56 protein-coding genes and 2 tRNA genes (2 of these 58 cut by a window edge) are annotated in these 57,671 nt (G+C 33.0%); 30 read left to right on the top strand and 28 right to left on the bottom strand.

All coding sequences use genetic code 11. The features are described 5' to 3' along the window. The 3 genes from MW871_RS10665 to MW871_RS10655 all read left to right on the top strand — a co-directional run. Positions 1–1,040: the 3' portion of an OmpA family protein gene (locus tag MW871_RS10665; protein ID WP_248428490.1), read on the top strand. 394 nt of this gene lie to the left of the window's left edge; the window shows 1,040 of its 1,434 coding nt (coding positions 395–1,434); the start codon falls outside the window, past its left edge; it ends in the stop codon at positions 1,038–1,040. Positions 1,041–1,104: 64 nt separating this feature from the next. Then, positions 1,105–3,879, top strand: coding sequence for a PD-(D/E)XK nuclease family protein (locus tag MW871_RS10660; protein WP_248428489.1), 2,775 nt, complete (start codon positions 1,105–1,107; stop codon positions 3,877–3,879). 301 nt (positions 3,880–4,180) lie between these two features. After that, positions 4,181–4,852, top strand: a complete 672-nt coding sequence (locus tag MW871_RS10655; protein ID WP_248428488.1) for an ATP-binding cassette domain-containing protein — start codon at positions 4,181–4,183, stop codon at positions 4,850–4,852. Here the strand turns inward: MW871_RS10655 and MW871_RS10650 are convergent. Continuing rightward, positions 4,849–5,631 (bottom strand): alpha/beta fold hydrolase, encoded by a 783-nt coding sequence (locus MW871_RS10650; RefSeq protein WP_248428487.1) that lies wholly within the window; start codon positions 5,629–5,631, stop codon positions 4,849–4,851. The two genes, MW871_RS10655 and MW871_RS10650, sit on opposite strands and share 4 nt — an antisense overlap. A gap of 112 nt (positions 5,632–5,743) precedes the next feature. Between MW871_RS10650 and MW871_RS10645 the strand changes: the two genes are divergently transcribed. After that, positions 5,744–6,979, top strand: coding sequence for an AbiH family protein (locus tag MW871_RS10645; protein WP_248428486.1), 1,236 nt, complete (start codon positions 5,744–5,746; stop codon positions 6,977–6,979). 33 nt (positions 6,980–7,012) lie between these two features. Here MW871_RS10645 and MW871_RS10640 read toward each other — a convergent pair whose 3' ends face one another. From MW871_RS10640 to aceB, 4 genes are all read right to left on the bottom strand, one after another. Further along, positions 7,013–7,813 carry a TIGR00266 family protein gene (locus MW871_RS10640; RefSeq protein ID WP_188049057.1) on the bottom strand — a complete coding sequence of 267 codons (801 nt, stop codon included), beginning with the start codon at positions 7,811–7,813 and terminating at the stop codon, positions 7,013–7,015. Between the two features lie 465 nt (positions 7,814–8,278). Beyond that, a complete protein-coding gene (locus tag MW871_RS10635; protein WP_248428485.1) occupies positions 8,279–9,571 on the bottom strand; it encodes an aminopeptidase P family protein in 1,293 nt (430 codons plus the stop codon). 184 nt (positions 9,572–9,755) lie between these two features. Beyond that, the gene (gene aceA, locus MW871_RS10630) at positions 9,756–11,036 is read right to left on the bottom strand and encodes an isocitrate lyase (protein WP_188049055.1); all 1,281 of its coding nucleotides are present in this window, start codon (positions 11,034–11,036) and stop codon (positions 9,756–9,758) included. Between the two features lie 43 nt (positions 11,037–11,079). Further along, a complete protein-coding gene (aceB, locus tag MW871_RS10625) occupies positions 11,080–12,681 on the bottom strand; it encodes a malate synthase A (RefSeq protein ID WP_248428484.1) in 1,602 nt (533 codons plus the stop codon). Positions 12,682–12,842: 161 nt separating this feature from the next. On the opposite strand from aceB, the gene MW871_RS10620 reads away from it, so the two are divergent. From MW871_RS10620 to MW871_RS10605, 4 genes are all read left to right on the top strand, one after another. Further along, the gene (locus tag MW871_RS10620; RefSeq protein WP_188049053.1) at positions 12,843–14,324 is read left to right on the top strand and encodes a helix-turn-helix domain-containing protein; all 1,482 of its coding nucleotides are present in this window, start codon (positions 12,843–12,845) and stop codon (positions 14,322–14,324) included. A gap of 549 nt (positions 14,325–14,873) precedes the next feature. After that, complete coding sequence (locus MW871_RS10615; RefSeq protein ID WP_188049052.1) at positions 14,874–15,539, top strand: succinate dehydrogenase cytochrome b subunit; 666 nt, start codon at positions 14,874–14,876, stop codon at positions 15,537–15,539. Between the two features lie 12 nt (positions 15,540–15,551). Beyond that, complete coding sequence (locus tag MW871_RS10610) at positions 15,552–17,552, top strand: fumarate reductase/succinate dehydrogenase flavoprotein subunit (protein WP_248428483.1); 2,001 nt, start codon at positions 15,552–15,554, stop codon at positions 17,550–17,552. Between the two features lie 84 nt (positions 17,553–17,636). After that, positions 17,637–18,383 carry a succinate dehydrogenase/fumarate reductase iron-sulfur subunit gene (locus MW871_RS10605; RefSeq protein ID WP_188049050.1) on the top strand — a complete coding sequence of 249 codons (747 nt, stop codon included), beginning with the start codon at positions 17,637–17,639 and terminating at the stop codon, positions 18,381–18,383. Positions 18,384–18,501: 118 nt separating this feature from the next. Here the strand turns inward: MW871_RS10605 and MW871_RS10600 are convergent, their stop codons facing one another. Continuing rightward, on the bottom strand, positions 18,502–19,065 hold the full coding sequence (locus MW871_RS10600) for a hypothetical protein (protein ID WP_248428482.1): 564 nt from the start codon (positions 19,063–19,065) through the stop codon (positions 18,502–18,504). A 70-nt stretch (positions 19,066–19,135) separates the two neighbouring features. On the opposite strand from MW871_RS10600, the gene MW871_RS10595 reads away from it, so the two are divergent. Then, positions 19,136–19,903 (top strand): amidohydrolase, encoded by a 768-nt coding sequence (locus MW871_RS10595; protein ID WP_248428481.1) that lies wholly within the window; start codon positions 19,136–19,138, stop codon positions 19,901–19,903. Between the two features lie 4 nt (positions 19,904–19,907). On the opposite strand, the gene MW871_RS10590 is transcribed toward MW871_RS10595, so the two are convergent. Continuing rightward, on the bottom strand, positions 19,908–21,563 hold the full coding sequence (locus MW871_RS10590; RefSeq protein ID WP_248428480.1) for an Ig-like domain-containing domain: 1,656 nt from the start codon (positions 21,561–21,563) through the stop codon (positions 19,908–19,910). 209 nt (positions 21,564–21,772) lie between these two features. On the opposite strand from MW871_RS10590, the gene mce reads away from it, so the two are divergent. From mce to MW871_RS10575, 3 genes are all read left to right on the top strand, one after another. Beyond that, positions 21,773–22,174, top strand: a complete 402-nt coding sequence (mce, locus tag MW871_RS10585) for a methylmalonyl-CoA epimerase (protein WP_248428479.1) — start codon at positions 21,773–21,775, stop codon at positions 22,172–22,174. Between the two features lie 143 nt (positions 22,175–22,317). Further along, positions 22,318–22,391: transfer RNA gene (locus MW871_RS10580), tRNA-Ile, on the top strand. Positions 22,392–22,578: 187 nt separating this feature from the next. Continuing rightward, entirely contained in the window at positions 22,579–22,815 is a 237-nt protein-coding gene (locus MW871_RS10575; RefSeq protein WP_248428478.1) for a hypothetical protein, read from the top strand. A 35-nt stretch (positions 22,816–22,850) separates the two neighbouring features. On the opposite strand, the gene MW871_RS10570 is transcribed toward MW871_RS10575, so the two are convergent. After that, positions 22,851–23,438 carry a riboflavin synthase gene (locus tag MW871_RS10570; protein ID WP_248428477.1) on the bottom strand — a complete coding sequence of 196 codons (588 nt, stop codon included), beginning with the start codon at positions 23,436–23,438 and terminating at the stop codon, positions 22,851–22,853. A 58-nt stretch (positions 23,439–23,496) separates the two neighbouring features. On the opposite strand from MW871_RS10570, the gene pdxA reads away from it, so the two are divergent. The 10 genes from pdxA to MW871_RS10520 all read left to right on the top strand — a co-directional run bounded on the left by pdxA (position 23,497) and on the right by MW871_RS10520 (position 31,146). Then, positions 23,497–24,540, top strand: coding sequence for a 4-hydroxythreonine-4-phosphate dehydrogenase PdxA (gene pdxA / locus MW871_RS10565; protein WP_188049043.1), 1,044 nt, complete (start codon positions 23,497–23,499; stop codon positions 24,538–24,540). Positions 24,541–24,631: 91 nt separating this feature from the next. Beyond that, positions 24,632–25,180: a YceD family protein gene (locus tag MW871_RS10560; RefSeq protein WP_248428476.1), complete on the top strand. Its 549-nt coding sequence runs from the start codon at positions 24,632–24,634 to the stop codon at positions 25,178–25,180. Between the two features lie 9 nt (positions 25,181–25,189). After that, positions 25,190–25,384 (top strand): 50S ribosomal protein L32, encoded by a 195-nt coding sequence (gene rpmF, locus MW871_RS10555; protein ID WP_007137315.1) that lies wholly within the window; start codon positions 25,190–25,192, stop codon positions 25,382–25,384. A 171-nt stretch (positions 25,385–25,555) separates the two neighbouring features. Next, positions 25,556–26,554, top strand: coding sequence for a beta-ketoacyl-ACP synthase III (locus MW871_RS10550; protein WP_248428475.1), 999 nt, complete (start codon positions 25,556–25,558; stop codon positions 26,552–26,554). A gap of 23 nt (positions 26,555–26,577) precedes the next feature. Continuing rightward, on the top strand, positions 26,578–27,054 hold the full coding sequence (accB, locus tag MW871_RS10545) for an acetyl-CoA carboxylase biotin carboxyl carrier protein (protein WP_188049040.1): 477 nt from the start codon (positions 26,578–26,580) through the stop codon (positions 27,052–27,054). Positions 27,055–27,131: 77 nt separating this feature from the next. After that, entirely contained in the window at positions 27,132–28,478 is a 1,347-nt protein-coding gene (gene accC, locus MW871_RS10540) for an acetyl-CoA carboxylase biotin carboxylase subunit (RefSeq protein ID WP_188049039.1), read from the top strand. Between the two features lie 263 nt (positions 28,479–28,741). Then, a complete protein-coding gene (locus MW871_RS10535; RefSeq protein WP_188049038.1) occupies positions 28,742–29,038 on the top strand; it encodes a hypothetical protein in 297 nt (98 codons plus the stop codon). A 30-nt stretch (positions 29,039–29,068) separates the two neighbouring features. Then, positions 29,069–29,365: a hypothetical protein gene (locus MW871_RS10530; RefSeq protein ID WP_188049037.1), complete on the top strand. Its 297-nt coding sequence runs from the start codon at positions 29,069–29,071 to the stop codon at positions 29,363–29,365. Between the two features lie 32 nt (positions 29,366–29,397). Continuing rightward, the gene (locus MW871_RS10525) at positions 29,398–29,688 is read left to right on the top strand and encodes a hypothetical protein (RefSeq protein ID WP_188049036.1); all 291 of its coding nucleotides are present in this window, start codon (positions 29,398–29,400) and stop codon (positions 29,686–29,688) included. Positions 29,689–29,802: 114 nt separating this feature from the next. Continuing rightward, the gene (locus MW871_RS10520; protein ID WP_248428474.1) at positions 29,803–31,146 is read left to right on the top strand and encodes a sigma-54-dependent transcriptional regulator; all 1,344 of its coding nucleotides are present in this window, start codon (positions 29,803–29,805) and stop codon (positions 31,144–31,146) included. Here MW871_RS10520 and MW871_RS10515 read toward each other — a convergent pair. Continuing rightward, complete coding sequence (locus MW871_RS10515) at positions 31,139–33,571, bottom strand: ATP-binding response regulator (protein ID WP_248428473.1); 2,433 nt, start codon at positions 33,569–33,571, stop codon at positions 31,139–31,141. The genes MW871_RS10520 and MW871_RS10515 overlap by 8 nt on opposite strands. 112 nt (positions 33,572–33,683) lie before the next feature. Continuing rightward, positions 33,684–35,585, bottom strand: coding sequence for a S9 family peptidase (locus MW871_RS10510; protein WP_248428472.1), 1,902 nt, complete (start codon positions 35,583–35,585; stop codon positions 33,684–33,686). A 189-nt stretch (positions 35,586–35,774) separates the two neighbouring features. Between MW871_RS10510 and MW871_RS10505 the strand changes: the two genes are divergently transcribed. Together MW871_RS10505 and mtgA are read left to right on the top strand one after the other, a co-directional pair. Further along, entirely contained in the window at positions 35,775–36,887 is a 1,113-nt protein-coding gene (locus MW871_RS10505; protein WP_248428471.1) for an NAD(P)/FAD-dependent oxidoreductase, read from the top strand. Beyond that, complete coding sequence (gene mtgA, locus MW871_RS10500; RefSeq protein WP_210644823.1) at positions 36,887–37,630, top strand: monofunctional biosynthetic peptidoglycan transglycosylase; 744 nt, start codon at positions 36,887–36,889, stop codon at positions 37,628–37,630. The genes MW871_RS10505 and mtgA overlap by 1 nt, the downstream gene beginning before the upstream one ends. Before the next feature lie 189 nt (positions 37,631–37,819). Here the strand turns inward: mtgA and MW871_RS10495 are convergent, their stop codons facing one another. Continuing rightward, positions 37,820–38,995 carry a dicarboxylate/amino acid:cation symporter gene (locus MW871_RS10495; RefSeq protein WP_248428470.1) on the bottom strand — a complete coding sequence of 392 codons (1,176 nt, stop codon included), beginning with the start codon at positions 38,993–38,995 and terminating at the stop codon, positions 37,820–37,822. A gap of 322 nt (positions 38,996–39,317) precedes the next feature. Between MW871_RS10495 and MW871_RS10490 the strand changes: the two genes are divergently transcribed. The 5 genes from MW871_RS10490 to MW871_RS10470 all read left to right on the top strand — a co-directional run bounded on the left by MW871_RS10490 (position 39,318) and on the right by MW871_RS10470 (position 41,747). After that, a tRNA-Ala gene (locus tag MW871_RS10490) sits at positions 39,318–39,394 on the top strand. A gap of 143 nt (positions 39,395–39,537) precedes the next feature. After that, a complete protein-coding gene (locus MW871_RS10485; protein ID WP_248428469.1) occupies positions 39,538–40,305 on the top strand; it encodes an enoyl-CoA hydratase/isomerase family protein in 768 nt (255 codons plus the stop codon). A gap of 3 nt (positions 40,306–40,308) precedes the next feature. After that, entirely contained in the window at positions 40,309–40,485 is a 177-nt protein-coding gene (locus MW871_RS10480; RefSeq protein ID WP_188049028.1) for a hypothetical protein, read from the top strand. A gap of 34 nt (positions 40,486–40,519) precedes the next feature. Continuing rightward, positions 40,520–40,984: a 6-pyruvoyl trahydropterin synthase family protein gene (locus MW871_RS10475; RefSeq protein ID WP_188049027.1), complete on the top strand. Its 465-nt coding sequence runs from the start codon at positions 40,520–40,522 to the stop codon at positions 40,982–40,984. A gap of 4 nt (positions 40,985–40,988) precedes the next feature. Beyond that, positions 40,989–41,747: a UDP-2,3-diacylglucosamine diphosphatase gene (locus MW871_RS10470; protein ID WP_248428468.1), complete on the top strand. Its 759-nt coding sequence runs from the start codon at positions 40,989–40,991 to the stop codon at positions 41,745–41,747. Here MW871_RS10470 and MW871_RS10465 read toward each other — a convergent pair. From MW871_RS10465 to MW871_RS10435, 7 genes are all read right to left on the bottom strand, one after another. Next, entirely contained in the window at positions 41,744–42,100 is a 357-nt protein-coding gene (locus MW871_RS10465) for a hypothetical protein (RefSeq protein ID WP_248428467.1), read from the bottom strand. The two genes, MW871_RS10470 and MW871_RS10465, sit on opposite strands and share 4 nt — an antisense overlap. A 63-nt stretch (positions 42,101–42,163) precedes the next feature. Next, on the bottom strand, positions 42,164–43,444 hold the full coding sequence (locus MW871_RS10460; RefSeq protein WP_248428466.1) for an MFS transporter: 1,281 nt from the start codon (positions 43,442–43,444) through the stop codon (positions 42,164–42,166). Then, positions 43,444–45,132, bottom strand: a complete 1,689-nt coding sequence (gene recJ / locus MW871_RS10455) for a single-stranded-DNA-specific exonuclease RecJ (protein ID WP_248428465.1) — start codon at positions 45,130–45,132, stop codon at positions 43,444–43,446. Before recJ ends, MW871_RS10460 begins: the two co-directional genes overlap by 1 nt. A 72-nt stretch (positions 45,133–45,204) precedes the next feature. Next, a complete protein-coding gene (locus MW871_RS10450; protein ID WP_248428464.1) occupies positions 45,205–45,549 on the bottom strand; it encodes a HopJ type III effector protein in 345 nt (114 codons plus the stop codon). An 11-nt stretch (positions 45,550–45,560) separates the two neighbouring features. Then, positions 45,561–46,613: a flavin monoamine oxidase family protein gene (locus tag MW871_RS10445; protein ID WP_248428463.1), complete on the bottom strand. Its 1,053-nt coding sequence runs from the start codon at positions 46,611–46,613 to the stop codon at positions 45,561–45,563. Continuing rightward, positions 46,610–47,329: a 16S rRNA (cytidine(1402)-2'-O)-methyltransferase gene (gene rsmI, locus MW871_RS10440; RefSeq protein ID WP_188049020.1), complete on the bottom strand. Its 720-nt coding sequence runs from the start codon at positions 47,327–47,329 to the stop codon at positions 46,610–46,612. Before rsmI ends, MW871_RS10445 begins: the two co-directional genes overlap by 4 nt. A 74-nt stretch (positions 47,330–47,403) precedes the next feature. Further along, on the bottom strand, positions 47,404–48,483 hold the full coding sequence (locus MW871_RS10435) for a hypothetical protein (RefSeq protein WP_248428462.1): 1,080 nt from the start codon (positions 48,481–48,483) through the stop codon (positions 47,404–47,406). A gap of 197 nt (positions 48,484–48,680) precedes the next feature. Here MW871_RS10435 and MW871_RS10430 point away from each other — a divergent pair, with 197 nt between their 5' ends. Beyond that, positions 48,681–49,271, top strand: a complete 591-nt coding sequence (locus MW871_RS10430) for a thymidine kinase (protein WP_188049018.1) — start codon at positions 48,681–48,683, stop codon at positions 49,269–49,271. Between the two features lie 204 nt (positions 49,272–49,475). Here MW871_RS10430 and rpoN read toward each other — a convergent pair whose 3' ends face one another. The 10 genes from rpoN to MW871_RS10380 all read right to left on the bottom strand — a co-directional run. Next, positions 49,476–50,942, bottom strand: coding sequence for an RNA polymerase factor sigma-54 (rpoN, locus tag MW871_RS10425; RefSeq protein ID WP_210644799.1), 1,467 nt, complete (start codon positions 50,940–50,942; stop codon positions 49,476–49,478). 296 nt (positions 50,943–51,238) lie between these two features. Then, complete coding sequence (locus MW871_RS10420; RefSeq protein ID WP_248428461.1) at positions 51,239–51,634, bottom strand: GxxExxY protein; 396 nt, start codon at positions 51,632–51,634, stop codon at positions 51,239–51,241. 203 nt (positions 51,635–51,837) lie between these two features. Then, a complete protein-coding gene (gene asnS, locus MW871_RS10415) occupies positions 51,838–53,274 on the bottom strand; it encodes an asparagine--tRNA ligase (RefSeq protein WP_188049016.1) in 1,437 nt (478 codons plus the stop codon). A 420-nt stretch (positions 53,275–53,694) separates the two neighbouring features. Next, entirely contained in the window at positions 53,695–54,069 is a 375-nt protein-coding gene (locus MW871_RS10410; RefSeq protein WP_188049015.1) for a GreA/GreB family elongation factor, read from the bottom strand. Between the two features lie 544 nt (positions 54,070–54,613). Continuing rightward, entirely contained in the window at positions 54,614–54,826 is a 213-nt protein-coding gene (locus tag MW871_RS10405; protein ID WP_248428460.1) for a hypervirulence associated TUDOR domain-containing protein, read from the bottom strand. A 46-nt stretch (positions 54,827–54,872) separates the two neighbouring features. After that, on the bottom strand, positions 54,873–55,409 hold the full coding sequence (locus MW871_RS10400) for a DUF488 domain-containing protein (protein ID WP_248428459.1): 537 nt from the start codon (positions 55,407–55,409) through the stop codon (positions 54,873–54,875). Beyond that, positions 55,406–56,101 carry an SMUG2 DNA glycosylase family protein gene (locus MW871_RS10395; RefSeq protein WP_248428458.1) on the bottom strand — a complete coding sequence of 232 codons (696 nt, stop codon included), beginning with the start codon at positions 56,099–56,101 and terminating at the stop codon, positions 55,406–55,408. Before MW871_RS10395 ends, MW871_RS10400 begins: the two co-directional genes overlap by 4 nt. Positions 56,102–56,323: 222 nt before the next feature. Beyond that, a complete protein-coding gene (gene uraH, locus MW871_RS10390) occupies positions 56,324–56,734 on the bottom strand; it encodes a hydroxyisourate hydrolase (protein WP_248428457.1) in 411 nt (136 codons plus the stop codon). Positions 56,735–56,752: 18 nt separating this feature from the next. Further along, positions 56,753–57,250, bottom strand: coding sequence for a heme-binding protein (locus MW871_RS10385; RefSeq protein ID WP_248428456.1), 498 nt, complete (start codon positions 57,248–57,250; stop codon positions 56,753–56,755). 387 nt (positions 57,251–57,637) lie between these two features. Continuing rightward, positions 57,638–57,671 carry the 3' portion of an efflux RND transporter permease subunit gene (locus MW871_RS10380; protein WP_248428455.1) on the bottom strand. It continues 2,378 nt past the right edge of the window, so 34 of the gene's 2,412 nt are visible here — the last part of the coding sequence; its start codon lies beyond the right edge, outside the window; the stop codon is at positions 57,638–57,640.

Here is a 57,671-nt window from a genome sequence, read left to right as displayed (position 1 = left end):
GTTTCATGAGTTTAGTTAAATCTAAAGTTATCGATCCGTCTTTATCTGTTGGTGGAGGTTATACTTTCTTCGGAGATAGTAGCTATGGTACTGTTAACCCAGGTGCAGGTTTAACTTTTTGGTTTACTGATAATATCGGTTTAGAACTTGCTACAAAATACAAAAAATCTTTCGGAGATAGAGAAGATGCAGCAGGAGTTCCTGATGCTCCATCTCACTTTCAACATACTGCAGGTCTAATCTTCAAATTTGGTGGAAAAGATACTGACGGTGATGGAATCTATGATAGAGATGATGCTTGTCCAGATGTTGCTGGTTTAAAACAATTCAACGGATGTCCTGATACAGACGGAGATGGTATTCAAGATAGTGAAGATGCTTGTCCAGATGTTGCTGGTTTAGCTGCTTTAAAAGGTTGTCCTGATACTGATGGAGATGGAATTGCTGATAAAGATGATGCTTGTCCAGATGTTGCTGGTTTAGCTGCTTTAAAAGGTTGTCCAGATGCTGACGGAGACGGTGTAGCTGATAAAGATGACAAATGTCCTACTGTTGCAGGTCCAAGAGAAAACGCAGGTTGTCCTTGGCCAGATACTGACGGAGATGGTGTTTTAGACAAAGATGACAAATGTCCTACTGTAAGAGGTACTGTTGCTAATCAAGGTTGTCCAGAAGTTTCAGAAGAAGTTATGAAAACTTTAAATAACTATGGTAAAGTAATCTTGTTTGATTCTGGTAAATCTACTTTCCAAAAAGGAACTTACACAGTTTTACAATCAATCACTTCAATCCTTAAAGAATATCCTTACTCAAAATTCATGATCGAAGGACATACTGATAGCGATGGTAGTAATGAACTTAACCAAGCATTATCTGAAAACAGAGCTGCAGCAGTTAAAAATTACTTAATCGAAAATGGTATTGAAACTGATAGATTAAGATCTACAGGTTTTGGTGAAACTAAACCAATTGCTTCTAACAAGACTGCAAAAGGAAAAGCTGAAAACAGAAGAGTAGAGATTTCTTTGATCAAAGAATAATTTCTTTCTAAATATTTATAGAAAACGCCTCGATTTATCGGGGCGTTTTTTTTATTTTTATAGAATGACAAATACCTCCTTTTTAGATAAAATTGCTACTGTTTTAATTGAAGATTACTCTAACACCCTTTCTAATACAATTGTGGTTCTACCCAATAAACGTGCAAAAGTGTTTTTGATTGAAGCCTTAAAAAATCAAGTAGATAGCAATATTCTTTCTCCAGAAATTATAAGTATTGAAGATTTTGTCCAAAATATTGCCGGTATTCGAACTGTAGATCCAATCGAACTTTTATTTGAATTTTATGAAGTTTACCTTTCTATAACGGATAAAACAAATCAGCAAACTTTTGAGCTCTTTGCCAATTGGGCGAAAACACTTTTGCAAGATTTTAACGAGATAGATCGCTATTTATTAGATCCTTCTCACGTTCTTTCTTATCTCAAGGATATAGAAGATATTAAGAAATGGGGAATTGAAGTCGAGAATAAAACAGAATTGTTAGAGAAGTATATTGATTTTTGGAAATTGTTGCCTAATTATTATCAATCACTTTATACGCATCTTTTAAATAAAGGAATTGGCTACCAAGGTTTAATTTATAGAGAAGCAGTAAACAATCTGAATCACTTTACAGATTCTGTTGTCGAGAAGCAATTTGTATTTGCAGGTTTTAATGCATTAAATGCTGCCGAGGAGAAAATCATACAACATTTAATAGCCTCTGATCAAGCTAAAATATTTTGGGATGTTGATCAAACCTTTTTAAACGATCCTTATCACGATGCAGGTTTATTTGTAAGACGTTTCAAAGAAAGTTGGAAACATTATAAGTCTAATCCTTTTGAATGGATTGTTGATGATTTTTCGCAATCAAAAAACATCCATGTTATTGGTACACCTAAAACAATTGGTCAAGCCAAAATAGCAGGCAGTATTATTGAAAACGTAATCCATACCTCTGAAAGCCTAGGTGCTAATGGAAAATTAGATAAAGTTGCTGTTGTTCTTGGGGAAGAAAATCTTTTAGTGCCACTTTTGTATTCCTTACCATCAACTGTTGGTGCGTTGAATATCACTATGGGTTATTCAAGTAAAAATAATCCCGCACAGATATTGATTGCTAAATTATTTAAAATGCATACCAACGCTCTGTCTAGAAATAATAACAGTTATGTTTTTTATTACAAGGATGTTCTGGATATACTGACTCATCCATTGGTAGAACCTTATGCTAAAACTACAGCATTAGTCAGTATCATTAATAAAAACAATTATACATTTATTACGCATCAAAAATTAGTGGAATTGAATGCAGTTCCGTCGGAGTTATTTGTTTTATTATTTAAAAAATGGGAAAGTGGCTCTATTCCGGTGCTTGAAAGTATTTCTGAATTATTGCTAACGATAAAAAATAATTTGAGCAATGATAATGAAGAAGAGAAAATTACTAAAGCTTTTGTATTTGCCATTTTTAAAGTTATAAATAAACTAAATAATTATTATTCCAAACACCAACATATTGATAAAATAGAAACACTTTATGCAATTTACAAACAAGTAATAGATCTTGCTGAAGTCTCATTTGAAGGAGAACCTTTGAACGGTTTGCAGATTATGGGAGTTTTAGAAAGTCGGGTTTTAGATTTTGATACCGTTATTGTTACTTCGATGAATGAAGGAAAATTTCCAGCAGGAAAATCACAAAATTCATTTATTCCTTATGATGTAAAGCGCGAATTAGGCCTGCCTACTTTCAAAGAGAAAGATGCTATTTATACGTATCATTTTTATCATTTGTTGCAGCGCGCTAAAAATATTTATTTGCTTTATAACACAGAAAGTGAAGGATTAGATGCTGGTGAGAAAAGTCGTTTTATCACCCAACTCGAAGTCGAAAAACAGATCAATCATAATTTAACACATGAGATTTATAATGCTGATCTTCCCGAAACTGCTTATCAACCCATGGTGATTCCAAAATCGGAATCTGTAATGATTCGTCTAAAAGAAATTGCTGATAAAGGATTTTCTCCATCTGCTTTGACGAGTTATATTCGGAATCCAATTCAGTTTTATTTCCAAAAAATATTGCGCATCAGTGAAGTGGAAGAAGTAGAGGAGAATATTGCCCTGAATACTTTAGGAACGATTATTCATGAAACCTTGAAAGTTTTATATGAACCTTTCATCGGGAAATTCATATCAGAAAGTGATCTAATCAATTGTTTTAAGCAAATAGATGTTGAGGTTCTCAAACAATTTAAACTTGTTTATAAAGAGGGAGAGATTAAAAAAGGTCGTAATTTATTGGCCTTTGAAGTTGCTAAACGAAATGTTTCTAATTTCTTAAAAGTCGAATTAGAAAGTGTGAAAAATGGAGATGCCATTAAGATCATTGCTTTAGAACAAACTTATGAAAGGTCTTTACATCATCCTGGTTTGCCTTTTCCGGTATTAATAAAAGGAAATGTAGATCGAATTGAAGAGCGCAACGGAATAATTCGTATTATTGATTATAAAACAGGAAAAGTTGATAAGGCTAATGTTATGCTAAAAACTTGGAATGGTTTGACAGAAGACATTAAAAGCGATAAAATTATTCAAGTTTTGGCCTATGCTTATATGTATGAGCAGGAAGCAAAAGGAAAACCAATTGAAGCAGGAATTATCTCTTTTAAAAATTTAAAATCTGGATTTTTACCTTTTATTTTTAAAGAAGAAAAAGAATTAAATTCCATTATAAATGAATCCGTTTTGAGTAATTATATCGAACAAATTGTGTTTTTGTTAAGTGAAATTTTAGATAAGAATATACCATTTGAAGAAAAAATTTAAATTATAAAGCTATTAGAAAAGTCGCTAATATATTCGAGTTTTACAAAAGTACTTTGATAATAAATCTATCATTAAGTAGTGTTGTGTGGTTCTTTGTAGGGTTTGAAACCTTTAAATATGTTCTTGTTATTTTTGGATTTTTTATTAGTGTATTGCTCAAAGAAGTGAACTCTAAGAACGAGTATCTGTTTTATTACAATAACGGAATTTCAAAATTATATCTTTTGATTTATGGTTTTATGATGAATTTTATTTTTTCAGTGTTCTTGATTTTGGTCCTTAATTTAATTATTAAATTGTTATGACTAAAAGAGTTCTAGAAGTGGATAGCGTTCAAAAACAATATAATGGGAAAATTATAATTTCAGATGTTTATTTAAAATGTGAGACGAATGAAGTTGTTGGAATTTTAGGTAGAAATGGTTCTGGGAAATCGACATTATTAAAAATTATTTTTGGTATCGAAGCTGCCGATTTTAAGTTCGTTCGTGTGGACGGTATTGTCAAAGCGAATACTAGCGCTTTAATTAACCAAATTAGTTACTTGCCGCAGGATAATTTTATTCCAAATTCTCTTTCCATTAAAAAGGCTATTACATTATCTATTGCTAAAGATAAAATAGCGCATTTTTCTGCCGATGATATGATTCAATCCATGCTAAGTAAGAAGATAAAGCATTTATCGGGAGGAGAATTACGGTATTTAGAAATTAAATTAATTCTGTACAATGATTCTAAGTTTGTTTTATTGGATGAGCCTTATAATGGCTTGTCGCCAATCATGATCGATAAAATTAATAATCTAATTATAGAAAAAGCATCAGTAAAAGGAATTGTAATCACTGATCACAATTATGAAAATGTGATCAAAGTATCTACTAAATTAGCCTTGATGAAAGAAGGCAAAATGTTTCATCTAAAAAATAAAGAGGAATTGGTGGAACGCGGTTATTTGAGAGCTGGAATGATTTAAATTTTCTTGAAAAATGCTATTAAAACTTTCAATAAGTTTTCTTGGTTTTCAATATAGCTCATGTGGCCATCTGCATAAGTGATGAGCTCTACTTTTGTTTGTTCTATTTGTTTACTAGTTTCGTGATAAGGAAGTACAGGATCCTTTTCTCCTAAAACCATTAAGATAGGAAATGTCGATAAGTGTAAAACATGTTCGCGATCCGTTCTGATTTTCATTCCTTCCAACGAAGCAACAATTCCTTGTAACGGTGTTTTAAGGGCTTCTTTTTTTACTTTATCAATCTCTAATGCAAGTCTCTCTCTATTGTTTTCGCTAAATAAATTGGCAATAGATAAAGATATGAAATTTACGAAAGACTGTTTTACTGCTTTTACTGCTCGATCTCGATTTATTTTTCGTTCCTCATTGTCTGCTTTTGCGGTTGAGTTTAATAAAACGATTCCTTTTATATATTCAGGATATAATTCGGCAAAAGCCAAAGCTACATAACCACCCATAGAATGCCCTACAAAAAAAGCTTTGCGAATGCGTAGTTCTGATAAAACAGCATAAACGGCATCTGCGTGATCTTCCATCGAATGTACATAACCCAAACATTCTGATTCGCCATGGCCTAACAAATCTATAGTAATTACGCGATTTTTTTTGGCAAATTCTGGGACATAAAAATCCCACATAGTTTTATTTTCTAAAAAACCATGAAGTAAAACAATAGCAGTTCCTTTGCCAACATCGGAGTAAGAGATTTGTGTGTTTTTGAATTGGGTTTGTTTCAAAATGGAAAATTAAGTTTTTTGCAAAATTAAGGTTTTAATTTTTTTAAACCCTATTAGAGTTATAAGTTAATATCAGAGAAAGTACTATATTTGAGAAAAGCACTTTTTAAAGATGAATAGACTTATTATTATCGGAAATGGATTTGATTTAGCGCATGGATTGCCTACTTCTTATAAGGATTTTATTGATGATTATTGGAAGAATATAAAATCTTCAAGTCATGAAGATGAATTTATTTCCTTTCAAAATATTGCTAAAGATGTAAAATTTGATGAAATTTCAAATTTATCAAGATTATCTAAACTAATTATGAAATATGATGAAAAAATTAAATTTGAAAATGCAGAGATATACCGTGAATATGGTAATAATTTAATGACCGGGAAATATCTACGAGAAGATATTTTAGTTTATAAAAATGATTTTTTTAAGCTAATTAATCAGAAAAATGTTGAAAATTGGGTTGATATAGAAAACGAGTATTTCATCTTTTTGAAAAAGATCATTAAATCAGAACATATCAAAAATTATGTATCAAAAGAAATTTTAATAAATGAACAAAAAAGTCAAACTAAAAAATTAAATAATGAATTTGAACAAGTAAAAATTCTGTTGGAAAAGTATTTGAACGATAGAGTATTGAATGTTTTCGATTTACAAATGTCGTCGTTCTCAAGAACTGAATCTTCTAAATTTCAAAAATTAATTACTCCAGTAGGCATGTTTTCAAATAAACTAGATTTATTAAATGAGTTTCATGAAAAAGATCATAAAGAAATTGAGGGTCAGCTTAACGAATCGAAGGGAATTGGTAAAAATCAAAGTCGTGTTCAAATATTAAATTTCAATTATTCTCGTACTCCAATTAGATATAGTAATAATACGGCGGATGAAATAGAAGTTAATTTTATTCATGGAATAATAGGTAATAAAGATGAAAATAAAATTAATTTCGGTTTTGGAGACGAAATGGATGAGGATTATAAAATAATTGAAAATATAAATGATAATGAATATTTGAGGAATTTTAAATCATTTTTATATCTTCAAAATTCTAATTATAAAAGTCTATTAGATTTTATTGAAAATGATAAATTTCAAATTTATATCATGGGTCATTCTTGTGGCTTGTCTGACAGAACTTTACTGAATACAGTTTTTGAGCATGATAATTGTCGATCTATAAAGGTATTTTATCATGAAAGAGAAGACGGCACAGATAATTATACTGAGATTATTCAAAATATATCTAGACATTTTAATAAAAAGAAGTTGATGAGAGAAAAAATAGTTAATAAAACGCTATGCCAACCATTACCGCAAATTCAACTGCTACGATATAAATAATATGGCTCTCATTTCTGAAAGCCATTTAAAATTTTAAAACCGATTATCGCCATCTAATAAATTACCCAATCCGCCTAATAAACTGCCTTCTTCACGACTTTTTCCGCCAGCTCTGGGTGCCGATGCAATTATTCTATCGGCTAGTCTGCTAAAAGGTAAAGATTGGATATATACTGTTCCTGGCCCACGAAGTGTGGCATAGAATAATCCTTCGCCACCAAAAATAGAATTCTTGATTCCGCCTATAAATTCAATATCATAATCGACATCTTTCGTGAATCCTACAATACAACCAGTGTCTACTTTTAGGATTTCACCAACTGCTAATTCTTTTTTGGCTAATGTTCCTCCAGAATGCACAAACGCCATTCCGTCGCCTTCTATTTTTTGCATGATAAAACCTTCGCCACCAAATAAGCCACGACCCAATTTTTTAGAAAATTCGATTCCGATTGCAACTCCTTTTGCAGCACAAAGGAAAGAGTCTTTCTGACAAATAAATTTTCCTCCAAAATGTGTTAAGTCTATTGGGATAATTTTTCCGGGATAAGGAGCAGCAAATGAAACTTTGCTTTTTGTATTATTCTGATTGATGAAGGCGGTCATAAACAGACTTTCGCCAGTTAATACTCGTTTTCCAGCACTTAATAATTTGTCAAACAAAGTATTTTGTTGTGCCGATCCATCGCCAAATATAGTTTGCATCTGGATATTATTGTCCATCATCATAAAACTGCCCGCTTCGGCAATTACTATTTCTTGTGGATCTAGTTCTATTTCTACATATTGCATTTCCTCGCCATATATGTGATAATCTATTTCGTGTGCTTGCATAATTATATATTTTAAGTTTATTATTTCTTTTTTAGTTCTAACAATATTTTTGTGTGATTCATTTACCGCACAGACATAATGTTATTGTTTTGATAATTAAAAGTAAACAAAGTCTTTGTAACCTCGATAATTAACAAATGTTTGAACTCAAATTATTACTTGCGAAGTTCATTTTTAAAATTATTACAAAAAAACTAAAATAATAGGTTTGTTAAATAGGTCTAAAATAGATAGGTAAAGTTACAGTTTTAGAAATTTTTTTAGATTTGGGACATTGAAATTGATGTTTTCTCGTAAACTGCGCAAGGGATAGCAACGAAAAGCCCACAGCTTCGCATTTTTATGCGTTGCGAGGACTTGTAGTGAATAGCCCGACCCAACTGTAGTTTACGGAAGTTGGGTTGCGCCCAAAAAAAATCGGTTTACATTGCTGCAAACCGATTTGTGCTCTATAATTAAAGAGTGTTAAGAATTCATTAATTCCTCAATTTCTTGGATTTCGATAGGAATGTTACGCATCATATTGAAGGGTTCGCCACTTTCTTGAACGATTAAATTGTCTTCTAATCTAATTCCGAAACCTTCAGCAGGGATATATATTCCTGGCTCAACAGTAAAGACCATATTGGCTTGCATTGGTTCAGTCAGGATTCCGTAATCGTGCGTGTCTAAGCCCATGTGGTGTGAAGTTCCGTGCATGAAATATTTCTTGTACGCTGGCCAGTCTGGATTTTCGTTTTGAACATCAGCTTTGTCAATTAAGCCCAAACCTAGTAATTCTGAAGTCATGATTTTCCCTACTTCAATATGGTATTGTTTCCATAATGTTCCCGGAGTAAGCATTTTTGTAGCTTCATTTTTCACTCGTAAAACGGCGTTGTAAACGTCTTTTTGTCTGTTTGAATATTTTCCTGATACTGGAATTGTTCGGGTCATGTCACTAGAATAATTAGCATATTCTGCCGCAACATCCAGTAATATTAAATCTCCCGCTTTACACTGTTGGTTGTTTTCAATATAATGTAAAACGTTCGCATTATTTCCAGAAGCAATAATTGGCGTGTAAGCAAATCCTTTAGAACGATTTCGAACAAATTCATGAATCAGTTCGGCTTCAATTTCATATTCGGTTACGTTAGGTTTAACAAAAGAAAGTAATCTTCTAAAACCTAGCTCGGTAATATTACATGCATTTTGAATTAAATCGAGCTCTTCTGTTTCTTTTACAGAACGCAAACGCTGTAATATTGGGTTACTTTTTGCGACTGTATGTGCTGGATATTTCTCTTTCCACCATTTTACAAAACGAGCTTCACGAGTTTCTGTTTCTACAGTGGCACGGTAATGCTCATTGGTATTGATATAAATAGTATCAGAATGTGTCATCATTTCGAATAAAATCTTTTCGAAATCTTGTAACCAATAAACGGTTCTAATTCCAGAAATTTCAAAGGCGCGTTCTTTTGTGAGTTTTTCGCCTTCCCAAATCGCAATAAGTTCGCTTGTTTCTTTTAGGAATAAAATTTCTCTTTGGTGCTCATAAGGAGCATCTGGAAAAAGTAATAAGATGCTTTCTTCTTGATCTACACCACTTAGATAAAAAATGTCTCGGTGTTGTGCAAAGGGTAAAGTACTATCAGCAGAAACGGGATATATATCGTTTGAGTTGAAAATCGCAACACTTTTTGGCTTCATTTGAGCCATGAATTTTGCGCGATTTTTTATGAATAAACTGCGATCAATTTGATGGTATTTCATAACAATTCGTTTTAAACTTTTAATTACTCAAAAATACTAAGTTTATATCGTTTTAAGTTATGCATTTGGTAAAATTTAATACAAAAGACAAAGCATATCATTTTAAAATTAAATTTTAAATGATATGCTTTGTATAGATCCTATATTTATTTATAGTCTGTGCTGTCTTTGTTGAATAATACTATTAAAACTGTGCGGCTTCAGTTGAATCTTTCATTGCAGTAGTAGATGATTTTCCTATAGTTACAGTGTTTTGCACGGCATCAAAATAGGAAGTTCCTACAAACCCTTGGTGTTTTACTGCTTTAAAACCGTGTTGCTGCAAAGCAAATTCGCGCTCTTGCAATTCAGAATAACCGGCCATTCCTCTTTCTTTATACGCTTTTGATAGTTCAAACATACTTGTATTCAAGGCGTGGAAACCTGCTAATGTAATAAACTGAAATTTATAACCCATTGCAGCAAGATCTTCCCTAAAAGTTTCCATTTCAGCCACTGATAATTTTGCAGCCCAGTTGAAAGAAGGAGAACAATTGTATGCTAACATTTTTCCTGGAAATTTAGCATGAATTCCTTCAGCAAATTTTCTAGCATAATCTAAATCAGGATTGCTAGTTTCCATCCAAATTAAATCAGCATAAGGAGCGTAACTTAATCCTCTGTCAATGCCTTGTTCTACGCCACAATTTACATAGAAAAATCCTTCTCCAGTTTTTTCTCCTGTAATGAATTTTGCATCTCTAGGATCAATGTCACTCGTAAGTAAATTGGCTGCATCTGCATCTGTTCTTGCTACGACAATTGTTGGTGTTCCCATAACATCTGCTGCTAAACGGGCAGCTATGAGTTTGTTGATTGCTTCTTGTGTAGGTACTAATACTTTTCCGCCTAAATGACCGCATTTTTTTGCAGAACTCAATTGATCTTCAAAATGAACTCCAGCAGCACCAGCCTCAATCATGGCTTTCATTAATTCAAAAGCATTTAAATTTCCACCAAAACCAGCTTCGGCATCTGCAACTATTGGAACTAAATATTCTTTTTTATCCGCAGTTCCATTTACCACTTGTATTTGGTCAGCTCGCAACAATGCATTGTTTATTCTTTTTACTACTAAGGGAACACTATTAGCAGGATATAAGGATTGATCAGGATACATTTCCCCAGCTACATTGGCATCAGCTGCAACTTGCCAACCACTCAAGTATATGGCGTCAAGTCCGGCTTCTACTTCCTGAATGGCTTGGTTTCCTGTTAGCGCACCAAGACCAGCTACAAAGTCTTGGGCATTTAATTTATTCCAAAGATTGTTTGCTCCAATTCTGGCCACACTATGTTCTATTTGGTAAGATCCTTGTAATTTTACTACTTCTTCAGCAGTGTAAGGGCGCTGAATTCCTTCCCATCTTGGGTTTGTAAGCCAATCAGTAACTAATTCTTGTATTCTTGTTTCTGTAGTTTTCATGTTTGTATTTTTTTGGTTGTGTGTTAATAGTTTTTAGTATGTTTTATAGATATTTATATCCTGGAATAGTCAGAAACTCGATGAATTTATCGTTTACGACCAAGATGTCTAGTAATTGCTCTGCTAATCTGTATTTTTGTTTATCGTGATTTTCGTCACCCACTAATTCTCTAATTTTTTCAAATTCCTCCATCGCCAAACGATGATAGTATTTTTCGCAGAGTACTTTTTGATTGTCTAAAACCACTTTGTTTTGAAGCCATTGCCACAACTGTGATCTCGATATCTCGGCAGTAGCAGCATCTTCCATTAAATGGTGTAATGCAGCAGCGCCTTGTCCGTTAAGCCAAGAGGCCATGTATAAAACAGATATACTAATGTTTTTTCGAACTCCTTCTTCAGTAATAGTTCCTTTTGGAGTTTCAAGTAAATCGCTTTCTGTAATGTTTAAATCCGCTCTCTTGATGTGAATTTGATTCTTTGTTGGCATGTAGTTGTCAAAAACTTTCATGGCTAACGGAACTAAATCTGGATGAGCCACCCAAGTGCCATCATGACCATTTTTCACTTCTCTTTCTTTATCAGCAATTACTTTATCAAAAGCAATTTTGTTAGCTTCTTCGTTGTTTTTAATCGGAATTTGTGCAGCCATTCCGCCTATTGCATGGATGTTGCGCTTGTGGCATCTCTGAATTACCAATTGCGAATAAGCACTCATAAAAGGAGCTGCCATTGTCACCTGATCTCTATTTGGAACTATAAATGCAGGGTTTTTTCGTAATTTCTTGATATAGGAAAAAATATAATCCCAACGTCCGCAATTCAGTCCCACAATATGATCTCTTAATTCATAGATGATTTCATCCAATTGAAAACTGGCAGTAATCGTTTCGATTAAAACGGTAGTTTTAAAAGTCCCTTTTTTTACTCCTAAATAATCTTGCGTAAATTCAAAAACTTCGTTCCACCATCTTGCTTCTAGATAATGTTCCAATTTTGGAATATAAAAATAAGGAGCCGTTCCGTTTTCTATAAGTTGTTTGTGATTATGAAATGCGTAAAGTCCAAAATCGATCAAAGATCCAGAGGCTTGTTCTTGATTTATCAAAATATGCTTTTCAGATAAATGTAAACCTCTTGGTCGCACTATTAAAACTGCAGTTTTTTCGTTTAAAGTGTATTTTTTATTTTTTAGCTTGTCTTCTAAAGTGATTGTTTTATTGACTGCGTCTTTTAAGTTTTGTTGGCCGTTCATCAGATTGCTCCACGTGGGTGAAGTGCTGTCTTCAAAATCTGCCATAAAAGTTCTAGCGCCAGAATTTAAGGCGTTGATCACCATTTTTCGGTCTACGGGTCCTGTTATTTCAACTCTTCGATCCATTAAATCATTTGGAGTCTGAGCTGCTTCCCAATTTCCTTCTCTAATACTTTTCGTTTCAACAGGGAAGTGAGGTAACACACCTTTATCAAACAAGGCTTGTTGCTTTTCTCTCTCCGATAAAAGTTCAAGTCTTTTTTTATTGAATTTTTCATGAAGTAAAGACAAAAAAGTCATTGCTTCGCCAGTTAAGATCTCCGGATAGTATTCGGTAGTTTCTTTTGAGAAATTTAACAAATTTTCAGAATATACTTCTTTTAAATCCATTTTTAAACGCTTTTAATTTAACACTTATGATTTTTGTTTGAGAATATTTCATTCTTGAACATTGCAATACTACAAAAAGTTTTTTATAAAACAAGCGAACGTACGCTAAAATTGAAAAATATTTTTTTTGCGTAAGAATTTAATTTTTCTATCTTTGAAATATGAACATTGAAAAGGATTATATTAAACTGATTTTTGGGTTAAAACTCAAACAAGCGCGTACCAATAAGAATTTATCTTTGTTTGGTTTGGCCAAGATTACAGATTTGTCAAAATCGTATTTAAACGAAATTGAAAAAGGCAAAAAGTATCCTAAAACAGATAAGATTGTTCTTTTGGCTGAAAAATTAGAAGTTTCCTATGACCACATGGTTTCATTAAAATTAGATAACAATCTTGCGCCTATTGGAGAAATTTTGAAATCGGGTATTTTAAAAGAGATTCCATTAGAAGTTTTTGGTATTCAAGAAAATGATTTGATCGATATCATTGCAAATGCTCCTGCAAAAGTGAATGCGTTTATCAGTACGATTATCGAAATTGCACAGCATTATAACCTCACAAGAGAAAGCTTTTTTTTGGCAGCGTTGCGATCGTATCAAGAAGCACACAATAATTATTTTGAAGATTTAGAGCAAAAAGTATTAGATTTTTCTAAAGCTTTTCATGTAAATATCGAAACTACAATTTCTATTGATGAACTAGCAGCCATACTTACAGAAGAATATGGGTATACTATAAAAGAATTGGTTTTTTCTGAGCAAAATGAATTAGGAGATTTAAGATCAATATTTGTGCCTAAGAGCAAAACTTTGTTGCTTTCAGAAGGTATCGATCAACCTCAAAAAGCATTTATATTAGCCAAGGAAATTGCGTACAATTTTCTTGAAATTACGGAGCGATTGTACACTTTTAGCTGGATTAAATTTGATAATTTTGATCAGGTTTTAAATAATTTTTATGCCTCTTATTTTGCGGGAGCATTGCTGATACAAAGACAAAAACTGATCGATGAATTAAATTTATTTTTGGCCAAAAAAAATCCGAAGCCACAGGAAATGATTGCTTTAATGAGTGGTTTTAATGTGTCTCCAGAATCTTTTTATCAAAGATTAACGAATATTTTGCCTAAGGATTTTCAATTAAAAAATCTCTTTTTTCTAAGGATGTCTCACAAAATTGGAACCGATACATATCAAATAAAAAAAGAACTACACATTACCAATCAGCAAGAGCCTCATGCAAATGAAATGAATGAGCATTATTGCCGAAGATGGGTTTCTATTCGTACTATTGAAGAATCTTTAGCGCAGAAAAAGAGTCATTTTTTTGATGCCCAAATATCTAGTTATGATAATAGTAAGAATGAATATTTAGTTTTCTCATCTGCCACGCCGGATCCTTTTAAAGAAGATTGTATTCGAAGTATTTCTGTTGGAATTTTGATCACTCCTGCGGTTAAGAAAAAATTTAAATTCATGGAAGACGATGCTTTAGCCAAGCAAGTTGTTGGAGTTACTTGCGAAACTTGTGCAGTTAAGAATTGTTTAGAAAGAGCTTCTCCTCCCATTCAATTAGAGCAGAAAATAAGAAATGAAAATACGGATTCTATTGTGCAACAATATGTTGCAAAATATAGTTAATTTAAAATATTTTTAAACTTCAATTAAAGACAATGCATCTCTTTTTTTGCTAATTATTAGCATAAAAATTCAACTCGTTTTTTTAACAAGGATTTTTTATAATCAATTTTTAAGTTTTTTTAATTGTGAAAATTGGTATGTTTTAATTTAAAAAAAATAGTTTTTCATTGTTCTTTTTATATTCTATAATCGATTTTGAAATTAAATAAAAAAGAGAATAATCGCGTTGCTTTGTTACTACAAATCTGGCATTATAGATTTTTTTTATGACTTTAAAAATTTTATATGATTTTAATTATAGAATTGTTATTTTTAAGTTGTTTTTATTGCTTTTTTTTAAAATATACTTTCAAAGTTGGAAAGAATTTTCATAGCTTTTTTGTTTAACTATTTTGAAGTATTTTTTCAAAACAGCCTTGCTATTTAAGGAATTCTCGGAATTTTAGATAAAACACTTTAAATTCATTATAAATAACATTTAAAAGGTTGTAGGTACTGTCTAATTGGTTTATTTTTGTAATATTTTTTAAAACAAATTATTCTAATATTATGGCAAAATCTGCATTATTGAAGTCGTCAATAGCTAAAAAAGTAGCAATGGCGCTTTCAGGAATCTTTTTGATGTTGTTTCTAGCACAGCATTTCTTCATTAACATGACGTCGGTTTTTAGTTCGTCTACTTTTAATTCTATTTCTCATTTCATGGGAAACAATCCGTTGGTTCAATATGTTATTCAGCCAATATTAATTCTTGGAGTGATTTTTCACTTTATAATGGGTATTGTTCTAGAGCTTAAAAATAGAAGTGCAAGACCAATTGCGTATGCTAAAAACAACGGAGCGGCTAATTCTTCTTGGTCTTCAAGAAATATGATTATCACTGGATTGGTGATTTTTGCATTTTTAGGAGTTCACTTTTATGATTTTTGGTTTCCGGAAATGGTTTACAAGTATGTTGATGTTAATCCATTAAACGAGACAAGATATTTCCACGAATTAGTGGCGAAATTTGAAAGTCCGGTTCGTACTGCTTTGTACTGTGTATCTTTCCTTTTATTGTCATTACACTTGTGGCACGGTTTCAATTCTTCAATGCAATCAGTGGGTTTCAACAATAAGTATTCCCGTTCATTACATAAATTAGGATATGTTTTCGCGATAGTAGTTCCTTTCGGATTTATTTTTATTGCATTATTTCATCATTTCAATCATTAATATTCAATTATAATGGCATTAGATTCAAAAATTCCAAATGGTCCAATTGCGGACAAATGGACAAATTATAAAGATCATATTAATTTAGTTAACCCTGCTAACAAACGTAACCTAGATGTTATTATTGTTGGTACAGGATTAGCTGGAGGTTCAGCGGCTGCAACATTAGCAGAGTTAGGATATAACGTAAAAGCGTTTTGTTTTCAGGATTCACCTCGTCGTGCGCACTCAATTGCTGCACAAGGTGGTATCAACGCTGCAAAAAATTACCAAGGAGACGGAGATTCAACTTTTAGATTGTTTTACGATACTGTAAAAGGGGGAGATTACCGCGCTCGTGAGGCTAACGTACACCGTTTAGCTGAAGTTTCTACTAATATTATCGACCAATGTGTGGCTCAAGGAGTTCCATTGGCACGTGAATATGGTGGATTGTTAGACAACCGTTCTTTTGGTGGAGCGTTGGTTTCTAGAACTTTTTATGCTAGAGGTCAAACAGGTCAACAACTTTTATTAGGTGCTTATTCTGCAATGAACCGTCAAATAGGTCGTGGAAAAATAAAAATGTACAACCGTCACGAAATGCTAGATTTAGTAATCGTAAACGGAAAAGCAAGAGGTATTATTGCTCGTAACTTGGTTACTGGTGAAATCGAAAGACATTCAGCACACGCTGTAGTAATTGCTTCTGGTGGATATGGAAATGTATTTTTCCTTTCTACAAATGCAATGGGATCTAATGCTACTGCAGCTTGGAAAATTCACAAAAAAGGAGCATTCTTCGCCAATCCTTGCTACACACAAATTCACCCAACTTGTATTCCAGTTTCTGGAGATCACCAATCGAAATTGACTTTGATGTCAGAATCATTGCGTAATGACGGTCGTATTTGGGTTCCTGCAAAATTAGAAGATGCGCAAGCTATTCGTGAAGGAAAAAAGAAACCAACAGATTTAACGGAAGCAGAAAGAGATTATTACTTGGAAAGAAGATATCCAGCTTTTGGAAATTTAGTACCACGTGATGTTGCTTCTCGTGCAGCAAAAGAGCGTTGTGATGCTGGTTATGGAGTAAATAAAACTGGTGAAGCCGTTTATCTTGATTTTGCTGCGGCAATTCAACGTTACGGAAAAGAACAAGTTTTAATTCACCATTTAGATGCTAACGATAAAGAGTTAATCATTAAATTAGGAACTGAAGTAGTTTCTAACAAATATGGTAACTTGTTCCAAATGTATTATAAAATCGTTGATGAGGATCCGTATAAAACTCCAATGATGATATATCCAGCAGTTCACTACACAATGGGTGGTACTTGGGTTGATTATAATTTACAAACTACAATTCCAGGTTGTTTCTCTATTGGAGAATCTAACTTCTCTGATCACGGAGCTAACAGATTAGGAGCTTCTGCTTTGATGCAAGGTTTAGCTGATGGTTATTTTGTATTGCCTTACACAATAGGTGATTATTTATCTCCTGATATTAAAATGGGACCAATCTCTACTGATACTCCTGAATTTGCAGCAGCAGAGAAAAATGTGAAAGACCAAATCGAAAGATTCATGAACACTAACGGAACACATTCTGTTGACTATTTTCATAGAAAATTAGGAAAAATTATGTGGGATAAAGTTGGAATGGCACGTAACGAAAAAGGATTAAATGAAGCGATCGCAGAAATTGCAGCTTTACGTGAAGAATTTTACAAAGACGTAAAAATCCCTGGTGTTGCTAATGGTTTTAATCAAGAATTAGAAAAAGCGACTCGTGTTGCCGATTTCTTAGAATTAGGAGAATTGTTCGCTAAGGATGCATTACATCGTAATGAATCTTGTGGGGGTCACTTCCGTGAAGAATATCAAACTCCAGAGGGTGAAGCGCAACGTGATGATGAAAATTTCGCGTATGTAGCAGCTTGGGAATACACAGGAAAACCTAGTGATGCTGTTTTACACAAAGAGCCATTAGTGTTTGATAACGTGAAACTAGTTCAGAGAAATTATAAATAGAAATTAGTCCCAAGTCTAAAGTTCAAAGGCCTGAAATATAGCGCTTTTGAAATTCGGCTTTCTGACTTTCAAACTAATAAAAGTATGAAACTTACATTAAAAATATGGCGTCAAAAAAACGCCCAAGATAAAGGAGCAATGGTCGATTATCAAATCGACGGAATTGAGCCAGACATGTCATTCCTTGAAATGCTTGATGTTTTCAATCAAGATTTAATGAGTAAAGGTGGCGAACCAGTTGCATTTGACCACGATTGTCGCGAAGGAATTTGCGGAATGTGTTCTTTGTACATCAATGGTGAAGCACACGGACCAGATAGAGGAGTAACGACTTGTCAGTTACACATGCGTATGTTTAAGGATGGTGATACGATTACAATCGAGCCTTTCCGTGCAGCTGCATTTCCAGTAATCAAAGATTTAGTAGTAAACAGAAGTGCTTTTGATAGAATTCAGCACGCTGGTGGATTTATATCGGTAAACACTTCAGGGAATACCATCGATGCAAATGCAATTCCAATTAAAAAGGAAGATGCTGATAATGCATTTGATGCGGCTGCTTGTATTGGTTGCGGAGCTTGTGTCGCTACTTGTAAAAACTCATCTGCAATGTTATTTGTTGCAGCTAAAGTTTCTCAGTATGCACTTTTGCCACAAGGTAGACTTGAAGCTACGGATCGTGTGTTAAACATGGTAGCACAAATGGATACTGAAGGTTTTGGTAACTGTACTAATACAGGAGCTTGTGAAGTAGAATGTCCAAAAGGAATTTCTTTAGAAAATATTGCTCGTATGAACAGAGAATATTTATCAGCAAGTTTGAAAGGATAATTTTCCATATATTCTTTGTCAGTTCGAGCGTAGTCGAGAACATGCAGAGAATTTACATTATAAAAAACGCATTCATTTATTTGAATGCGTTTTTTTTATTTAATTTATTCAGATATCTTTAGTCTTTCCATCCCCAAGGTGCCGAAGGAGTTGGAACTGTTTTTGTTAAATCGAATTTTACCGTAAAAAGTCGATCAGACCCAATTCTTCTTAAATTATAAGTAAATGAAGTTTCGTCTAAAGTAATCCACCAAACATTAGCAGCTGAATTTGGAAGTAAATCACACGTTTTTTGATCTGCCGGAAAAAACTGGAGTGTTGATGAACCAGAATTAGTTGTTGTTCCGCCATATTGGGTAATTTTATCTTCGGATCCATCTTCATGACGGTGATCGTGTTTGAGTTCGATTCGGTCGTTTTTATACGTTAACACCCAAGTTCTGCTTTTATCATCTGCTACAAAAAATGGAATTCGAATTGTGTTTTTATCGCAATTACGAACGTGCATCACTAGTTTTTTATTACGAAAAGCATCGTTGTCAGTTCCTTCTGTTACTTGGCCTTCAAAAGATTTTCCACATTGTTGTTGTAAATTTTTCCAAAATTGTTTTGCTCCTGATTTCTCTTGGCTAAATGCAAAAATAGAGAATAGTATTGTGCATAAAACGAGTGTCTTTTTCATGTCTTTTTTTTGCTAATATAAGGAACATAAAGTACTGTTATTATGCTTAATTTTATGAAAAAATAAAAAGATGCAAGTTGTACTAATTCAAGCTCCTTTGGTTTGGGAAAATCCAAAATTAAATCGCGATTATTTCGAAGAGAGAATTAATGCTATCTCTGAAAATGTCGATCTTATTGTGCTTCCGGAAATGTTTACAACCGGATTTACAATGAATCCTAGTGCTATTTCGGAGACTATGCAAGGCGAAACGGTTTTGTGGATGCAATCTTTGGCGAAAGCCAGAAATAGCGCTATAACGGGAAGTATTATTGTCGAGGAAAAAGGTAATTTTTATAATAGAATGCTATTTGTATTTCCTTTGGGTGAAATACAGCATTATGATAAAAGACATTTGTTTACGCTTGCTGGCGAAGAAAAGGTGTATACCGCTGGAACTCAAAAATTAATTGTTGAATATCTAGGTTGGAAAATATGTCCTCTGGTTTGTTATGATTTGCGTTTTCCTGTTTTTTCTAGAAATGTGGAAGAGTATGATTTACTGATTTATGTAGCAAGTTGGCCAAAAGTTAGAATATCTGCTTGGGATGCTTTATTGAAAGCACGAGCAATTGAAAACGTAAGTTATGTAGTTGGAGTCAACAGAACAGGTGAAGATGCGAGTGGACATAATTATATTGGTCATTCTCAAGTGTTGGATTACTTAGGAGATTACGTAGTAGTTCCACAAGAAGAGGAAGTTGCTTTTAGTGTAAAATTGGATAAAACAAAGTTGATTGAAATGCGTAAAAAGTTTTCATTTCTAAATGACAGAGATGTTTTTGAACTTAAAAACTAAAGTTCTACTTTTTCTTATTGTCTGTTTTCTTTTTTACTTCTGGTGAATAAGGTATACTCAAATCAAAAACTTGCTCAACATCCCAATTGGCTCTAACGTCAATTTCCTTTGAAAAATAAATTACTTCTTCAGAATAACGTTTCTCTAGATAGTTTCCTGAATCGTAAATTTTATTTTTGTTATCGTCATAAATAGCTCTCAATGTGAATTGTGTAGGTTCTAAAAGATTAAAATCTATTGTTGTATTGCTTTCCGTATATTCTGAGGCTAAAACTTCTCCTTTAGCATTAGTTAGTTCTATGATTACAGGGAATTGTTTGACATTCTCCAGTTTTATTTTGAGATTCCCATAATCAGAAGCGTTTTGAGTATTTACTTTATAGGATAAAGTGTCGTTCGTTTTGTCAAAAAAATCAGTTAAACCACCGGGTAAAATTGAGAATGTATATTTTTCTGATGGTTCTTTTTTAAAGTCAAAAAATATTTTTTGATTGAATTCGTCATATTGAGTTGTAAAAGCAACAGCAACAGTGTCTTTGTTAATCAATTTTATTTTTGATTTGTCAAATTTCACTATTGGCGTGGCGGTTTCTAGCGTAAATCGATTTCTAAAATGCAATATTCCGGTATAGGCAGGTGTAATGCTTAAGGTATCTTTTTTTTGATCTTTAATTTTAAATTTAAAGTCAGTTGTATATTTTTCTTTGCTAACCGATAAGGCTAAGGAATCTACTTTTAGAGGTTTAAACCATATTTGAAGAGAATCTTTTTTAGGAAATTGAGTAACAACTGTTGTTAGAATTTCGTTGTTGTTTTTCAAAATTAACTTTGGTCTGGTATTCGCTAAAATCATATTCCCTTCATAACCCATGATAAGTCTGTTTCCAGATGCTTGTGTGGGTTTAAAAGCTTTAAAAGGCAAGGCTTCTTTGAATAACTCTAATTCGTATAGGGTATCATTTGGAACTGTGATGTATTGCTTATAAAAACCAATTTTATCTGTTTTTGGATTGTATTTGTTATTGTTGTTTACGTCTTTCATTGCCACAAGAAGGTATTTTCCAGACTTTAAATTTTCTAAGCGAAAGGTTTTTAGGCTATCTAATGTATTGGTTACATATCTTGGAGTTTCTTTGTAAACAACAGAATCTTTAAAAGTATCGTTAACTTCGTAAAGCATTACCGATACAAATGGTTCTATTTCTTTGTCATAGGCACTTTTGATCTTTCCGCCAAGGCTTAAGGAATCAACATAAGCGCCTGTAGAGAAGACATATTTGAATTGGTTTAATGGATTCCCTTCGTTGTTATCAGCGATACTTTGTCCAAAATTAAAACTATAAGTCGTATTGGGTTGTAAGGTGTCTTTTATTTTTATAGTAATATATTTACTTGCCGTAGTTGGAAGAATCAACGGCTCGTTTTTCATTGGAGGTGAAATAATTAGTTGTTTGTTTAAATTTTTTAATTTAATATTTTCATCAAATACTAACTTAATTTGATCTCCTTTGAAGTTGGTGTTAAAGTTTTCTGGAAAACTCATTTTTAAGACAGGAGCAATGGTGTCTTTTAAGCCTCCAGTGATAGAGCCTCTTTTGGCACAGCCAATAACTATGAAAAGGAATAATAAAGAGACGTATTTTAAATTGTTTTTCAACATATCAAATCAAATTAGAATCTACAAAATAACAATTATAATTAATGTGATTCCAGTTTTTATAAAATTATTATGAAGGATTTAGTTTAGCTTCCTTTTTTAAGAGCGCTGTTTTTTTGTATTTAATGTTTATTTTTACATTAATAAATAGGCGTAGTAGTAATAAGTAAATTTCTTTCGTACTGCGCTACAATCTATTCAATATATAAAAAATGAGAAAAATAGAACACATTGGTATCGCTGTTAAGGATTTAGAAGTATCGAATTTAGTTTTCGAAAAACTTTTTGGCGTTCCAGCCTATAAATTTGAAGAAGTACAAAGCGAGGGAGTAACTACATCTTTCTTTATGAATGGTCCCAATAAAATTGAGCTTTTGGCGGCTACTAGTCCAGAAAGTCCCATTGCTAAGTTTTTAGAGAAAAAAGGAGAGGGAATCCATCACATCGCTTTCGATGTTGAAGATATAGTTTCAGAAATCAATCGGTTGAAAGGAGAAGGATTTATTGTACTGAATGAAGTTCCTAAAAAAGGAGCGGATAATAAGCTGGTTGCCTTCTTGCATCCTAAAAGTACAAATGGAGTGTTAATTGAATTGTGTCAAGAAATAAAATAAATCTGTTTTTAGATTTGTGAGTATTCTTCTAGCATTCAGTTAGTTTGAATTTAGAAGTTTTTAATTAGTGAATTTTATTAAAATCTAATTAAAAAAAAGTTGTAACAAATCAAAAATAGTAGTAATATTGCAAACTCTAAACCGGTCCTATAGCTCAGCTGGTTAGAGCACCTGACTCATAATCAGGTGGTCCCTGGTTCGAGCCCAGGTGGGACCACAGTTTAAAATCAAGCCCTTACAGCAATGTAAGGGCTTTTTATTTGCGCTTATTAGATTCGCAAATGGTTGTAAAGAGTATTTTTGTAATTATTGTTTTTTTTTGTTAAAAGTAAACGCTTAATTTGTAGTGAATTAATTTTAATTAAAATCTTCTTGTAAAAAGAGTATTTTGTTATTTACAAGTCATGAAAATCACTAAAAAAATCACAGGAAGTTTACTGGTATTCTTTATGGGGATTATGAGTATGGTTGCTGAAACGCCGCCATCACCACCTATGGGATCACCTAGGGCTTTACCTCCACCGCCTCCGCCACGTGGATTTCCTATTGATGATAATATTTATATATTACTTGTAATCGCGTTACTCTTTGGAGCTTATATTGTATATGAAAGTAAATTTAAAACAAAAACTCCAATTTAAATTGGAGTTTTTGTTTTAAAAAAAATATTATGTTTCTATTTATTACTGTATAATCGACTTACATATTTTCCGATTACATCGAATTCTAAATTTATTTTGGTGCCTACTTCGAAGGATTTAAAGTTTGTGTGCTCGTGTGTGTAAGGAATTATCGCGACACTAAATTCGTTTTTCTTAGAATTTACCACTGTTAAGCTAACGCCATTTACAGTAATTGAGCCTTTCTCAATGGTAATGTTATTAAGTGTTTCGTCGTATTCAAAACTATAAAGCCAACTTCCATTAGTTTCTTCTGCTAGTATGCAGGTGCCTATTTGGTCCACATGCCCTTGAACTATATGTCCGTCAAGTCGGTCGCCTAGTTTCATGGCTCTCTCAAGATTCACGCTGTCGCCAACTTTCCAAGAACCTAAGTTTGTTTTTTTTATTGTCTCATCAATTGCAGTTACGGTGTAGGAGTTGTTTTTTATGGCTACAACAGTAAGGCAAATTCCGTTATGAGCAACACTTTGATCAATCTGAAGTTCGCTTGTAATTGAGGAATCCATTGTGATGTGTACGTTGGTGTTCTCTTTTTTTATTTCTTGGATAGTGCCAAGCGTTTCTATAATTCCTGTAAACATTTCTTGTTTTATTTTACTAAATTTGCACTTCAAAATTAGCAATAAATAACGGTATGTCATGATGAAAAAAGCAGAAAATATAATCGTAGGAATTTCTATCGGGGATTTAAACGGTATTGGAAGCGAGGTAGTTTTAAAAACATTTGAGGATACTCGTATGTTAGAGTTGTGTACTCCGGTGATATTTGCGAATGTAAAGCTATTGTCGTTTGTTAAAAAAGGGTTTCAATCGACCTCTTTATTGCATGGAATTGATAAATTAGATCAGATTGTTGTTGGTAAAATTAATGTCCTTAATCTTTGGAGAGAAGGCGTAGACTTAAAGCTAGGGGAAAATGACCCAAAAGCAGGAGAATATGCTATAAAGTCGTTTGTAGCAGCAACCAAAGCTTTAAAAGAAGGACTTGTAGACGTTTTGGTTACAGCACCAATAAATAAATATAATGTGCAGTCTGATGAGTTTAAGTTTCCAGGACATACTGATTATTTAGATCAAGAATTAGAGGGAAATGCGCTGATGTTGATGGTTCAAGATAATCTAAGAGTTGGATTATTAACCGATCACATTCCTTTAAACGAGGTGGCTTCGCATCTTACAGAAGAATTAATTAGAAAAAAAATTGAAACGGTTAAGTTGTCATTAATACAAGATTTTAGTATCAACAAGCCAAAAATTGCCGTTTTAGGTTTAAATCCTCATTGTGGAGATGGCGGGGTTATCGGAACAGAAGACGATTTAATTATAAAGCCTGCTTTGAAAAAATTATTTGATAAAGGAACTTTGGTTTTCGGTCCTTTTGCGGCGGATGGTTTTTTTGGTAGCAATCAATATGAGAAATACGATGCTGTTATAGCTACGTATCATGATCAAGGATTGATTCCTTTTAAGACATTGTCGTTTGGTAATGGCGTAAATTACACAGCTGGTTTAAATAAAATTAGAACTTCGCCAGATCATGGTACTGCTTATGATATTGCTGGGAAAGGAATTGCGGACTATAACTCCTTTAAAGAAGCGGTATATCTGGCATTGGATATTTATAATTCCAGAAATCAGTATGCCGAAATCAGTCAAAAACCACTAAAAACAAAAGAAAAGTAGTTGTGAACAAAAAAAAGTGAATAAGATTATTAGATTTGCAATAATTTTATATCTTTGCACTCCCGAAGTTTAGGGTCAAAATGTTGTGGAAATGAAGAATACTAAAGAATATTTAATTCCTTTTATAGGATTAAAGCCAGGAAAACATCATTTTGAGTATCAAATAAATAATGCGTTCTTTGAAATCTTTGATTATAATGAATATCAAAATTCAGATATCAAAGTAAACGTAGTTTTAGAGAAAAAAAGTACGCTGTTAGAATTGGCTTTTGAGCATAAAGGAGTTGTAAATGTACCTTGCGATCTAACAAGTGAAGATTTTGATTTGCCGATAAAAGGCAAGATGAAGTTAATTGTTCGTTTTGGCGAAGAATTTAACAATGAAAATGAAGAATTATTGATTTTGCCTCATGGAGAATTTGAGATAGACGTTGCGCAATATATTTATGAAATGATTGTATTGTCAGTGCCTTTAAGAAGAGTTCATCCTGGCGTAAAAGACGGAACTTTAAGAACCGAAGCCTTGACGAAACTCAATGAGTTGGCCGTAAAAGAAGTAAGCATAGAAGAAGAGAATAAAGAAGAAGAAAATATAGACCCACGTTGGGACAAATTAAAGCAACTATTAACGGATAAATAATATAGTAAAATGGCACATCCTAAGAGAAAAATCTCCAAAACAAGAAGAGATAAGAGAAGAACACATTACAAAGCTACTGTAGCTCAAATCGCTACATGTCCTATCACTGGAGAGGCGCATTTGTATCACAGAGCTTACTGGCATGAAGGTAAAATGTACTACAGAGGGCAAGTTGTTATAGATAAATCTGTAGCTGTTGCTTAATACATTTTGCAAATAATATTCGAACTCTCACATCGTGAGAGTTTTTTTGTTCTTTATGATTTTTGTTAAATATGAAGTTTCAAGTCATAGAAAACGGAATTTTTTTTGTAATTTTCAAGTCTTTTAAAAATTTTCAAATGGCAGCATTTGACTAGAAATAAATTGCACACAATGAATAAAATCACAGCCGCAATTACCGCTGTTGGAGCCTATGTTCCTGACTTTGTACTTACTAACAAAGCGCTCGAAGTAATGGTGGATACCAATGACGAATGGATTACCTCTCGTACAGGAATAAAAGAAAGAAGAATTCTTAAGGATGATAGTAAGGGAACTTCATTTTTAGCTATAAAAGCAGCTCAAGATTTATTAGTCAAAGCTAATATTGATCCGCTTGAAATAGACTTGCTAATAATGGCAACTGCAACACCAGATATGCCCGTTGCTGCAACAGGAGTTTATGTAGCTACTGAAATCGGAGCTACAAACGCTTTTGCTTACGATTTACAAGCAGCTTGTTCTAGTTTCTTATTCGGTATGTCAACGGCTGCTGCGTATATAGAGTCTGGAAGATATAAAAAAGTACTTTTAATTGGTGCGGATAAAATGTCATCTATTGTAGATTATACCGATCGATCAACTTGTATCATTTTTGGTGATGGAGCAGGAGCAGTTTTGTTTGAGCCCAATTACGAAGGATTAGGACTGCAAGATGAATACCTTCGAAGTGATGGAATAGGTAGAGATTTTTTGAAAATTGACGCGGGTGGTTCACTTAATCCAACCTCTTTAGAAACAATAAAAGAGAACAGACACAATATTATTCAAGACGGTAAAACTGTTTTTAAATATGCTGTAACAAACATGGCAGATTCTAGTGAATTGATTCTGAAAAGAAATAATTTAACTAATGAAAATGTTGACTGGTTAATTCCTCATCAAGCTAATAAACGTATTATCGATGCTACAGCAAACCGAATGAATCTAGAAGATTCAAAGGTGCTAATGAATATTGAGAAATACGGAAATACAACCTCAGCTACATTACCATTAGTACTGAGCGATTTCGAACATGTATTTAAAAAAGGAGATACATTAATTTTTGCTGCCTTCGGTGGTGGTTTCACTTGGGGTTCTATTTATCTAAAATGGGCTTACGATAAAAAATAAATTTAAACTAAAAACAAATAATCATGGATTTAAAAGAAATTCAAAATCTAATTAAGTTTGTAGCAAATTCAGGAGTTGCAGAGGTTAAGTTAGAGATGGATGATGTAAAAATCACTATTAGAACAACCTTAGAAGGTAATGTAACAGAGACTACTTATGTACAGCAAATGCCAGCTCAAGCAACACTTCAGCAAGCAGTAGCGCCTCAAGCAGTTGCTCCAGTAGCAGCAGCAGAAGCGCCAGTAGCAGAAAACTCTCATTACATCACTATAAAATCTCCAATTATTGGAACTTTTTATAGAAAACCATCTCCAGATAAACCAATGTTTGTTGAAGTAGGTAAAACAATCGCTCAAGGAGATGTTCTTTGTGTTATTGAAGCAATGAAATTATTCAACGAAATTGAATCTGAAATTTCTGGTAAAATTGTTAAAATTTTAGTAGATGATATGTCACCAGTTGAATTTGACCAACCTTTATTCTTAGTAGATCCATCATAACATTTTTAGATTCCAAATTTCCAAATTCCAATGTTGGAGGTTTGGAATTTATTATTTGAATTTTAAATTAAAAAAAGATGTTTAAAAAAATATTAATTGCAAATAGAGGCGAGATTGCATTACGTATCATTAGAACTTGCAAGGAAATGGGTATTAAAACAGTAGCTGTTTATTCTACTGCTGATGCTGAAAGTTTACATGTAAAGTTTGCTGACGAAGCAGTTTGTATTGGTCCACCTCCAAGTAATTTATCTTACTTGAAGATGTCAAATATAATTGCGGCTGCTGAAATTACAAATGCTGATGCAATACATCCAGGATACGGTTTTCTATCTGAAAATGCAAAGTTTTCTAAAATTTGTCAAGAACACGGCATCAAATTTATTGGAGCTTCTCCAGAAATGATTGATAGAATGGGAGATAAGGCTTCTGCTAAATCTACTATGATTGAGGCAGGTGTTCCTTGTGTTCCTGGTTCGGTTGGGATTTTAGAATCGTATGAGGAAGCTTTAAAATTATCTAAAGAGTTTGGTTTTCCAGTAATGCTAAAAGCAACTGCTGGAGGTGGTGGAAAAGGGATGCGTGCCGTTTGGAAGGAAGAAGAATTATTAAAAGCTTGGGAAAGTGCTCGTCAAGAGTCTGCTGCAGCTTTTGGTAATGATGGTATGTATTTAGAAAAATTAATTGAAGAGCCTAGACATATAGAAATTCAAGTTGTAGGTGATTCTTACGGTAAAGCCTGTCACCTTTCTGAAAGAGATTGTTCTGTTCAGAGACGTCATCAAAAATTGACGGAGGAAACTCCTTCACCATTTATGACGGATGAATTACGTCAAAAAATGGGTGCAGCGGCTGTAAAAGCAGCAGAATTTATTAAATATGAAGGAGCTGGTACGGTAGAATTTTTGGTAGATAAACACCGTAACTTCTATTTCATGGAGATGAATACGCGTATTCAAGTGGAGCATCCAATTACAGAACAAGTTATAGATTATGACTTGATCCGTGAGCAAATTATGGTTGCGGCTGGAGTTCCAATTACAGGGAAGAATTATTTGCCTAAATTACATGCAATAGAATGCAGAATAAATGCTGAAGATCCCTATAATGATTTCCGTCCTTCTCCAGGAAAAATTACTACACTTCATATGCCAGGAGGTCACGGAGTACGTTTAGATACGCACGTGTATTCAGGATATACTATTCCGCCAAATTATGATTCTATGATTGCCAAGTTGATTACAACAGCCCAAACTCGTGAAGAAGCGATTAGTAAAATGAGAAGAGCATTAGATGAATTCGTAATAGAAGGTATAAAAACTACTATTCCTTTTCATAGACAGTTAATGGATGATCCTCGCTATATCGCAGGTGATTACACAACTGCATTTATGGATACGTTTAAAATGAACGATCCAGAATAAAAAATATATTTTATTTATAAAGACCTTACAGCAATGTAAGGTCTTTTTTTTGATCTTTTTTTAGATGAATGGTTTTGATTTGTGTAAAATTTACCCAAGTTCTTAATCCTTTTACCCAATTTATACATCTTAGTTATAAACTAGGAATTATTAAAATGCTGTATTATAGGTTTTTATGGTGTTGTTGCTTAGCTATTTATATTTGGTATGATTATTCTATTAACCTAAACAATATAACTAGTAAATAATTTAAAACATATATCATGAAAAAATTAATCTTATCAGCAGCAATCGTTTTAGGAAGTTTATCAACTTATGCAGGGAATGTTCAAAACGAGATAGAAATTGTAAAAACAGTAACGATCCAAGAAGAATATAAAGAAGTAAAATTAGAAGAGGTTCCGGTAGCGATCAAAGAAGCATTAAAAGTTGCTTTTCCTGATGCTATTTTAAATAAAGCATTTATTAATGAAAAAAAGGAATACAAATTAGACGTTACAGTTGGTGAAAAAACAGGAAATCTTTTCGCTGATGAAACTGGAAAATGGATTCAAAAATAAACATAGAAATTAATAATTAAAATATATATCATGAAAAAATTAATCTTATCAGCAGCAATCGTTTTAGGAAGTTTATCTACATATGCAGGAACTATTCAAAACAATACAGAAATTGTAAAAACAATAACGATTCAGGAAGAATATAAGGAAGTTAAATTAGAAGAGGTTCCGGTAGCGATCAAAGAAGCATTAAAGGTTGCTTTTCCTGATGCCATTTTAAATAAAGCATTTATTAATGAAAAAAAGGAATACAAATTAGACGTTACAGTTGGTGAAAAAACAGGAAACCTTTTCGCAGATGAAACCGGAAAATGGATTCAAAAATAAACACAGAAAATAATAATTTAAAGATAAATACTATGAAAAAGTTAATCTTATCAGCAGCAATTATTTTAGGAAGTTTGTCAGCTCATGCAATAAATGTTCCTTTAAATGACACTAAAAATCAATCTTCATTAGTTCAAGAAAGATATATTGAAGTAGAAAAAGTTCCAGAAGCAGTGCAAAAAGCATTAGAAGTTGCCCATCCAGGTGCAGTTCTTGGAAAAGCTTATATCAATGAAAAACAAGAATACAAACTAGAAATCACAGTTAAAGACCAGAAAGCTACTGTTTACGCAGATGCTAATGGGAACTGGATAAATAAGTAATTGGAGATTTATTTATTGCAAAGAGAGACTATTTTTATAGTCTCTCTTTTTTTTGCAAAAAATTAGCACAATACAATTTAAATAACTTTATTTTAGCATCAAAAGTGAAACCTAATGGCTAGAATTTTATTGATTGAGGATGATGTGCCTTTTTGCAAATTATTAGAAAAGTTTCTGATAAAAAAATCTTTTGAGATAGTCACGGCTTTTTCAGGATCAGAAGCGAAAATTAAAATAAAAGATACTGATTTTGATCTTATTATGACAGATTTGAGACTTCCTGATTATGACGGAATTCAGCTTATGGCTGAGATTAAAACTATTAATCCCAATGTTCCTATTTTACTTATGACTGGCTATTCAGATGTGAGCACGGCAGTCAAAGCGATCAAAAATGGTGCAACAGATTATATTTCTAAACCATTTAATCCCGAAGAAGTACTTTTGGTTATTACAAATGCGCTTGCTCAGGAAGCAATTGTTATTGAAGATTCAACTATAGTTTCAAAAACCGTTAAAAAAACAACTGTACAAAAGGGAAGTAGTTTTATACAAGGAATATCCGCTGCATCATTAAAGCTAGCTGAATATATTAAACTAGTTAGCCCAACAAATATGTCGGTGCTTGTTATTGGTGAAAGCGGAACCGGTAAAGAGGTAATTGCAAAAAGTATTCATGAAAATAGTGCTAGAAAAAACAGCAATTTTATAGCAGTCGATTGTGGTTCGATTCCTAAAGAATTGGCAGCAAGTGAGTTTTTTGGTCATGTAAAAGGATCATTTACTGGGGCTATTCAAGATAAAATTGGTTTTTTTGAAGCGGCAAATGGCGGGACTATTTTTTTAGATGAGATTGGTAATTTATCTTATGAAAATCAAATTCAGCTTTTGAGAGCTTTACAAGAACGCAAAATAAAACCGGTTGGTAGTAATAAAGAAATAGCTGTAGATATTAGAATCATTACTGCTACAAATGAAGATTTGCGAGAAGCAGTCAAGAATGGCGATTTTAGAGAAGATTTGTATCATAGAATAAATGAATTTTCGATTCATTCTCCTTCTCTTCTAGAACGAAGTGAGGATTTAATGTTGTTTTCCGATTTTTTCCTTGAAAAATCTAATCAGGAATTAAACAAAAATGTAATTGGTTTTTCTGAAGAAGTCATGTCAATTTTTCAAAATTACAGATGGCCTGGAAATTTAAGAGAACTTCAAAACTGTATCAAAAGAGCAACCTTACTATCTCCGGGTGATTTTATCGAAAAAGAGGCGCTTCCTGTTGAATTTTTTCAGCAAGAGAAAATTGAAACAACTGATTTTTCTTTATCAGAAAATGAAAGAGAAGCGATAGTAGAAGCCTTAAATCGAACCAATCACAATAAAACTGAAGCTGCTAAGCTGTTGAAAATTAATAGAAAAACATTGTATAATAAATTAAAGCTCTACGGAATCAATTAGTTTTATCTTTTTGTATTAGTTTAAAAAGAACTTCAATTTTACTTTTTAAAGTGCTAATTTTTCTTTTTAATTCAGGTAGGTTTTCGTCTTTTAATTCTAATTCATCTAAAATTGCACTAATCTCAAAAGCTTTAATTTGCTTAAACATCGGATTCATTTTGTGCGCTATGTTTTTAATTTCTTGAAAATTAACAGCCAGTATTGCTTCCTCTAATAAAAATAAATTTTCCTTAGCGTCAATCATAAAAGATTGTAAAATTTCTTCTAAAGCATTTTTATCATCTGATAGAAATGCTTTTAATGCCTTTAATGAATACCCTTTATTGTGGTTTTTAGAGGAGTTTGTAGTGGCAAATTCTTTCGGAATCACCGTATTATTTAGGATTGCTTTTATAGTAGTAAGTATGGTTTTTGGGGTGTACGGTTTGCGAATAACAGTCGTGAATCCTGCTTGTTTATAATAATCTAAATCTAAATCGCCTCTTCCTGTAACTGCAAAAACAGGTTGGTTTTCATATTCTGTGTAAGACTTATTCTGTAGTTCTTTTAAAAATGAAAAACCATCCATCACTGGCATTTGAATATCTGTAATTATAAAATCGAATGCATTTTTTTCTATCCACAAAAGTGCCTCTGTGGCTTTATCGAAAGGGAATATTATAAAATCATTCTGTCTCAAAACTTCTGTGGTTAATTGCAACAAGCTTTGATCATCATCAATAATAACGGCTCTATATTGTGTTTTATCAATAGAGGAAAGGTTTTCTTCTATAGCGGTATTGTCAAACACTAAAGGAAGTTGGATTGTAAAAGTACTTCCTTTGCCTATTTCGCTTTCTAAACTTAAAGCTCCACCTAATATAGCAGCCATTTTTTTAGAAATAGTAAGTCCTAATCCTGTTCCGCCATATTTTTTTTCTATTTTTTCATCCGCTTGAGTAAACTCTTCAAAAACTAATTGTTGACTCTTTTCATCTATTCCAATTCCAGAATCTTTAATTGATAGGGTTAATGTTTGAGTCTCTAAATTTACTTTTCCATCAATTTTAATAAATCCTTTTTCAGTAAATTTAAACGCATTTCCGATAATGTTGGAGAGTATTTGTCTTAGTCGAAACGGATCTCCAATAATTTTTTGCTGTAATTTTTCGTCAATCGTGATACTTAAATCAATGGGTTTTTGTGAATAAACAGCTTGAATGCTGCTCGCTACCTCATTTATTACATCTGCTAAAGAAAAAGGAACGGTGTCAATAGTAATTTTGCCTGCTTCAATTTGTGTAAAATCTAATAAGTCTTGAACAAGTTTTGAGATATAACTAGAAGATCCTTTTATGTTCTTAGTAAAATGCTGTTGTTTTGTGTTTAATTCGGAATTTCCTAGCAATTCTGTATAGCCTATAATCGTACTTAAAGGTGTTTTTAAATCATGACTTACCGTCGATATAAGTTGCTCTCTACTAGTCAGTAGTTTTTTAGCTTTTAGATTAGCCATTTCTAATTGCGTTTTATAAGACTGCGTTTTAGAAAAATCGCTTATGATTAAAATTAGGAAGAATAAGGTCAATAATAAACCAATTGCGGCAGCAGTAGTCACTATCTGATTGGTTTTTTTTAATGATTTTTCACGTGCTAAGTAACTTGAAGTAGTGTTTAAGATAATTTCTCGTTCTATTATACCAAATACTTTACGCAGTTGGTCCGAGATGAGAATTTCGTTCTGGATCAGTTTAGTTTCTTCTGAGTTTAAGCGTTTTTTCTTGTTGGCAGTTTCTTTTTTCACTTCATTTAGCAACATTTTCGACACGCTTACAATAGAGTCTGACTCTTTTTTTGTTAGCGTATTGGTACTGTCATCAGGGATGTTTTGATTGAGATAATCAACGTATTTTTTGAGAACGTTACGCTCGTAATTTGCCATAGATGCAGGAGATTTTACAAAATCTTCCATTTGTAATTTTCGCATCGAGGACTGAATTTTGGTTAAATCAGTTATGGCATTGCTTACTGCATTTTCATCTTCACTTTTGCTCTTTATCGTTTTTAACTCTTGTATGTTTTTTATTTTTCTGGTCAATAATAATTGTACACTGTCTAATAGTGTTTTCTGGTATTCCGTAGAGACGGTCGTCTTTAGAGAATCAATATCTGTTTGGAGAGTCTTAGTTTTTAAGACATATTTATCAAAATCCTTATTTGATTCTGATTGAATGGCAATTCGGGCTAAGCTTTCCGTTTTGTATAAGTCAGACAAGATGGTGCTGACTTTTAACAGAGAACTATTTTTGTTGCTAAATCTTTTTTCATTTTTAGAAAAATTTTGGTTTTCCGTGTACAGAAACCAACCTACACTTCCAAAAAGAAGTACCAATAGCAGGTAGCTAATAAAAACTTTTAGCGGAATGTAACTTTTTTTGTTCTCCATTTTTCAAAGATAAAAATTTGAATAAGCATTCAAGTTAAGATATTCAAAATATTTATGACAATAAAAAACCCCACTGAAAAGTGAGGTTTTATTTATTTAAAAAAAGTTGGTATTACAAAGTTTCTTGAAGCCATTTGTAAAATTCTTTTTGCCAAACTTGAGCATTTTGAGGTTTTAATACCCAGTGATTTTCCTCAGGGAAATACAAAAATCTACTTTTTATTCCTCGCAATTGTGCTGCTTGAAAAGCTTCTTGAGATTGTCCAATTGCTACTCGGAAATCTTTTCCTCCTTGTATGATTAAGATTGGAGTGTTCCACTTATCTACATGATTAATCGGGTTGAATTCGTTGTAAGCTTTTTGAGCAATAGCATTGTCTTTTTCCCAATACGCTCCGCCAAAATCCCAATTATTAAAGAATACTTCTTCGGTAGTTCCAAACATACTTTGTGTGTTAAAAACCCCATCATGAGCAATAAATGTTTTAAAACGATTGTTGTGAATTCCAGCTAAATAAAAAGCAGAATAACCACCATAACTAGCACCAACACATCCAAGACGATTGGCATCTACATATTTTTCTTTGGCAACATCATCAATTGCAGCTAGATAGTCTTGCATAACTTGTCCGCCCCAGTCTTTACTAATTTGCTCATTCCACTCGACACCATGACCTTGCATTCCGCGACGATTTGGCGCCACAACTATATATCCGTTTGCGGCCATCAACTGAAAATTCCAACGGAAAGAATAGCTTTGTGTTAAGGGAGACTGTGGTCCACCTTGACAATATAAAAGTGTAGGATATTTTTTGGTAGCATCAAAATTAGGAGGAAGGATAACCCAAACTAACATTTTTTTACCATCAGTTGTAGTCACATATCTCCTTTCGGTTTTGCTTAACGCCAAAGAATTGTAAGTACTCGTGTTGACATTAGATAATTGTTTCCAGTTTTTTTTCTTTAAATCATAATAAAAAATTTCTGCAGCATGATTCATATCTGTTCTAGTTACAATCACGTTATCACCAGAAAAACCAACTATTGCATTCACATCAAAATCACCATTAGTAATTTGGCGAACTGTGATTGCAATTTTTGTTACACCAGGAAAGTTAACCTCAAATAATTGTTTTGTTCCGTCGATTGGCGCTACAAAATAGATTTTGCTTCCGTCTTTACTCCACATAAAACTATCTACTGTACCGTCCCAATTGGCAGTTAGATTCATTTTCATGCCTTTAAAACTAACAATTAAATCATTTTTGTCCGCTTCATAACCATCTCTTTTCATTTGCAACCAAGTCAAATTTCCAGTAGGTGAGAATTGTGGCGCCATATCATAACCTAGATTTCCCTCGGTTCTGTTTGTCGTTTTTCCAGTTTCTAAGTTGTACTCATATATGTCGGTATTGGTAGAAGTTGCATACTGCGTTCCCGCTTTTTTCTTTGATACATAAAGAATGTTTTTGCTGTCTGGAGACCAAATGTAGTCTTCGTCGCCACCAAATGGTTTTTGTGGACTATTGAAATTTTCCCCTTTTAGAAGATCAATTCCAATGGCACCTTCCTTATTCTCTTTGTAAAAAACATGATTAAATGTTCCGTCGTTCCAAGTATCCCAATGACGATAATCTAATCCGTCATATATTTGAGCATTTGAATTTTGTAAATCGGGATAAAAATCTTTTCCGTGAACTTTGTCTATTTTTACTTCTTCGTTATAAACAATATTTTTTCCGTCTGGAGAAATGTTTTTATCTTTTAGAAGTGTTTTTGTTTCCTTTACTTCAGTTGGACTTCCTCCGTTTATTGGTAAAGTGTACATTTTAGTTTCTGATTTGTTTTCAGCAACAGAGGGGAAAGTGACTTGATAAACAATGTTTTTACCATCGTTTGAAAGTCCTAAAGGATTTACCCTTCCTAGTTTCCAAAGTAATTCCGGCGTCATTACGTTTTGCGCCACTGCGTTTAAACTCATCATTATTAAGGGAATTAATAGTAATTTTTTCATTTTATTAGTTGTTTTATTTCGAACCATAAAAATAGCCAATTTATTTTGATCTTTCTCGCTTTATAATAATGCTTTTTAGCCCCGATACTAGTGTAAATCCTTTGTTTTTTGTTTGAAAAAAAAACAAAGATTGCAACGGATAGAGGGATTAGCTCCTGAAAATTATTATTTTTATAAAAATATTTAGGCATGGATTTGAGTTATTGGGAGTTGAAAAACTGGTTTACAAACGTTGATTATACAGTTGTTGGCAGTGGAATTGTGGGCTTACATGCTGCGTTGCGCTTGCGCGAAAGATTTCCAGAGAGAAAAATATTAGTTTTAGAAAAAGGAGTTTTGCCACAAGGAGCGAGCACCAAAAATGCTGGTTTTGCCTGTTTTGGTAGTATTTCTGAAATTATTGATGATTTAGAGACGCATTCGGAGCAAGAGGTAATTGATCTTATTAAAAAACGTTGGGTTGGTCTACAATTGTTAAGAAAAAGACTCGGCGACACTGCTTTGGATTTTAAATCCTATGGAGGCTATGAGCTTTTTTTAAAAGAAGCGGAGTCTACTTATGCAGAATGTATTGAAAAGCTCCCTTTTATTAATGGTGTTTTAAAACCGCTTTTTAAGGTAGCTGTTTTTGCTAAAGAAGAGGATCGTTTTGGATTTGCGGGTATTCAGCAACATTTAGTTTTTAATCCTTTTGAAGCACAGATTGATACTGGTAATATGATGCAGGCCTTATTGAAAAAAGCAGTTTCAGCAAATATTTTGATTTTAAATCAACAAACAGTAACAGGATATTTAGATAAAGGAAATGAGGTAGAGGTTGCTTTGGGAGACTTTTCTTTTAGAACCCAGAAATTATTGTTTGCGACAAATGGTTTTGCTAATGCGCTAACCAATGCCGCAGTAATTCCTGCTAGAGCGCAAGTTTTAATAACGGAACCTATTGCAGATTTAGTTATAAAAGGTACTTTTCATTTGGATAAAGGATATTATTATTTTAGAAATATTGGTAATCGTATTTTACTTGGTGGCGGAAGAAACTTAGATTTTGAGGCAGAAAACACTACTACATTTGGACATACAGAAATTGTGCAAAAAAAATTGGAACAGTTATTAAAAGAAGTAATTTTGCCGAACCAAAAATTTAAAATCGCCCATCGCTGGAGTGGTATAATGGGTATAGGTGCACGCAAGAATCCTATTGTTTCTCAATTATCAGATAACGTATATTGCGGAGTACGATTAGGAGGAATGGGAGTGGCAATAGGAAGTTTAGTAGGAACAGAATTAGCAGATTTAATATAATGGCAACAAAAACAACGTCTAAAAAAACAAAACAACCCGTCAAAAAAAAGGAAGATACTTCGTTTACAAGTAAAATTTCTCGTTTTTTATTTAAAGCACTTTTATGGTTTTTTGGTATTTCCCTGTTTTTCGTGGTACTTTATAAGTTTGTTCCCGTTCCGTTTACACCATTAATGGTTATTCGCGCAATAGAAAATAAAACGGCAGGAAATGAAGTTTATTTTAGTCATGATTGGGAACCACTTAAGAATATCTCAGATAATCTTCAAAAAGCGGTTATCGCTAGTGAAGACGGAACTTTTTTGAAGCATAATGGTTTTGATTTTGGTGCCATGCATAAAGCATATAAAAGTAACGAAAGAGGTCGCAGAATAAAAGGAGGAAGCACCATATCGCAACAAACCGCTAAAAATGTTTTTTTATGGCAAGGACGTAGTTATCTCCGTAAAGGGTTAGAAGCTTATTTTACGGTTTTAATAGAAATTATTTGGGGTAAAGAACGCATTATGGAGGTATATTTAAATAGTATCGAAATGGGTGATGGTGTTTATGGAGCTCAAGCTGCAGCAGAACATTGGTATCGAAAAGATGCCGCTAATCTAACTCCAATTCAAGCGGCTGGAATCGCTGCTATTTTGCCAAATCCTAGAAAGTTTAAGGCTACGAGTTCCTCTTCTTATATTAATAATAGAAAAACTAAGATTGTTCGCATTATGAGACAAGTTGGAACAGTTAAATATTAGTATCTAGAAAAGAATCAATGAAAAAATTGTAGTAAGAATAAAATAAAGTATTGTTGTACAATTGTAGTATTCTATTTTTTCTAGTGCCTCTTTTAAACAAATAAAACCCCATTATTGGGGTTTTATTTGTTTAATCTATTGTGTTTTGGTTAGAATTCTATTAGTAATCAGTATTGTTTTTTAAATAATTTAAGCTACTAATTTTTCTTTAGTAATTCTATCTACAATTAGCGCAATTGCTCCATCTCCAGTAACATTACAGGCGGTACCAAAACTATCCATTGCAATATATAGTGCGATCATTAAACCAATCATCTCTTCGCTGAAACCCAACATCGATTGTAATATTCCAACAGCAGCCATAATTGCTCCTCCAGGAACTCCAGGCGCAGCAACCATAGCGATTCCTAACATAAATATAAAACCGGCAAAGAGAGCGAAGTCAAACGGCATTCCCTGCAAAATCATTAGTGCTATCGCACAAGCTGTGATTTTCATTGTACTTCCAGACAAATGTATGGTTGCGCATAAAGGAATGACAAACCCTGCTATTTTTTCAGAAACTCCATTTTTTATTGTTTGCTCTAATGTAACAGGAATAGTAGCTGCAGAGGATTGTGTTCCTAGTGCTGTGAAATATGCAGGCAACATTGTTAGTAATAATTTGAAAGGATTCTTTTTTGTTACTACCCCAGCAATGGTGAATTGTAGCAGTAATAAGACAATGTGTAATGCAAAAATAACACCGATGATATTGAGAAAAACGGAGAGAATTGAGAATACTTTTCCGCTAAAGGACATGCTTGCAAATATGCCTAATATAAATAAGGGTAATAAAGGAACAATTACATTTTCTATTAGCTGCATGATGATTTTTTCGAAATCCTTTACGACTAATTTTAAGCTTGACTTCTCTTGATAGGAAAGTCCTAATCCTATTACAAAGGCAAAAACTAAAGCCGTCATCACATCTAAAGCAGGTGGAATTGAAATTGTAAAGTAAGGAGTTAATTCTAATGTTGAATTTCCGATTACAGCAACATTATTGACATGAGAATCTAAAAGTTGTGGAAAAAAATCAGATACAACAAAATAAGTCATAAAACCAGAAAATAAAGTTGAGCCATAAGCAATAGCAGCAGTAAGTAAAAGCAGTTTGCCAGCACCTTTTCCTAAATCTGAGATGGAAGGCATTATCAATCCCATTATAATTAATGGAATAGCAAAATTTAAAAACTGTCCAAAAAAAGCATTAAAAGTGGTGAAAATTCTATTTACAGATTCCGGAAGATAGAGACCAAAAACTATTCCCAACACAATGGCAATAAAAACTTTAAACAATAGATTAGAGAATAAATTTTTCATACTATAGATAGATTTGTAAAACTATAAAAGTCTTATGCGGTTTATTTTTTAAGTTTGCGAATATACTGCCAATGTTGCGAATTTGCCACTTAAGTATCCATTTTCTTCAAGGAGTACTATTATAAATGCGCACTTAAAGCTGATTTTTAAATTTTTAATATTTAGAATAAATCAATTATTTCTGTTAAAAGCTAATTTATTGTTTGTTACTTTAATAGTTATAATTAATTTATGCATAGAAAATTATTTAGTATTAATATACTTTAGCTTTTAAAATATTTTTTAGTTTTAATCTAATATTATACTATATTTGTGGGAAATTGGGGGATTAGCTCATTTGGCTAGAGTGCTTGCCTGGCAGGCAAGAGGTGATCGGTTCGAATCCGATATTCTCCACCACCAAGAGAATGAAAGGCTTTGCAGTTTTGCAGAGCCTTTTTTATTTTGTGTTTTAGAAGCCTTGTTTTGTACTGTTTTAAATTCTTCCCAAATACACATATTCCTCTTGATAATTGTATTTTTACATTCAAAAAAAAATTGATATGTCGTCACAAAGTCCTATTGGTTCTCTTAATACAACCATCGAAAATAAAATAGCAACCATCACATTTGGTCATCCTTCGAGTAATTCTTTTCCTAGAGAATTGCTAGATAGGCTTACGTCTGAATTTAATAATTTAAGTAATAATTCTTTAGTTTCCGTTATAGTTTTACAAAGTGAGGGTACAGGTGCTTTTTGCGCAGGAGCTTCTTTTGACGAACTTTTAGCAGTTTCTAATGAAGCAGAAGGAACTCAGTTTTTTTCTGGATTTGCTCATTTAATCAATGCTATGCGATCGTGTTCTAAACTTATAATTGGGCGCATCCATGGTAAAGCAGTTGGTGGAGGTGTTGGTATAGCTTGCGCTTGCGACTATACTATGGCTACAAATAATGCTTCTATAAAACTTTCTGAGTTGGCAATAGGAATTGGTCCATTTGTTATAGAACCTGCTGTTTCTAGAAAAATAGGTAAAAATGCCATGTCCGAAATGACTTTGGCAGCACAAGACTGGAAATCGGCTCAATGGGCTTTTAGCAAAGGATTGTATGCAGTGATTTTTGAAACTGATTTAGAGCTTGACGCTGCAGTTGTTGATTTTAGTTCAAAATTATCAAGCTATAATCCTGATGCATTACTAGAAATGAAAAAAGTTTTGTGGGAAGGAACTCAACATTGGTCAACACTTCTTATAGAACGTGCTGCAATTTCGGGTAGATTAGTTCTTTCTGATTTTACTATAAAAGCGTTACTACAATTCAAAAAATAACTCATGATCACAATTCTAACACTTGTTCAAAAAGTAAACATAGAAGAAAAGTTAAAAAATGCCACAGACAACGGCTATCAAATAGGGGTTGTTATAGGTTCTCTTATTCCTTTTGTGGTTTTAGTTTTGTTAGCCTATTGGATGTATACGAGTGCAAAAAAAAGAGACAAAGAACTTTAATTATTCACTAAATTTGCATTAAAATAAAAGTCTGATGAGCAATATAAGAATTACCAAACAATTTAGTTTTGAGACCGGACATGCGTTATATGGCTATGACGGGAAATGTAAAAATGTTCACGGGCATAGTTACAAGCTATCTGTTACTGTAATAGGATCTCCAATTACCGATCGTTCTAATGTTAAATTTGGAATGGTCATTGACTTTACCGATTTGAAAAAAATTGTGAAAGAAGAAATTGTAGATCAATTTGATCATGCAACTGTTTTTAACGGAACAACGCCACACGTAGAATTAGCTAACGAATTAATTACTCGTGGTCATCATGTTATTTTGGTCGATTACCAACCAACGAGCGAGAATATGGTTGTTGATTTTTCAAAAAGAATCATCAATAGATTGCCAGATGGAATAGCTCTTTTTTCCTTAAAATTGCAAGAAACAGATTCTTCTTTTGCTGAATGGTATGCTTCTGATAATGTGAAATCTACACTATAAATTCATGCAATTAACTCCAAATAAAAAAATATATTTTGCTTCAGATCAACACTTTGGTGCGCCAACTCCAGAATTGAGTTTTCCTCGAGAACAAAAATTTGTAGCTTGGCTTGACGAAGTAAAACGAGACGCAGAAGCTATTTTTATTTTGGGAGATTTGTTCGATTTTTGGTTTGAATATAAAACGGTTGTTCCCAAAGGATTTATTCGTGTTTTGGGAAAACTAGCCGAAATTAGAGACAGTGGAATTGCTATATACTTCTTCGTTGGGAATCATGATTTATGGATGGAGGATTATTTTCAAAAAGAATTGAATATCCCTGTTTTTCATGACAATCAAGAATATACGTTTGGAAATAAAACATTCCTAATCGGTCATGGTGACGGAAAAGGTCCAGGAGATTTAGGATATAAACGCATGAAAAAGGTATTTACAAATCCTTTTTTTAAATGGCTTTTTCGTTGGGTTCATCCCGATATTGGTGTTCGTTTAGCGCAATATCTATCGGTTAAAAATAAGTTAATTTCTGGCGATGAAGACGTAACTTTTCTAGGCGAAGAGAACGAATGGCTTATTTTGTATTCAAAGCGAAAATTAGAAACCAAACATTATAATTACCTTGTTTTTGGTCATCGTCATTTACCGATGAAACTTTCGGTAGGCGAAAATGCTGAATATGTTAATCTTGGTGACTGGATTAGCTATTTTACCTACGGTGTTTTTGATGGTGAGAATTTTGAAATCAAAAAATACGATAACTAATTCATTCCTACGCCATACAAATAATCATCAAGATTTATTTTAAATATAGTACCTTCAACAAGATCTTTAAGCTTGTCTAATTCTTGCATAGTAACTGCTAAGTCAATTTGTGAAAAAGGTGTTTTCAATAAAAATTTGTAGCATTTGCTTTTTAGTTCGCAATCTGCACATTCGCTATTTACATTATAGCTTTCTATAATACATTCTTTAAATTGTTCGATTTCTAATTTATTACAGTAGAATCCCATTTCTTTAAAGACCAATTGCACTTTATCAACGATGACTTTGTTTTCTTTTCTCCAGTAGAAAGAAGTTCCAAAATCATTTATATAAATCTGTTTTATCGTTTGCATTTCAAAAAATATTTGAAGCAAATATAAGTATTATTTATAATTATTCTAAATAAAAAACAACTATTATCCGTTTTCGTGTTCCTCTAAATCTTTTCTTAAATCTAGTTTTCTAAAGGTTGGTGATATTATTCCAGTAGTCAAAACGACTATAAGAGTCATGGTTCCGCCAAAAACAACCGCAGTTACAGTTCCCATTAATCGCGCTGTTAATCCACTTTCGAATGCACCTAATTCGTTTGAAGAGCCTACGAACATAGAGTTTACTGCTGAAACTCGGCCACGCATGTGATCTGGAGTTTTTAGTTGCAAAATGGTTTGACGTATCACTACTGAGATTCCATCGAAAACACCACTAAAGAATAATGCGATTAGTGAAACCCAGAAAATAGTAGAAAGTCCAAAAACAATAATACAGATTCCAAAAGCAAATATGGCGGCTAGCAGTTTTAGTCCTGCATTTTTACTCAATGGAACATAAGCTGTAATAATCATCGTTAAAAAAGCACCAACTGCAGGAGCAGCTCTTAGAAAACCGAAACCTTCAGGGCCTACTTTTAAAATATCTTGGGCAAAAATGGGTAATAAAGCAATAGCGCCACCAAACAGAACGGCAACCATATCTAATGTAATGGCTCCTAATACTGTTTTGTTATTGAATACAAATTTGATTCCTTCGGATAAACTCTGCATTACAGGTTCTCCAATTTTAGGATTCAGAATAGGTTTTTTCTTTATTTGAGATAAAGCCAATAATGCAAAAAGAGAACAAGCAAAAACAGTGCACATCGACCAATGTACACCAATAAGCGTGATCGAGAATCCCGCTAGCGCTGGCCCAGCAACTGAGGCAATTTGCCATACAGAACTACTCCAAGTTGCTGCATTAGGATATACTTTTTTGGGAACTATTAGGGAAAGCAAAGAAAAGATAGTTGGTCCTAGAAAGGCTCTCACTAGTCCGCCTAAAAAAACTAAGAAATAAATAGAATATAAAATAGATTGTGTAGAAATATCGCCAATTACGACTGGCCAAGTAAGCAAAAACAAACCAAAACTGATGACTGAAAAAGCGAGAATACATTTTACAAGTAGTCCTTTTTTCTCTTTTTGATCTACAACATGTCCGGCAAATAAAGCTAAGGAAATAGCTGGAATTACTTCCATTAATCCTATAATTCCTAACGAAAGAGGGTCTTTGGTAATGCTGTACACTTGCCATTCTATGATAATGAATTGCATCGACCAAGCAAATACCATAGCGAAACGCAGGAGTAAAAAAGTATTGAATTCTTTAAAACGTAAGGCGGCGTAAGGATCTTTTTTTTGCTTTATTTCTGTGCTCATTACTTAATACTTTTTAATCTTAATTGAACTGATGTTTTTCCGTTCCATTCGTTTTCGTCAATATTGTAGGCAACTTGAAAAGGTTTTTGGTTTGTTGTCAAATCAAATTTATCTCCTAAACCAAAACCAATTGCTGCGATTCCTTCGCTTCCATTTTGTTTCAAAAAAAGACGTAAATGCTCCTCGTCTTGTCCCATTGGTTTTCCGTATCCAGTGTCTTTAACATCTTTCGTTAAAAAAGTTGGAGTCATATTCTTGGGTCCAAAAGGTTCGAATTGTTTTAAAATTCGGATTAATTTTGGAGTAATATCACAGAAATCAATTTCGGCATCAATAGAAATTTCTGGAACCAGCATATCAGGATGAATGGTTTTTTCAACCTCTCTTTCAAATGCTTCTTTAAATAACAGATAGTTCTCTTCTTTTAAAGTCATTCCGGCAGCATACATGTGTCCGCCAAATTGTTCTAAATGTTCTGAGCAAGCTTCGAGTGCATTATACACATCAAATCCTTTTACAGATCGAGCAGATGCAGCATATTTATCGCCACTTTTTGTGAAAACCAAAGTAGGACGATAATGCGTTTCAATTAATCGAGAAGCGACAATTCCGATTACTCCTTTGTGCCAATCTTCCTGAAAAACTACTGATGTAAAACGCTCTTTTTCATTGTTTTCTTCAATTTGTTTTAGTGCCTCTTTAGTGATTAATTTATCTAAATCCTTGCGTTCCGAGTTGTAAGCTTCAATTTCAGAAGCGAATTGCTGTGCTTGTTCAAAATCAAATTCCGTTAATAATTCTACGGCATGATTTCCGTGTTTGATGCGACCGGCAGCATTTATTCGCGGTGCAATAATAAAAACCACATCGGTTATATCTAAAACTTTCTTTTTTATTTGATGCACCAAAGCCTTAATTCCAGGTCTCGGATTGCTATTGATTACTTGTAATCCAAAATGGGCTAAAACTCGATTTTCACCAGTCATAGGAACAATGTCGGCGGCAATGGCAGCGGCAACTAAATCTAAGTAAGGAACTAAATCTTCTATGGTTTGACTTCTGTTGTTTCCTAAAGCCTGAATCAGTTTAAAACCAATTCCGCAACCGCATAATTCGTCATACGGATAGTTGCAATCCTCTCTTTTTGGATCGAGAACTGCAATCGCATCAGGCAATGTTTCTCCTGGACGGTGGTGATCACAAATGATGAAATCGATGTTTCGTTCTTTTGCGTAAGCAACATGATCAATCGATTTTATACCACAGTCTAGAGCGATGATTAGTGAAAATCCATTGTCATCGGCATAGTCAATTCCCATAAAGGAAACGCCATAGCCTTCCTGATAACGGTCCGGAATATAAGTAGCTACTTCAGGATAATAGCTTTTTAGATAAGAAGAAACAAGCGAAACTGCCGTAGTACCATCTACATCATAATCGCCAAAAACAAGAATACGCTCTTGATTCTGAATTGCTTTTTCAATTCTCTCGACCGCTTTTTCCATATCTTTCATTAAATAGGGATCGTGCAAATGCTCTAGAGAAGGACGAAAAAAAACCTTAGCCTCTTCAAAATTTTCAATACCTCGCTGAATTAATAATTGCGCTACAAAATCTTCCACATTTAAGGCCTGCGCCAGATGCTTGATTTTATCTTCGGAAGGTTTAGGTTGAATTGTCCAACGCATGTAATTTTTGATTGAGGATTATCGATTTCTGATTTTAGATTTGTATTCTGAAAATCAAAATTCTTAAATAGTTTACTTCAATTTTAAAGGACTGCCATAAAATGCAATTCCTTCCCAACCGGTTTTCATGAAATTACGGATGTTTTGGTGATTGTTCCCATCAGGATTTTTTAAAACTTCGTCATAGTAATATGCGCCAAAACAAAATAATGTGTCTGACTGAGATAAGTTTTGTAATTCTGCAAAAGCAAATAATTTGCAAGAACCAGTATTTTCCTCCGCCGTATTGTGTAATACTCCATTTTCGAATGCTGTTGGCTCGAAGGTGTAGTTTTCTTCTATTACTGCAATCGTTTCGGTAAAAGCAATCGATTCTGGATTTTTATTTAATTTTTCTAAAAAAGAAGCTATATTCATCTTGTAGTGTATTAAAATTGAGTAGCTATATTTCTAGCAGCAACGATTGCTCCTTCCATATAGCCTGGATTTTGGGAGGCAGTTTCTGAACCAGAAACATATAACTTATCGTTCCAGAGTGGTTTGTTATAGTCGGAATTTCCATTATTTTCATGTCCCAAAACGAGTTGTTCATAAGGAAAGAAAGTGAGTGGTTCTTCCCGCCATACTTTTTCGTGATAGGCAACATAATTTGCAGCTTCTTTACCAAAGACTTTTGTCAATTGAAGTATTACTTTTTCTTCTCGTTGCTCTTTAGTGAGTGTATAAGTGCCGCCATTTAGAAATCCTTTGAGCGCGAATCCTTTATTGTCATTGTTGCTGTGATCATACATTTCTTGAATGATACTGGCTTGACTGAAAAGTGTGCCTGAATAATTATTTTCTTTCCAAAATGGATTGGCATATTCAACCGCAAATTTTATCGATTCGCCCATCCAAGTATGTGTTTTTTTGGCTAATCGCTGAATTTTTTCTGGCAAATGAGGTTCGAATTGTATAGTTTGAACTAACAAATGCGGAGGCAAAGTACTGATAATCTTTGTTGCTGTGTGTTTAATTCCGTTAGAATCTGTAATTTCTATATAATTTTCAATTTCTTTTACAGCCGTTACTTTAGATTTGGTTTTAATATTTTCTAAGCCAACTTTAGTAATTAATTTTTCAATTAATTTGGCTGTTCCACCCACTATTCTAAAGGAAGGTTCTTCGGCATCCGAAATTTCAAATCTTTGTGGAGGAACAAACGACATCGTTTCAAAAAAGGAGATACCTTTAGTATGTTGCTTAAAATAAGGTATTTCGAATTCCTCTAATAATGCAATAAGATTTTGATGTGGTTTACTGAACCAAGTGGCTCCCATTTCCATTGTTGCTCCGCTAGAACCCTTAAGAGTTTCTATACGTCCACCAATGCGTTTGTCTGCTTCTAAAATAGTTATATTATAGCCTTTTTTTTGAAGCAAATAGGCAATCATTACACCCGATAATCCAGCACCAATTATTATAATTTTCTCTTTATTCATATTTCTTCATCTGGTGAAAATTTAGATTTTTTAGCTTCTTTAACGATGGTTTTCCCGGCAACCACTACTACAATTTCTCCTCTTGGAGGCGTTTTTTCAAAATGGGCCAAAACTTCTTTTGCTGTACCTCTTCGGTTTTCTTCGTGTAATTTTGATAGTTCTCTAGAAACACAAATTTGGCGATCCTCACCAAAGTAAGTAACAAATTCAGCTAGTGTTTTTACTAATTTATGAGGGGAAACATAGAGAATCATCGTTCTAGTTTCTTCAGCTAATTCTAAGTAACGAGTTTGGCGTCCTTTCTTTTCGGGTAAAAAACCTTCGAAAATAAATTTATCATTCGGCAAGCCACTATTTACTAATGCAGGTACAAAAGCAGTGGCGCCGGGCAAACATTCTACAGTGATTCCGTTTTCTACACAGGCACGAGTCAGTAAAAACCCAGGATCTGATATCGCTGGAGTTCCAGCATCAGAAATTAATGCAATTGTTTCTCCTGCTTTTAATCTAGAAATTAAATTCTCAACTGTTTTATGTTCATTATGCATGTGATGGCTGTGCATGTGTGTGCCAATTTCAAAATGCTTCAGTAACTTTCCGCTCGTACGCGTATCTTCTGCAAGGATCAAATCGACTTCTTTAAGAATTCGAATCGCTCGAAAAGTCATGTCTTCGAGATTGCCGATAGGCGTAGGAACGATATATAATTTTGACATAGTTAGATAATTAATTACAAATTTCAGTTCTTCTAAATTTGTTAAAATTCCTTTTCATTGAATTTAATAATAAATTACAAGAATTTTTTCTCAATAATATCCATAAAACGGTCTTCATATTCTTGTTTTCCGTCCCAATTGTTGTAATCTGGTTTTACCATTTCCTGAACAAAATCTCTTGTTTCGTAAAAGGTATTAAAGGTGATTAATTGGCTTAAAACGCGATTATAATCCTCGCTGCTATTTCCAAAAAGATGTTTTATAAAAGCCAATCTATCGTTTAAATCGATATTTATTCCTTTGGATAACTTATCATTAAGAGAGACTGTTTTTGGTTCTGATTGCTCAGCTACTTCAGCTTCAATAATATTGGTTTTTAAACCGGCTGTTTTTTTATCTTCAGCGGGTATTGGTGTTTCAATCACAGCAGCCGCGTTTTGTACTTGATCTTTTTTTACAAATAAGGTATCATGATAATTTCCTCCTAATAGTTCTTCAAATGATATTTGTACAACATCTGATTTCTTTGGTGTTTCTAGTTCTGTTTCGACTTCTTCAACAGGTGATATTTCGAAAGCAGGAACAAAAGGAGTATTTTCCGATTCTGTGATTATCGGTGCTGCATTTTCTTGTGTAATTTCTGTTTTAGTTTCTTCTTCAGTTTCTTCAACGGCTTCGTTAATAGTTTCTTCTTCTGTAGTTTCAAAAGTATTTTCTTCTGATTCTTCTGTGATATTTTCAGTTTCCTCTATTGCTTCAATTGAAGGTAATTCTTCTGTTGGATTTTCACTAGATAAAGAAGTTTTTTCCTCTTGCTTTTCTAATACAACTTCATTATTTTCTTGAATAGCGTTTTCTTCTTCCTTTTCTATTTCAACTTCAGCGTTTTCTTCAATAGGATTTTCTTCTATTGCATGGATCGACTCTGATTCTAAACTGGGATTTTCAAAAATAGATTCGATTTCTTTTGAAATCTCTGAATATCCAATGGTGGGTTTTGCTTCGCTAAAATGATCTTCTACAAATCTTAGAACAGCCAATTTTTCGTATAATTTCTGTGTTTCTAAATATAATTGATTGATGTCAGATTTATTTTTTAACTGTAATACTCTGTGCGCAATGCTGATGAGATCAGCTTCCAATTTTTTTTTCATAACTTTGAAATTGTAGTGTGTTAGGCGGGTCTTTTCGATATATTCCTTCCGGAGTTTTATTTTAGCTAGTGGAAGAAGCGACCTTTTAATAAAAATGTCATACTTTTGAAACGACGTAAAAGTATAAAATTTTTAAGTCGATTTCTCTATTACAAAGTAATAAAAACTATTCATTTTTTAAGTCAGAAAAATACAAAATGTTTCTCGAAAATACAGTAAATCATAAAGAGCAGTTCGGCTGGATTGAAGTCATTTGCGGATCTATGTTTTCGGGTAAAACCGAAGAATTGATTCGTCGTCTCAAAAGAGCACAATTTGCTAAACAAAAAGTTGAAATTTTTAAACCTGCTATTGACACCCGCTATGACGAAGAAATGGTCGTTTCGCATGATGCTAATGAAATTCGCTCTACACCAGTTCCTGCTGCTGCAAATATTGCTATTTTAGCGCAAGGTTGCGATGTAGTTGGTATTGATGAAGCTCAGTTTTTTGATGACGAAATCGTGAAAATTTGCAACGATTTGGCTAATCAAGGAATCCGTGTTATTGTAGCTGGTTTAGACATGGATTTTAAAGGCAACCCTTTTGGTCCAATGCCTGCGCTTATGGCAACTGCCGAATATGTAACTAAAGTTCATGCCGTATGTACGCGCACCGGAAATTTAGCCAATTATAGTTTTCGTAAAACGGATAATGATAAATTGGTAATGCTTGGTGAAACCGAAGAATACGAACCGCTAAGTCGTGCAGCTTATTATCATGCCATGCGAAAAGATCAAGAGAAGTAAAACTCAACCAAGAAGTGCGAAGCGGAACTAGATTGAAATATAAAAGTGGATAAAATAAAAAACCCTTTCAGAATTTTAAATTCTGAAAGGGTTTTTTATTTTATAGAAACATTATTTTTTTGAATTGCTTTAGAGAAAAACGGCACAATAAATATATAATAAGTATTATTTTATTTGTCAACACTAAATCTCAAATAGGCAATCTTACATTTTCTTTCTCATTCTCGCTACAGGAATATCGAGTTGTTCTCTATATTTTGCAATGGTTCTTCTGGCAATAGGATACCCTTTTTCTTTTAGGATTTCAGCCAATTGATCATCCGGAAGAGGTTTTTTCTTATCTTCTTCCTCAATCGTATTTTGAAGAATCTTCTTGATTTCTAAGGTAGATACATCTTCACCCTGATCATTTTTCATCGCTTCAGAGAAAAATTCTTTGATTAATTTCGTTCCATAAGGCGTTTCTACATATTTGCTGTTGGCCACACGTGAAATTGTCGAAATATCAAGACCTACCATATCAGCGATGTCCTTTAAAATCATCGGTTTCAATTTGGTTTCATCACCATCTAAGAAAAATTCTTCTTGATAATGCATAATTGCATTCATCGTAACAAAAAGTGTTTCCTGACGTTGGCGTATCGCATCAATAAACCATTTGGCCGAGTCTAATTTTTGTTTGATAAACTGAACCGCATCTTTTTGCTGTGCTGATTTATCGCGAGAATCCTTATAGGTCTGCATCATTTCCTGGTAATCTTTAGAAACGTGTAGGGAAGGAGCATTTCTACCATTTAAAGTTAATTCTAATTCGCCATCGACAATTCTAATAGCGAAATCAGGGACAACATTTTCGGTAATTTTATTGTTTCCAGTAAATGCGCCACCTGGTTTTGGATTTAGTTTTTCTATTTCATGAACCGCTTTTTTAAGTTGCTCGTTCGAAACGCTATATTTTTGAATTAACTTATCGTAATGTTTCTTAGTAAAGGCATCAAACTGATTCTCGATGATATCAGTGGCAAGTTCTACATATTCCGTTGGCGTTTTATGTTTTAATTGCAACAATAAACATTCTTGTAAATCGCGCGCTCCAACACCCGAAGGTTCTAGTTCATGAATGACTTGCATCATTTTTTCGACCATCTTCTCATCAGTGTAAATACCTTGCGTAAATGCCATATCATCTACCATATCAGGTACACTGCGACGAATGTATCCCATATCGTCAATACTTCCCACTAAAAATTCTGCAATTTCACGTTCTTCATCATTTAATATGAAAGTGTTCAATTGATTAATTAAATCTTGGTGAAAACTTACTGGCGCTGCAAATGGCGTTTCACGATCTTCATCGTCGTCACTATAATTATTGGCTTGCGTTTTATAATCTGGAGTTTCGTCGTTACTTAGATATTCGTCGATGTTAATGTCTTCTGCATCGATTCGCTCTGATTCGGCGTCATCATAATCATCGTAATCTTCGTTTTCAAACTCGTCATTTTCAAACTCATCTTCTTCTTTTCCAGCTTCAAGAGCGGGATTTTCGTTCATTTCTTCTAACAAACGTTGTTCAAAAGCTTGCGTAGGCAATTGAATTAGCTTCATCAACTGAATTTGTTGAGGAGATAATTTCTGTGATAATTTTAAATTTAAGAATTGCTTTAGCATAATAAGGCACTAATTTATTTGTTTTTTGCCACTAAGACGCAAAGGCGCAAAGTTTTTATTTAATTTTTCTATTTATAAAGGCACTAATTTGTTTGTTTTTTTGCCACTAAGACGCAAAGGCGCAAAGTTTTTATTTAATTTTTCTATTTATAAAGGCACTAATTTGTTTGTTTTTTTTGCCACTAAGACGCAAAGGCGCAAAGTTTTTATCTAATTTTTCTATTTATAAAGGCAATAATTTGTTTGTTTTTTTGGCCACTAAGGCGAAAAGTTTTATTTAATAATTTTATCGCCTTCTAATAATTATTTTTTGTGTTAATGAATCTTTTAATACCACTTTTTATTAATGGTACATTGAAATTAATCAAAAAACCAATTTCTTTGTTTAGAAGTTTCAAATGGCTAATAATTTGAGCTTGCCATACAGGATTTATTGTTTCAACTGCTTTTATCTCTACAATAATACAATCTTCAACTAATAAATCAAGTCGTAAACCTTCGCTAAATTCAATACCGTCATAAACGATCGGTTTATCTATTTGTCTTTTTACATTCAGTCCAACTTTACTGATTTCATGAGCTAAACAAACTTCATAGACTCTTTCTAGTAAACCAGGTCCTAATTCTTTATGAACTCTATAGGCTGAATTTACTATTATTTTAGCTATTTCTTCTGTTCTCTCTGTAATCATATTCATTAGTTATTATTGTACACCAATTCATTGATTACTTTTCTTTAATCCTAATAAATGTTTTTATTGTTTCAAAAGCAAGCTTCGTTTATCTAATACATTCTTTCCAAAATTTAAAAGAAGCTTAGTGTCTTAGAGCCTTTGTGGCAAATTTACTTATCAATAAGAAAGAATTAGTGTCTGATCAAATTGAGCTGTGAAAATTAAAATTCAGCGTTTTGTGGTGTTCTAGGAAAAGGAATTACATCTCTAATGTTTGTCATTCCCGTAACAAAAAGAACCAATCTCTCGAATCCAAGACCAAAGCCAGAGTGAACTGCAGATCCAAAACGTCTAGTGTCTAAATACCACCATAATTCTTCTTCGTCAATTCCTAAAGCTTTCATTTTTTCAACCAAAACATCAAAACGCTCTTCTCTTTGAGATCCACCTACGATTTCTCCAATTCCAGGGAAAAGGATATCCATTGCACGAACTGTTTTTCCATCTTCATTCAAACGCATGTAAAATGCTTTGATATTCGCAGGATAATCAAACAAGATTACCGGACATTTAAAGTGTTTTTCAACTAAATAACGCTCGTGTTCTGATTGTAAGTCAGCACCCCATTCGTTAATGATATAGTTGAATTTTTTCTTTTTATTTGGCGTACATTCTCTTAAAATATCAATCGCTTCTGTATAAGAAACACGTTTGAAATTATTTTCAAGGACAAAATTTAATTTTTCTAAAAGAGGCATTTCGCTTCTTTCAGCAGCTGGTTTCGATTTTTCTTCATCTAATAAACGGCCTTCTAAGAATTTTAAATCCTCAGGACATTTATCCATCGTATATTTAATAACATACTGAATAAAATCTTCAGCCAAATCCATATTGTCATTCAAATCATTAAAAGCGACTTCTGGCTCAATCATCCAAAATTCAGCAAGGTGACGAGAAGTATTTGAATTCTCTGCTCTAAAAGTTGGTCCAAAAGTATAAATCTGACCTAAAGCCATTGCAAAAGTTTCTCCTTCTAATTGTCCAGAAACCGTCAAGTTGGTTTCTTTTCCAAAAAAATCTTCTTTGTAATCTACTTTCCCATCTTCGGTTCTTGGTGTTCCGTCAAATGGTAGCGCCGTTACTTTAAACATTTCTCCAGCGCCTTCAGCATCAGATCCGGTAATAATTGGTGTATTTACGTATACAAAACCCTTTTGTTGAAAGTAACTATGAACCGCATACGACAATACTGAACGCACTCTCATAATGGCTCCAAACATATTTGTTCTAACTCTTAAATGCGCATTTTCACGCAAGAAATCAAGACTTGGTTTGTTTTTAGGTTGTATTGGGAATTTCTCCGCATCTGAATCTCCAAGAATTTCTAGTTTTGCTACTTGAATCTCAAATTTCTGTCCAGCACCTTTACTTTCGATCAAAGTTCCTGTTACCGATATAGCAGCTCCAGTAGTAATTCTCTTCAAGGTTTCGTCTGGCGTGTTTTCAAAATCGACTACACATTGAATATTATCAATCGTAGAACCATCATTTAAAGCAATAAATTGATTGTTTCTAAAAGTTCTCACCCATCCTTTTGCATTTACTTCATGAAGTGTCGTGGTACTGTTTAGTAAGTCTTTAACTCTTGTATGTCTCATTTTAGGTATATAATTGATATTAAAAATTGTCTCGCAACCGAAATGCAAATATAATTGATTTGTTTCTATTTTTATGATGGGAAATGAGGTAATAAGGAGCTATTTCCCGCTATTCGCTATATCTTTTACTTTTTTGAGAAAAAAGTAAAAGGATGCCGCTACTATCGGGGCTAACACGTGGCCTAAATTTAGATGTTTTGTTGGTAATTGTTATTTAGTGGTTATTTGTTTTTCTAAATACAAAATACCCAAATTTCTCATGCAGAATGTGCGCCACAATCAGGCTTTTGTATCGTTGTAATCTTAATTTTAAAAAATAAAGTAAAATAATCGAATGTATTTAAACAAAAAAAAACAGTCACAAAATTAAATTTGAAACTGTTTTTTTTGGTGCTAATTAGTAGCTAAAAGAATTTGAATTTAGATTCTTTCTACTTTCAATAATTCAATTTCTTTTTCTCCTTCTTCAAAAACCCAATTAATGATGTCACCTTCTTGACAACCTACTAATGCTAGGCCCATTGTAGACATAATCGATTCCGTATTGTTTCTTCTTTTTGCTTTGTCTGGAGCAACAAATGTAAAAACTTCCTCTTCGTTAGTGTCTAGGTATTTGATAGTTGCACGAGTATCTATGTTAATTACATTTTCTGGTAATTCTTTTCTTGTGACTTGTTTTGCATTTTTAAGTTGCAATAATAATGTAGCTTCTTGAACTGCTGTTGCTTTTTTTCTTTTGACATGATCTTTAATCATATCGTATACTCCGGTAGTTAAAATTAAACTTTTTGACATTTTATTAGTTTTTTGTTGCACTACTTTTTAGAAGTTTTTTTAATACCCAAATATCAAATACCCACACTATTAAAAGATGGAATTCGACCATGAAAAACTTCATCAAAGCTTTGATGCGTTATTTTATAAAGATAAATTGAATAGTAAAGGAGTCCCTGTCTTGGGTTGCGACAGGGTTTAAGATATAAACTCTTTAGAGCTTTTTAAAAAAGCATCGTCTTGTTTATACTGCAAAGACAAAACAAGACCTAACTTATAAGGTTTTTTATATAAAAAATATAGCTTGTCCATTGTTTGTTTTTTTTCTAAATGCTAAGATAGATTATATAACAGTCATTTCAAAACTATACGCTCTAGTATTGTGTGTATTAACATTACATTAGCGATTTCTACAAGTTCATTAGGTTAAATTTAAGAAACTTACTTGTTTTTTCAATTTAGTAATTATCTAAATAGTAAATAAATATAATTCCTTTATCTAAAAAAACTTGTATTTATGACAAATAATCTGTGTATTAATAGCAATCAGTTTCTAGAGTTAATTTTATTGTATTTTGGTAAGCGTCCTTCCTTTATGGGCCGCAATATGATCTGTTTTGCTACTTTTTATTTCATATTGAGGATCTTCTTCGGTTGCGTGGTGGGTATAACCTTTGTAATCGAAATTCTCAATATGTATTTTGATGATGGTTCCTGAAACTATTCCCGCTTCGGAGTTCCAACTTACTTGGTCACCTATTTTGAATGTTGTTTTCATGATTGACTTTCTAATTATAATTTAAAACATTTGGATAAATAATCCACTATTTTTCCTCTGAATAAAAAACCTTTTCATTAAAAATTCTTGCTGGTGCGGTATATTTATGTTCTTGAACTTTTGCGATGTTCATTATATGTAAAACATTCCATCCTTTTGCTTTAAGATAATCAGAAACCATTGAGCGATGGCAGCGCCACCAAACGGCTTCAGAACACATATAAGCAGTGGTTTGTTTTAAGGCGATTTGTTTGAGTTCTTCAACTGCTTTTGCAAAAGCTTCGGTTTCCATATAATCGGCATAACCTCTAAAAGATTCATTTTTCCAGACTGTGTTTTTCGAATCTTTATCTGCTTTTCTTCTTCCTCCTAAGTCAACTAAATGAATGTATTGTATTCGAGCTTTTTCTAATGAATTTTTTAAATTTTCCTGATCGTATTGCGGATATTTACGTGAACCCGGAAAACGACGGATGTCAACAACTGTTTTGATATCAAATGATTGAAGCATACTCAAAAACACCTCAATGCTGTGAGTAGAGTGACCTATCGTATAAATTACAGCTGTTTTTGTAGTGCTCATAATTCATTATTGAGTGTGAGTATGTATTTGTCAATATAAATTTGCTTTTCTTTCGATTTATATTGTTGGATGTAACGCGGATGTTCTAATACTTTTATTTGCTCAAATAAATGGGCTTCTTTATTTAATTTTTGAATGAATAATGCATTTTTCTTTCCTAATACATATACTTCAGAAGTATCTAATCCGATGCCAATATTATTTTTTAAGGTCAAAATCATAAATTCCTTTACCATTTCAAAAAGAGCAGCATCATCGTAATAATTAGCATTGAGCCAGTTACCTTCTTTCGTTTTCCTTACGATAGCTAACGGAAAAGGGGAGTTGATGTAAAATTGTTTATAGAAAGTTGCTGCTCCGCCATATTCTGCAATCATGTCATACATAAATACAGACGATATTTCATGTGTATGTGCAGATTCCATTTTGATGCCACAAACACTTTCCAATCGCTTTGTATCTGTAAAAGGTACTCCTGTTACACCAGCTCCATGACGACTTGGATTAATACCGACAATAAACTTTCGTTGTTCGTTGTCAGAGTAGAATTTGTGGTAAAATTGTTGCATCACTTGCATCGTTTCAGGATTGTCCATATACGGATTAATGACTTTAAAGCCATCAGGAAGCGCTCCCGAAAAGTTTAATTGTCTATTAAAATTGATTACTTTATCTCCAAAACTTTCTGTCATGCTAGTTATATTTATTTTTTTAGAATTTGTCAAAATAAGTGATTTAGAAAGAGGCATTTAATTCTCGAGTGTCATCTAAAAAAAAGTGATGTTTTGTAAATTTAAGGAAAAAGAAAATTCTAAAATAAAAAAGAGGACTCGAATTCTGATTAGTTTCAGAATTCGAGTCCTCCTCAATTTTTTTAAATCTAGTTTTAACTTAAATAAAACCAACTATGTATTTTAGTTTCCTCTGTAAGTAGAATACCCAAAAGGAGAAAGTGTAATTGGTACATGGTAATGTTCATTATCTTTCAATTCAAAAACGATTTCGATAAAAGGATAAAATGATTTCTGTCCCGCCTTTTTGAAATAAGGTTCAGTGTGGAATGTAAGTTTGTAAATTCCAGTATGATCTTTTCCGTCTGCTTTAACAAAATCTGCTATACGTCCGTTTTTGTCTGTGTATTTTTCATCAATTTTCACCCATTTCTCGTCTTTATCTTGTTTGGATAAAGTTATTTTAACATCAGCTGCCGGTTTTCCTTGGGTGATATCTAAAATATGACTTGATAATTGGTATTTTACTTCTTGCGCAAATGACATACTTGCTGTAGCAAGAAATAATATTAGTAATAGACTTTTTATTTTCATTGTAATTTAATTAAGAGATTATTGACTGATTTTAAAACCTAAATTTTCAACTGCTTTTATAGCAATATTGTTATCGTTTTCAGAGCCTCCACCACCGGATACTCCAATGCTTCCTACTAAATTTCCGTCTTTCCAAATGGGTGCGCCTCCACCTAATAAAAGTAATTCGGGTAAGGTATTTAGATTTTTAGCATCCTTACTTTCTTCTGCATTTTTCATTAACAGCAAACTAGGTGTTTTCGTAGAAAATGAGGTGTATGCTTTTCTTCTTGATGCTTCTGTATTATGAGGTCCTACATTATCGCCTTTTAGTAAAAGTATAGTAACACCAGAGGAATTTAATACAGCAACAGAAACTTTTTTGTTAAGTTTCTGAGCTTCTAAATTGGCTTGCTTTGCTAATTCTAAGGCTCCTTCTTGATTTAAATCACTCGATTTTACTATATATTGTGCAGAAGCAGAATAGATGAAAACGAAGAACAAAGCACTAGTTAAAATTTTTTTTCTAATGTTCATGACGCAATTTTTTAATTTATGTGTGCTACTTTAAGTAGTTATATAGTAATAAATTTTTATAGTATTGTTCTAATACTTTGCAAAGGTATTAGGTTTGGGGAGGTTTATTAATAGCCATTATAAATAAGTTAACAGCTGTTAACGGATTTTTAATATCAAAATGCAATCAATAATTGTCACTTCAGTATTAAAAAGCTTACGCAAACAGCTGTTAAGATATTTAGATTTGAACTTAATCTAACAAAATGGACTAACCCTTAAAAGGTTACTATTTTACTTTAAAAAAAGTTGAGGCACAATAATTTTTTTATTAATGAATAGCGATCATTAATCTTTTCATAATTTCATTGTAAAATTGTAAGGTAATTTTTTAATAATAAATCGGAATTAATGCAAAACTTCGTTGTCTGCATCCTTTGGA

The sequence above is a fragment of the Flavobacterium pygoscelis genome, from assembly GCF_023162025.1.
In the GTDB taxonomy this organism is placed as follows: Bacteria; Bacteroidota; Bacteroidia; order Flavobacteriales; family Flavobacteriaceae; genus Flavobacterium; species Flavobacterium pygoscelis.
The sequence above is the reverse complement of the archived record's forward strand: the minus strand, read 5'-3'. Positions and strand labels throughout refer to the sequence as shown.

Excerpts from the sequence above, each read along its gene's own strand:
- MW871_RS10660 (WP_248428489.1), top strand. The coding sequence starts at position 1,105 with ATGACAAATACCTCCTTTTTAGATAAAATTGCTACTGTTTTAATTGAA.
- MW871_RS10655 (WP_248428488.1), top strand. The coding sequence starts at position 4,181 with ATGACTAAAAGAGTTCTAGAAGTGGATAGCGTTCAAAAACAATATAAT.
- MW871_RS10645 (WP_248428486.1), top strand. The coding sequence starts at position 5,744 with ATGAATAGACTTATTATTATCGGAAATGGATTTGATTTAGCGCATGGA.
- MW871_RS10640 (WP_188049057.1), bottom strand. The coding sequence starts at position 7,813 with ATGCAAGCACACGAAATAGATTATCACATATATGGCGAGGAAATGCAA.
- MW871_RS10635 (WP_248428485.1), bottom strand. The coding sequence starts at position 9,571 with ATGAAATACCATCAAATTGATCGCAGTTTATTCATAAAAAATCGCGCA.
- aceA (WP_188049055.1), bottom strand. The coding sequence starts at position 11,036 with ATGAAAACTACAGAAACAAGAATACAAGAATTAGTTACTGATTGGCTT.
- aceB (WP_248428484.1), bottom strand. The coding sequence starts at position 12,681 with ATGGATTTAAAAGAAGTATATTCTGAAAATTTGTTAAATTTCTCAAAA.
- MW871_RS10620 (WP_188049053.1), top strand. The coding sequence starts at position 12,843 with ATGAACATTGAAAAGGATTATATTAAACTGATTTTTGGGTTAAAACTC.
- MW871_RS10615 (WP_188049052.1), top strand. The coding sequence starts at position 14,874 with ATGGCAAAATCTGCATTATTGAAGTCGTCAATAGCTAAAAAAGTAGCA.
- MW871_RS10610 (WP_248428483.1), top strand. The coding sequence starts at position 15,552 with ATGGCATTAGATTCAAAAATTCCAAATGGTCCAATTGCGGACAAATGG.
- MW871_RS10605 (WP_188049050.1), top strand. The coding sequence starts at position 17,637 with ATGAAACTTACATTAAAAATATGGCGTCAAAAAAACGCCCAAGATAAA.
- MW871_RS10600 (WP_248428482.1), bottom strand. The coding sequence starts at position 19,065 with ATGAAAAAGACACTCGTTTTATGCACAATACTATTCTCTATTTTTGCA.
- MW871_RS10595 (WP_248428481.1), top strand. The coding sequence starts at position 19,136 with ATGCAAGTTGTACTAATTCAAGCTCCTTTGGTTTGGGAAAATCCAAAA.
- MW871_RS10590 (WP_248428480.1), bottom strand. The coding sequence starts at position 21,563 with ATGTTGAAAAACAATTTAAAATACGTCTCTTTATTATTCCTTTTCATA.
- mce (WP_248428479.1), top strand. The coding sequence starts at position 21,773 with ATGAGAAAAATAGAACACATTGGTATCGCTGTTAAGGATTTAGAAGTA.
- MW871_RS10575 (WP_248428478.1), top strand. The coding sequence starts at position 22,579 with ATGAAAATCACTAAAAAAATCACAGGAAGTTTACTGGTATTCTTTATG.
- MW871_RS10570 (WP_248428477.1), bottom strand. The coding sequence starts at position 23,438 with ATGTTTACAGGAATTATAGAAACGCTTGGCACTATCCAAGAAATAAAA.
- pdxA (WP_188049043.1), top strand. The coding sequence starts at position 23,497 with ATGATGAAAAAAGCAGAAAATATAATCGTAGGAATTTCTATCGGGGAT.
- MW871_RS10560 (WP_248428476.1), top strand. The coding sequence starts at position 24,632 with ATGAAGAATACTAAAGAATATTTAATTCCTTTTATAGGATTAAAGCCA.
- rpmF (WP_007137315.1), top strand. The coding sequence starts at position 25,190 with ATGGCACATCCTAAGAGAAAAATCTCCAAAACAAGAAGAGATAAGAGA.
- MW871_RS10550 (WP_248428475.1), top strand. The coding sequence starts at position 25,556 with ATGAATAAAATCACAGCCGCAATTACCGCTGTTGGAGCCTATGTTCCT.
- accB (WP_188049040.1), top strand. The coding sequence starts at position 26,578 with ATGGATTTAAAAGAAATTCAAAATCTAATTAAGTTTGTAGCAAATTCA.
- accC (WP_188049039.1), top strand. The coding sequence starts at position 27,132 with ATGTTTAAAAAAATATTAATTGCAAATAGAGGCGAGATTGCATTACGT.
- MW871_RS10535 (WP_188049038.1), top strand. The coding sequence starts at position 28,742 with ATGAAAAAATTAATCTTATCAGCAGCAATCGTTTTAGGAAGTTTATCA.
- MW871_RS10530 (WP_188049037.1), top strand. The coding sequence starts at position 29,069 with ATGAAAAAATTAATCTTATCAGCAGCAATCGTTTTAGGAAGTTTATCT.
- MW871_RS10525 (WP_188049036.1), top strand. The coding sequence starts at position 29,398 with ATGAAAAAGTTAATCTTATCAGCAGCAATTATTTTAGGAAGTTTGTCA.
- MW871_RS10520 (WP_248428474.1), top strand. The coding sequence starts at position 29,803 with ATGGCTAGAATTTTATTGATTGAGGATGATGTGCCTTTTTGCAAATTA.
- MW871_RS10515 (WP_248428473.1), bottom strand. The coding sequence starts at position 33,571 with ATGGAGAACAAAAAAAGTTACATTCCGCTAAAAGTTTTTATTAGCTAC.
- MW871_RS10510 (WP_248428472.1), bottom strand. The coding sequence starts at position 35,585 with ATGAAAAAATTACTATTAATTCCCTTAATAATGATGAGTTTAAACGCA.
- MW871_RS10505 (WP_248428471.1), top strand. The coding sequence starts at position 35,775 with ATGGATTTGAGTTATTGGGAGTTGAAAAACTGGTTTACAAACGTTGAT.
- mtgA (WP_210644823.1), top strand. The coding sequence starts at position 36,887 with ATGGCAACAAAAACAACGTCTAAAAAAACAAAACAACCCGTCAAAAAA.
- MW871_RS10495 (WP_248428470.1), bottom strand. The coding sequence starts at position 38,995 with ATGAAAAATTTATTCTCTAATCTATTGTTTAAAGTTTTTATTGCCATT.
- MW871_RS10485 (WP_248428469.1), top strand. The coding sequence starts at position 39,538 with ATGTCGTCACAAAGTCCTATTGGTTCTCTTAATACAACCATCGAAAAT.
- MW871_RS10480 (WP_188049028.1), top strand. The coding sequence starts at position 40,309 with ATGATCACAATTCTAACACTTGTTCAAAAAGTAAACATAGAAGAAAAG.
- MW871_RS10475 (WP_188049027.1), top strand. The coding sequence starts at position 40,520 with ATGAGCAATATAAGAATTACCAAACAATTTAGTTTTGAGACCGGACAT.
- MW871_RS10470 (WP_248428468.1), top strand. The coding sequence starts at position 40,989 with ATGCAATTAACTCCAAATAAAAAAATATATTTTGCTTCAGATCAACAC.
- MW871_RS10465 (WP_248428467.1), bottom strand. The coding sequence starts at position 42,100 with ATGCAAACGATAAAACAGATTTATATAAATGATTTTGGAACTTCTTTC.
- MW871_RS10460 (WP_248428466.1), bottom strand. The coding sequence starts at position 43,444 with ATGAGCACAGAAATAAAGCAAAAAAAAGATCCTTACGCCGCCTTACGT.
- recJ (WP_248428465.1), bottom strand. The coding sequence starts at position 45,132 with ATGCGTTGGACAATTCAACCTAAACCTTCCGAAGATAAAATCAAGCAT.
- MW871_RS10450 (WP_248428464.1), bottom strand. The coding sequence starts at position 45,549 with ATGAATATAGCTTCTTTTTTAGAAAAATTAAATAAAAATCCAGAATCG.
- MW871_RS10445 (WP_248428463.1), bottom strand. The coding sequence starts at position 46,613 with ATGAATAAAGAGAAAATTATAATAATTGGTGCTGGATTATCGGGTGTA.
- rsmI (WP_188049020.1), bottom strand. The coding sequence starts at position 47,329 with ATGTCAAAATTATATATCGTTCCTACGCCTATCGGCAATCTCGAAGAC.
- MW871_RS10435 (WP_248428462.1), bottom strand. The coding sequence starts at position 48,483 with ATGAAAAAAAAATTGGAAGCTGATCTCATCAGCATTGCGCACAGAGTA.
- MW871_RS10430 (WP_188049018.1), top strand. The coding sequence starts at position 48,681 with ATGTTTCTCGAAAATACAGTAAATCATAAAGAGCAGTTCGGCTGGATT.
- rpoN (WP_210644799.1), bottom strand. The coding sequence starts at position 50,942 with ATGCTAAAGCAATTCTTAAATTTAAAATTATCACAGAAATTATCTCCT.
- MW871_RS10420 (WP_248428461.1), bottom strand. The coding sequence starts at position 51,634 with ATGATTACAGAGAGAACAGAAGAAATAGCTAAAATAATAGTAAATTCA.
- asnS (WP_188049016.1), bottom strand. The coding sequence starts at position 53,274 with ATGAGACATACAAGAGTTAAAGACTTACTAAACAGTACCACGACACTT.
- MW871_RS10410 (WP_188049015.1), bottom strand. The coding sequence starts at position 54,069 with ATGTCAAAAAGTTTAATTTTAACTACCGGAGTATACGATATGATTAAA.
- MW871_RS10405 (WP_248428460.1), bottom strand. The coding sequence starts at position 54,826 with ATGAAAACAACATTCAAAATAGGTGACCAAGTAAGTTGGAACTCCGAA.
- MW871_RS10400 (WP_248428459.1), bottom strand. The coding sequence starts at position 55,409 with ATGAGCACTACAAAAACAGCTGTAATTTATACGATAGGTCACTCTACT.
- MW871_RS10395 (WP_248428458.1), bottom strand. The coding sequence starts at position 56,101 with ATGACAGAAAGTTTTGGAGATAAAGTAATCAATTTTAATAGACAATTA.
- uraH (WP_248428457.1), bottom strand. The coding sequence starts at position 56,734 with ATGAAAATAAAAAGTCTATTACTAATATTATTTCTTGCTACAGCAAGT.
- MW871_RS10385 (WP_248428456.1), bottom strand. The coding sequence starts at position 57,250 with ATGAACATTAGAAAAAAAATTTTAACTAGTGCTTTGTTCTTCGTTTTC.